Consider the following 57,671-nt stretch of genomic DNA (forward strand, 5'->3'; position numbering starts at 1 on the left):
GGCAAAATATTTAATTTAAGTAATAAAAAGCCTGGAAGGCTCATGTTTAAAAGCTTTCCAGGCAAGCATCCAATAGAACAATATATCTTTTTTAAGGAATCATACACATAATTATTGACAGACTCCAAAAAATAGAAATAATGAGCAGGAAAAAATATCCTGCTCATTTTGCGTTAAAGAGACTAGTCTTCCTCTTGTCTTGATTTTTGCTTTAGTTGACTTGCCATTCTCTAAAGGGTATACTGAGTACATATGAGCATTCGTTCACGCGACATTTAATATCGGAGGGATTATATTGGATAAAAATGTTGAGCTTTGCAGCTCATGCCTGATACACGAAGACATTGTTGCCGAAGTTAAGAACAAGATGCCACAAGAACGCACTTTTTACGAGCTGTCCGAATTCTTCAAGGTGTTTGCCGATATGACAAGGATAAAGATTCTCCACGCGCTCTCTTGTTCTGAAATGTGCGTTTGTGACATAGCAGCCTTGCTTGGCGCAACACACTCTGCAGTATCGCATCAGCTCCGCATACTCAAACAGGCCAGACTCGTCAAGTTCAGGAAGGACGGGAAGGTTGTATATTATTCCCTCGACGATGACCACATAAAGAGCATATTTGAGTGCGGTCTTTCACACATATCTGAAAAATAGCAGCAAAATGCCCGGCGATTGATGCCGGGCATTTTAATTTGCATTATTTTTTTATTATTCGTTTACTATATCAGCAGTATCGAAATATACAAAGCCAAGCGGAGAAACTCTTACATCTTTCACATATGATTTGAACATCATTGGATTTGTGTAGTAGTAAACCGGCAGGACTATCTGGTCAGCCATCATCAGGTCTTCCGCCTGGTGCATGATCTGGAATCTCTTCTCAGGATCACTTTCCTTCTTGGCATCGCCTATCATAGCATCAAACTCCGGATTGTTCCAGTGCGGGTGGTTGTTTCCGCTGTTGGATATGAACATGTCAAGGAATGTCATAGGATCTACATAGTCAGCCAGCCAGCCGTCTCTTGCTATAACATAGTCGCCCTTGTTTCTTGTGTCCTGGAATACCTGCCACTCCTGGTTTGAAAGCTCAACATTTATGCCCAGGTTTTGCTTCCACATCTCTTGGACTGCTTCTGCTATCTTCTTGTGGTTTTCGTCAGTATTGTATATAAGCTCTATCGTCGGGAAGCCTTCTCCGTTAGGATAACCTGCCTCTGCAAGCAGCTGCTTCGCCTTGTCAACCTGTGCTGTTTCAGTTACGCCGTAATCGCCGCCCATCTCTCTGAAGTCATTTCCTTCATGGTCCTTTATGCCGGCAGGCACAAACCCTGTAGCTGGAAGCTCTCCACCTTGTGATATTACTGAGGTTATAGCCTTTCTGTCTATTGCCATCGAAAGCGCCTGCCTAACCTTTAGGTTGTTTGTAGGCTCGACATTGACATTGAATGAATAGAAATAGGTTCCAAGGTTAGGGAATATCTTGAATTCAGGGTTGTTTTCCTTCTGGAATGTTGGTATCTGCTCTCTTGCCACACGGTAGAGTCCGTCAACATCCCCTGATTCGAATGATGCCATAGCCGTAGAGATTTCTTCCATGAAATAGAAGTCTACTCCGTCAAGCTTGACTCTCTGCGCATCGTAGTAGTTTTCGTTTTTCACAAAGGAGAACACGCTTCCCTGGTCAAGAGCCTCCGCCTTGAAAGGTCCGTTTGATATGTATGATTCAGGCTTTAGCGCCCACTGCTCGCCGTACTGTTCAACTATGTCCTGTCTTAGCGGGAAGTATGTTGGGAAAGCCGTAAGCTCTATGAAGTAAGGCACAGCGGCTTCAAGCGTAACTTCAAGAGTCTTCTCGTCAATAGCCTTTACGCCTACCTCATCAACAGTGGCTTCCCCGCTGTTGAACTTTTCGCCATTTTTCAAGTAGAACATCTGATATGCATACTCTGACGCAGTCGCAGCATCAAGAGCCCTTTTCCAAGAATATTCAAAATCCTTGGCAGTTACCGGCTCGCCGTCAGACCATTTTGCATCCCTCAGATGGAATGTGTATGTAAGGCCGTCTTCTGAAACCTCGTATTTTTCAGCCATTCCTGGTATTGCCTTGTCGTTCTCGTCAAGCCTCATAAGTCCTTCAAATGCATTGACTATTATTATAGCCCCGTCAACAGATGCATTAAGCGTAGGGTCGATAGTCTTTGTTGGGCTCGAAAGGTTGTATCTCATTATCTTGCCCTCGCTGCCAGCCTTGTCTTTGCCGCCGCATCCAACTAGCGATGTCATTACAAGCATCACTGCCAGAATAAGTGAAATGATTTTTTTCATTACCAATACCTCCTGTTAGTTTTTTTTGCCTGATACAACCTTGAATTTTGGCAATATTCAGGCTTTTTTTATTCTTCTGTTGCCAAAAGCATTTGTTCCAGAGACTCGATGTCTCTTTATATAGCAGGTTTCCAGAATGCTTTCCGGAAACCTGTTATTTGACAGCCTTAACATATTTATAACACATTTATATTATGTTTATAGTTCTTTCTTATAGATTCACTCTATAATTTCGTCTATTCTATTGATTATTTCTATCTGTCCATGAGGTGACACGCTACGCAGTGTCCTGCTCCCACATCCTTTAGCAGCGGCTCTACCTCCTTGCATATGTCCATTGCATACCTGCACCTTGTCCTGAATCGGCAGCCTGACGGAGGATTAAGCGGGGATGGCACGTCACCTTCAAGTATTATTCTGCTGCTTTTCTTCGCAGTTTCAGGGTCGGCTATTGGTACGGCCGAAAGGAGTGCCTGAGTGTAAGGGTGCTGCGGTTTATAGTAAAGCTCATCGCTTCCTGCAATCTCTACGAGCTTTCCAAGATACATTACGCCTATCCTGTCGGATATGTGCTTTACCATTGAAAGGTCGTGCGCTATGAACAGGTATGTAAGCCCCATCCTTTCCTGAAGGTCCTCGAGCATGTTTACAACCTGTGCCTGTATCGAAACGTCAAGTGCGGATATAGGCTCGTCTGCTATTATGAAGTCCGGCTCTACAGCGAGCGCCCTGGCTATTCCAACACGCTGCCTTTGTCCTCCGGAGAACTCATGCGGATATCTGTTGGCATGGTCTCCGCTTAGGCCTACCGTTTCAAGCAGATTGTGAATTCTCTCAATTCTTTCTCTGCCCTTTGCTATTCCATGAATGTCGAGCGGCTCGCCTATGATGTCGCCTACCGTCATCCTCGAGTTTAGAGAAGCATACGGGTCCTGGAATATCATCTGTATTCTTTTTCTGTATGGCAGGAGCTGCTTTTGGCTGAACTTGCTTATATCCTGGCCGTCAAAAATTATCTGGCCTGCAGTGGGCTCGTATAGCCTTATTATCGTCCTGCCTGTAGTTGACTTCCCGCAACCTGACTCTCCAACTAGTCCGAGTGTCTCGCCCTTTTTTATGCTGAAGGTCACATCGTCGACTGCCTGAACATAGCTTGTCTTTGAACCAAGGAAGCCCTGCTTCACAGGAAAATATTTTTTTAGTCCTCTAACCTCTAAAAGGTTTTTTGATTCATTTGACATATTATCTATCCTCCCTGTCTGCCGAACATGCAAAGCCGCTCTTGGGGGCATTAGGATCCAGCAGCCAGCACGCCGCTCTGTGTCCCTGCTCCACAAAAGTATATTCCGGCATCTTCTCCATGCATATTTTCATAGCGCTGTCACATCTTGATGCAAACGGACAGCCCTTTGGAGGATTCAAAAGATCTGGCGGCGAACCAGGTATAGGGCAGAGCTTTTCCTTATCGCCCTTTTGAGTTATCTTTGGTATGGATTTAATAAGTCCATGCGTGTATGGATGTTTGGCCCTGTAGAATATGTCATCTGCCGAGCCTTCCTCCATAATTAGTCCGCCATACATTACTATTATCCTGCTGCAAAGGTCAGCCACGACTCCCAGATCGTGAGTTATGAGTATTATTGACGTATTTAGCCTGTCCTTTAGGTCTTTCATGAGCTCGAGTATCTGTGCCTGAATCGTTACATCGAGAGCAGTTGTCGGCTCGTCTGCTATAAGCAGTTTGGGCTCGCACGAGAGCGCCATTGCAATCATGGCCCTTTGCCTCATACCGCCTGAAAATTCGTGCGGATAGTTGTCTATCCTTTTCTCAGGTGAGGGTATGCCTACTAGCTTGAGCATCTCAATGGCTTTTTTTCTTGCATCGCTCTTTGAAAGCTTCTGGTGCTTTACTATGGCCTCTACAATCTGGTCTCCGACCGTATACACGGGATTTAGCGAAGTCATTGGATCCTGGAATATCATGCTTATCTCATTGCCCCTTATGCTTTGCATATCTTTTTCAGACTTTTGCATGAGATCCTTGCCGCCGAAAATTATCTCGCCTCCGATTACCTTGCCCGGCTTTTGAAGCAGCCTCATAACCGACATTGATGTTACCGATTTGCCGCTTCCCGACTCGCCCACTATGCCCAGAGCCTCGCCTTTGTCTATGTAAAAATCTACGCCTCTTATGGCCTTCACCTCTCCCACATGCGTGAAAAATGAGGTCTTGAGGCCTTTAACATCTAACAATCTATCTGACATGCTAATCCTCCTATATTCTATTTACTTACGCATACGCGGATCGAGTGCATCCCTTAGCCCGTCACCCAGGAAGTTAAACGCAAGCATTGTAACAGATATAGCAAGCGCCGGGAAAAACAGAAGGTGAGGAAAAATGCTCAGGCTTGCCAACGCATCATTTGCAAGCACGCCCCATGAAGCCATAGGAGCCGAAACCCCAAGCCCTATGAACGAGAGGAATGCCTCAGTAAATATTGCTGTAGGTATCGACATTGTCAGTGTTACTATTATAGGTCCCATGGTATTTGGTATAAGGTGCCTTATTAGTATTCTTAAATCGCTTGCCCCAAGGGTCTTGGCAGCCATAACGTATTCCTGCTCCTTGAGCGAGAGTATCTGCCCTCTTACTATACGCGCCATGCCTATCCAATATACAAGGCCGAGGGCTATTAGTATGCTTCCAAGTCCGCCCTTTCCAAATACTACCATAAGGAGTATGACATACAGCGTCAGCGGTATGGTATAGAGTATATCTATGGCTCTCATCATTATATTGTCTATTTTGCCTCCGAAGTAGCCCGATATTCCTCCATAGAGTACACCAATCACAAGATTTATTACCGAAGCCACCAGACCTACCGTTAGAGAAATCCTTGCTCCGTAGAGCACTCTTACAAAAAGGTCTCTGCCGTGGGCATCCGTTCCGAACCAATGCTGCGCGCTTGGCAACTGATTCGCCATCATCAGATTCTGGTCAGAATATGAATATTGTGATAGATAAGGCCCGAATACTGCCGTCAGAACCAGCAGCAAAAGAAAATACGCGGAGCCCATTGCAACCTTGTTTGCCTTGAATCTTCTCCAAACATCCTGCCAGTAGGTCATTGAAGGCCTGGCTATTCTCTCAGAGTCCTTCTCCTGCTGACTGACAAGAGTCCACATAGAATCGTTTTTCAAATCCATGTTTTCAACCGACATTATAACACCTCTTCGCACTATTGTTGTTTATATTATTCTTCGTCAAGTTTTATTCTAGGGTCAATCAAGGCATATATTATGTCAACCGCCAGTATCATTACAACCAGGAAAGCCGCATAGAATATTGTAACGCCCATTATTACTGTATAGTCCCTGTTGCTTATGCTCTCAACAAAGAACCTTCCAAGACCCGGCACCGCAAAAATCTTCTCTATTACGAATGAACCTGTCATTATCCCTGCCGCAAGCGGTCCTACGTATGACACTACAGGTATTAAAGCATTCTTGAGCGCATGCTTGAAAACGACCACCTTTTCGCTAAGTCCCTTTGCTCTTGCTGTCCTTATATAATCCTGCGATATTACCTCCAGCATGCTTGAACGCGTAAGCCTCGCTACAAATGCCATGGAATATGCAGCCAGTGCAATACTCGGCATTATCATCTGATCCAGCTCACCCCATCTTGCAGGCGGCAGCCAGCCGAGCTGTACGCTGAATACGTATATCATAACGGCAGCAATGACAAAGCTTGGTATCGTGACCCCCACAATAGCCAGGAACATTACTGCGCTGTCCACCCACGTGCCTTGCTTTAGGGCGGCGGCTATCCCAAGCGGTATCCCGGCAATCAGTATAAGTCCCAGCGCTATAGCTCCAAGCTGTGCTGAAACCGGAAATCTGTCAGCTATTATATCACTTACATCCTGACCCTTGAGCTTGAAAGAAGGCCCGAAATCTCCCTTTACAACGCCGAGCAGATAGTCTATGTACTGCTTGTGGAGTGGATCATTCAGATGGTATTTTTCTTCAAGAGCCCTTTCGATAGACTCAGGAAGCTTCTTTTCACTTGCAAAAGGACCTCCCGGTATGGCGTGCATAAGGAAAAATGTTATGGTTATGATCAGGAAAATGGTCACGACCATAGATACAATTCTGCTTAATATAAACCTTGCCACTAACAACACTCCCTCTTCTTCTTTTTCTGAGCAAAAAATAATAAAGGCGCAGCACCTTTAATTTCGTATCTCTTGACACGTAAGAAATTAAGTTTATTTTATTTTTTTGAAACGTATAAAAATATTATTGCATGATATTTATATTTTATCTAAAAGTATTATCTAATTCAATACCTTAATTTTACCAGAATACATTCCAATCTCAAGTGTCCAAACGTTTCAACGCATGCAGGGAGTGTTCTTTAAAATAAACATTAGTATTTAAAAAATTGCATTTTTTTATGTGCGATAATTCATGTTTTATCTCTATACCTTGCGGTAGGCCAACAGAATGCGGTTTATCCGGATAAAGCGGAATCCTCGCAAAAAAAGACAGGCTATGCAGCTCACCTGTCTTTCACTGTTATTTGCTTTGAATAATCTCCATTATCAGCTTGTTAGCAAGCTGCGGATTGGCCTTGCCCTTGCTCTCCTTCATAACCTGTCCTACAAGGAATCCAAGTGCCTTGTCCTTGCCGTTCTTGAAGTCCTCTATAGACTGAGGATTCCTGTCCAGGACCGACTCGACTATACTCTTTATAGCATCCTCGTCCTGTATTTGAACTAGTCCTTGTTCCTTTATTATGTCCTCCGGCTTTTTACCCAGCTCAAACATCTCTCTGAATACCTTCTTGCCTGCATTGTTGTTGATTGTTCCAGATGCTATAAGCTCAAGCAGCTTTGCAAAATCCTGCTTTTCAAACTTGAGCTCAGAAAGCGCAACCTCTTCCTCATTTACCCTTCTTAGAAGCTCAGTCATTATCCAGTTGCTCACAAGCTTTGGATTGTCAATGAGCCCCAGCATGTCCTCGAAATAGTTCGACACTTCCTTTGAAGCAGTAAGTACCTTGGCGTCGTATTCAGGAATTTCGTATTCCGCCATAAGCCTCGCCCTCTTCGCGTCAGGAAGCTCAGGCAGCTGGCTTCTTACCTTGTTGATGAATTCATCGTCAAGCACTATGTCGACTACGTCTGGTTCCGGGAAATACCTGTAGTCATCCGCAGTCTCCTTGCTTCTCATTGATATTGTGATGTTTTGGACATCGTCCCATCTTCTTGTTTCCTTCTTTGTGTCCTCGCCCTTTTCAAGCAGCTCTATATGCCTTTGCTGCTCATATTCTGCGGCCTTGAAAGCGGCCTTGAACGAGTTGAGGTTTTTTATCTCGACTATCTTTGTTCTGACTCCATCATTTCTGACCACATTGACGTTTATGTCGCACCTTAATGAGCCCTGCTCCATCTTGACATCTGAAATCTCAGTGAAAAGAAGCGTCTCCTTGAGCTTTTCCAAGAAACTCATAGCCTGGGCTGGAGAATTCATATCTGGATAAGTAACTATCTCAATAAGAGGCACTCCAGACCTGTTGTAGTCGAGCAGCGTATCTCCCTGAGCATCGTGCATAGACTTTCCTGTATCCTCTTCTATGTGTATCCTTTGTATCCTTATCTTCTTCTTGTCGCCTTCCTCGTCAGTTATCTCTATATATCCATCCGTACAAAGGGGTATATCATACTGGGATATCTGGTATGCCTTCACCAGGTCCGGGTAAAAATAGTTTTTCCTGTCCATTTTCGAACGCCTTGATATATCGCAGTTGAGAGCCATTCCAGCCATAGCGGCGTACTCAAGCACCTTTTCGTTGAGTACTGGGAGAGCTCCCGGCAGTCCAAGACATACAGGACAGCAGCATGTATTAACATCTGCGCCGAATTCGTTCTTGCAGCCGCAGAATATCTTGCTCTTTGTTGAAAGCTCGCAGTGTATCTCAAGCCCTATCAGAGTAGTGTAGTTCAAAGCATTCACCTCCTATATGTCAGCCTTTATATTTTTGTATCCGCTTACGTCTTCATACGCCTTCGCAAGCCTCAGTATGCCGGCTTCGTCAAAATGCTTGCCTATTATCTGCATTCCTATTGGCATACCGTTCGAGTCAAGACCACACGGGATTGAAAGGCCAGGAAGTCCAGCCATGTTCACAGGTATTGTGCACAGGTCCTCCATGTACATGGACAGCGGATCTCCTATCTTTTCTCCCAGCTTGTATGCTGTGTTCGGAGCCGTAGGAGTTATTATCGCATCGTACTTATCGTATGCGTTCATGAAGTCGTTCTTTATGAGCGTTCTCACCTTGAGCGCTTTCTTGTAGTAAGCATCGTAGTATCCAGCGCTGAGCGCGTAGGTTCCTATCATTATCCTTCTTTTTACCTCTTCACCGAAGCCCTCGCTTCTTGTCCTCTTGTAGAGCTCCTCAAGAGTTTCAAAGTCGCCCGTCCTGAAGCCATATCTTATGCCGTCATACCTTGCAAGGTTTGAGCTGGCCTCGCAGGGAGCTATTATATAGTAGGTCTCTATGCTGTACTTGAGGTTAGGCATTGATATTTCTTCCCACTCAACTCCTTGCTCCTTGAGCTTTTCAAGCGCAGCCACAATGGCATTTTTAACGTCGGGATTTATCCCCTCGCCAAGAAGCTCCTTTGGTACTCCCACCTTCATGCCCTTTACGTCGCCTGCAAGCTCGCCTGCATAATCAGGCACTGGAACATCAACGCTTGTTCCGTCCATTCTGTCTTTGCCTGCCATGTGCGCAAGCACCATAGCGCAGTCCTCTACATCTCTTGTGAAAATTCCTATCTGGTCAAGCGACGAACCAAAAGCCACAAGGCCATACCTTGATATTCTGCCGTATGTAGGCTTTAGTCCTACTATTCCCGTAAATGATGCAGGTTCCCTTACCGAGCCGCCTGTGTCAGAACCAAGCGCATAGAATACCTGGCGTCCTGCTACAGAAGCCGCAGAACCTCCCGAAGAACCGCCTGGAACTCTTGATGTATCCCATGGATTTCTTGTCGGCTTGAATGCGGAGTTCTCTGTCGAGCCCCCCATTGCAAACTCATCGAGATTAGTCTTTCCGACAAGCACTGCGCCCTTATCAAACAACCTGTCAACTACAGTCGCATTGTAAGGCGGCACGAAATTTTCCAGCATTTTTGACGCGCATGTCGTCTTTATGCCCTTTGTACATATGTTGTCCTTTATAGCCATTGGTATTCCGGCTATGTCGGAAAGAGCTTCTCCAGAGGCTCTCTTTTCGTCCACAGCTTTCGCCTGCGACATGGCAAGCTCCTCAGTTATGCTAAGGAAAGAATCAAGTTTTGGTTCTATACTTTTTAGCCTTTCCATCGATGCTTTCGTAAGCTCGCTGGAGCTGATTTCTCCATTTTTTAGCATGCTCGAAACCTGAGCAATGCTCAAATCGTATATATTCAAAGTTTTCACCTACCTTCTTATTCTAGTACTTTTGGCACTTTGAAGCATCCCATTTCACTGTCGGGAGCATTCTTAAGCACATCTTCCCTTGGCATTGACGAGGTTATAGTATCATCTCTGAATGCATTGAAGCTGTTGTTTGTATTGTAAGTTATGTCTACGTCTTCTGTGTCTACGCTCTGAAGATTTTCTACGTATGAAAGTATGCTGTTTATCTTTTCCATGTACCCCTGGACTTCCTCATCTTTTATCTCCAATCTGGAAAGATGGGCTATGTGGGCAATGACATCCTTGTCTATCATTTCTTCACTCCTCCTTCTTGTTAAATCATCTAACATTCAAAATTATACCTTTTTTAAGCCCAATAATCCAGCTAATCAAGGCATCTTTCTCAACGCTATTTGCATATGAGTTTACTTTCTATGAAATTTATTTCAGCTTCAGACAGGCCATATGTGATGAATATCTCTTTGTCTACTGCATTTTGAATCTGCTCTGCAGACTCGCTGTTTTTCGCAGGAAAACCCGGCTTCATAAGTTGCTCCACGTACGAGCATATTCTAGCCATAGCCTGCTTGCACGGCCACTTTATCGGTATACGTGATAGAGGCTTTTGATAAAGCTCAAGGTAGCAGCCCTTTCTCTTTCCCCTGTAGTACAGCCAAAAATGCATAAGCTTGCTGTTGAGCACTCCCAGAATATATCTTGGATCAGTTTTCAAATCAGATATATAGTATATGTCGGCGCTGGCATACCAAGGACAATTGTTGTAGCCGAATGTAGGTTTTTTTGCCCTCTGGGGAGACACTATCTTCTCGCCTTCGAACACACCTTGGTTTCTAGGCCAGTGCAGGCTATACCAAGGTATAACGCCTGTTTTGGCCTCCCTCCTCGCTTCTAGCACCGCCCTGAATTTTGACAGATGCCTCTGTACCTGCGGATAGTCATCTATAACCGTATTCTTGTCAGTATATATTATGTACAGCTTATCGGATTCCGGGACTCTATTCTCGTCCGTGGCATATCTTCTTATATCCGGAGATTTGTAAAACGGCTTTATTATGGCGCTGGCTGGATTCAAGCCCAGCCTCTCAACTTCATGCTGCCGCAGCACAAATATGCCCTCACCCTCAGTCACACCGGCAATTTCGTCCTCTGCTCCATTTTTAAGCAGCCTCATGTTCCTCGGACTTACCTTGTCTGCCCCCGAGACGAGACCCTGATTGATGCTTGAAATTTCACCGAGCAGGAATTCCGCACCCGACCTTATTTTGTCGGTTATCTCTCTGACCTTGGGGTCCATGAAAAGGTACATGCCGTTTTCATCCCTTACAAAATCCGATTTGCATGTATTTATCTCAAAAACATCTCCATCCCCTGCATCTATGGCGCTCAGAAGTCCCTGTATCTTACCTTTCGAGGTGCTTACGCTGACATGCTTGAAATCTTTGGATGCAAGCTCCTTTTCAATTATGAATATCATGTTGTGCTGCCCCATGGCCTTGCTGAACAGCTTGAAGTCATTGAAATCAATGACCAGCCTGAATCTGCAGTTCCTCGAAATCTTGTCTCTTAGCTTAACTGCATAGTCAGCCATTGTCCAATAGCTTGTCGTGACGAAGCACATTATGCCGCCCTGGCGCACCAAGTCTATCGATTTTTCTATGAAGTAATAGAAATAATCCATTCCCTTCTCGTAATACGCTCTGCCAAATTCGCTCTTCCTTACGCCGTCAAAAAGCTGTTTGTTGCCCTTTTCACCAATATACGGAGGATTGCCTGCTATTATGTCAAAATCCATCTCGCTGTACTCCGACAGGAAATCGGCACAGCAGACATTCGGTTCGATGTCATGCAGGCCTGTGTATATTTTCGCCCTGAGCTTTGATATTTGTACAGCCCGCATGTCAATGTCCACCGCAAACAGATTGTTGCAGAAAATCCATCTGCAGGCTTTTTCATATTCGAATTCCGGAGCAAATTTCCTGTGAAGCTTTAGAAGCTCTCTGAAAAATGCAAGCATGAATGCGCCGCAGCCGCATGACGGATCGAGAATTCGAATTTTCATTATCCTCTCAAGCATGTCTTCCCCGGACGTTTCTCCTATATACTCGCCCACAGCCTTGCTTGCCATGAACCCGGCAAGTATCTCGTCCGTATAGACTACGCCTTTTGATTCATCAGCACCGCCTGACAAGGAGTTCTCGAAAATCCGGGACAGAATTACTGTTTTGTCTTCGGCTTCGATTTCAGCTGGATTTTGCTGGCCTATCTGTTCGGACAGGGCCTCTGCAAGTGCATCTAAATTTTCACCTTCTGCGGTGCTTGCCATATTTTTAAAATTTTCAAAAAAATCAACCCGCATTTTATCCATATATACTCTCTCATTACATTATTTTGGGAAAATCATGTCGGAATCCGTGGGGGCGGTCCATTTCCATCCCCCGGATTCGCCGATATTTAAATTGTGTTATACACGGTTTACATGTTATTGAGCCTTTCAAGCACGGCTTCCTTGGAGCCAAGCTGCAGCAGTTCCTTGAAGGCTTCTTCTGATACCACCTTTACTCCTAGAGCAACCGCCTTGTCCAGCTTCGAGCCTGCATCCTCGCCGGCCAGGACAAAATCCGTGTTCTTGCTTACGCTCGAAACCGACTTGCCGCCCTGAGATTCTATAAGCTCCTTGGCCTCGTCCCTTGTCATTTCAGGAAGCTTGCCTGTAAGTACTATTTTAAGGCCTTCGAGCAGGCCTCCCGCGGCAGGCTTTGTAGCCCTTTGGCTTTTCATGTTTACCCCGGCAGCTCTTAGCTTTTCAACAAGCATGAGATTCCTTTCATTCTGGAAGTACTCAACTACGCTCTCGGCCGTTCTCGGCCCGAACTCCTCAAGCTGCATTATATCTTCATATTTGGCCTGCATGAGTTCATCCAGGCTTTCGTAGCTTTGCGAGAGTATCTTGGCCGCCTTGGCTCCAATAAATTTTATTCCAAGGCCGAATATTAGTCTGTTGAGGTCGTTTGACTTGGATTTTTCTATTGCGCTTATCAGATTATGCGCGGACTTTTCTCCCATCCGCTCAAGCGGAACAAGCTGCTCCTTAGTCAGAGAATATAGATCTGCAATGTCTGATATGAGCCCGGAATTCAAAAGCAGGGTAACTATTGATTCTCCTAGCCCGTCTATATTCATGGCATCCCTTGAGACAAAGTGTATAATACCTCTTCTAATCTGCGCCGGACATGATACGTTAGTACATCTAAGTGCCGATTCACCTTCCAGCCTCATAGTCTTGTAGCCGCATTCGGGGCATACTTCAGGCATGTGAAACTCTATCTCTTCGCCCGTTCTCTCCTCGGTCAGCACTGTCACGACCTCTGGTATTACGTCTCCTGCTTTTTGAATTATTACGCTATCGCCTATTTTTATCCCTTTTTCCCTTATGAAATCCTCGTTGTGAAGCGTGGCCCTCGAGACAGTGGAACCTGCAACCCTTACCGGTTCAAGCACTGCAGTCGGCGTTATTGCTCCGGTCCTGCCTACCTGCACAATTATGTCCACAAGCCTTGTCTTTTTCTGCTCCGCAGGGAACTTGTAGGCAACCGCCCACCTCGGGCTCTTTTCTGTTGCTCCCAAAAGCTCCCTCTGCTCAAGATTATTGACCTTGACTACTATGCCGTCTATTTCATAGTCGAGCTCATCCCTGTGCTCACTCCAGTATTCTATGTGTTCAGCAACCTCCTGAATGCCTTTGCAGACCTTGTTCTTGGGATTGACCTTGCAGCCAATTCCCGAAAGGAACTCTAGTGAGTCGCTGTGATTATGTATTCCTTCGCCAACTTCGTTCTCCATATTGAAAACAAAAATGTCGAGCGGCCTTTTAGCTGTAACCTTTGGATCAAGCTGCCTCAACGACCCGGCTGCTGCGTTTCTCGGGTTTGCAAATTGCGGTAGGCCATTTTCCTCCTGCTCCAAATTGAGCTCCTCAAACCTTTCCTTTGGGATGAAAACCTCTCCCCTTACCGTTACGCTTATGTCCTTTTTGAGCCTCAGCGGTACGCTCCTGATTGTCTTCAGATTCTCAGTTACGTTCTCCCCCACCGTGCCATCGCCTCTTGTGGCTCCGGTTTTCAGAATGCCATCTTCATATGTAAGGCTTACAGAAAGTCCGTCAATCTTGAACTCAACCACATACTCCACATCGTCTCCGGCAGAGGCTTTTACCCTTCTGTCAAAGTCATAAAGCTCCTCTATTGAAAATGCATTTGAAAGACTCAGCATGGGATTTACATGGACTACCTTCTCGAATTTTTCAAGGGGTCTGCCTCCCACTCTCTGAGTTGGGGAATCCGGCTGCACAAGCTCAGAATTTCCATTTTCAAGCTCAATAAGCTCTTTCATCAGCTTGTCGTATTCAAAATCAGATATTTCAGGGCTGTCATACACGTAGTACATCTCGTTGTGGTGGTTAATCTGCTTTATAAGTTCATCTATCCTATTTTTGATGTCTTTTATTTCCATAAGCGTCCTGCCTTTCATTTGAGCAAATCAAATTTTTGCATTTATATATATTATATTATACAGGAACGGCTTGCAAAACTTTTTTAATTTAAAAAAGTACAAGCATTCAGAAAAGCATAATGTGAAAATCCAACTAGCAATGTACTTATTTTCACAATATTAAATGTGTTTTCTGTAAAAGTTTCATAATACCTCGATATGGGTGTTGAATATTCATTTACAATGGGTATGTTTATGAAAACGTGCAACCGCATTGGCGCACGAAACGAAATGAATTGTATATATTGCTTTCTTTCATTTTTCGCACGGGGATTTTCAACGCAATTACCAGTCCATCTGTAGGCATCCACTTGCCCAAGCGCTTTGGAGTGTTAATAAATAAACACTTCTATAGAAATTTTCAAATGCTCACATGGAAATGCGAATGGCAATATCATTGAATGTTTTTCTGAAAAATGATATCATTCAACAAGTATATGTCATTATTCCGTATTTTGTAATCTTTTCCAAACAACAAAGGAGGTCATCAAATTGAATGAAAAAAATTTTTTAGCACCCGCAGAGATATGTGACTACACTTCGCACGTAGGTTTGGGCAAGGTTAGTCTCACATCTTTGAAGCAGATACTCCTCGGTTTTCTCGCTGGAGCCTTCATAGCATTTGCTTCAGAAGGGTCCAACATGGCAGCATTCAACCTTTTCGCAAATCCCGAGACATATGGACTTGGAAAAGTTCTCGCCGGCTCAATATTCGGCACAGGACTTATGCTTGTTGTACTTTGCGGGGGAGAGCTTTTCACCGGAAATACTCTCATTATGATAGGCTTGTTGCAAAGACGCGTGAAGCTTCGCGACATGCTTAGAAACTGGACCTTTGTATACATAGGAAACTTCATAGGATCTGTATTCATAGCTTACATGATGGTCGAATCGGGACTTTTCAACAGCGGCGCCAACGTGCTCGGAGGCGTCACCTTAAAGATAGCATCGTACAAGGTATCGCTTCCATTCATGTCAGCCTTCTACCTTGGCATAATGTGTAACTGGCTTGTGTGCCTTGCGGTATGGATGTCATATGGCGCCAAGGACATGATTGGCAAGATATTCGCGATATTCTTCCCTATATGGCTGTTCATAACTTCAGGCTTCGAGCACTGCGTTGCAAACATGTACTATATACCTGCCGGAATACTTGCAAAGTCTAATCCTGACTGGGTAGCAGCTTCTCAGCTTACTCCTGAAAAGCTTGAAGCTTTAAACTGGCAGAGCTTCTTTGTAAACAACCTGCTTCCAGTTACGCTCGGCAACATAGTTGGCGGCGCGCTGCTTGTGGGCGGGGTTTATTGGTTTGCATATCTGAAGGATCAGAAGGTTTGCGAAGCTAAATAAAAAACAATACTCAAAAAATATTTAGGAAGCCCTTTTAAAGGCTTCCTTTTTTATGTGGATTGTAATTATTGGTATTTTGATATATTATGTTTATATATGAAGTTATTTTTATAATAGGTTTTTTCAATGGTTTCGCTCATATGAATAGAGGTGACTTTTATGAAGAACAGCATGTTGGCAGACATGTCTCTTTTTTTGATTACTATTCTTTGGGGTTCCACGTTCGTGCTGTGCAAGATTGTGCTCGAATCAACGGGAACCTACAGTTTCCTTGCAATAAGGTTTTTCATGGCTTTCGTTATACTTGCCGCAATTTTCTGGAAGAGGCTCATGTCTGCAGACAGGACAACGTTAAAGCACGGCTTGATTATAGGCATTGTGCTCTTTTTTGCTTATGCTACTCAGACTCTTGGCATTTTCTATACCACAGCTTCGAAGGCCGGCTTTATAAACGGCTTTTCAATAGTGCTCGTTCCGGTTATTAGCGCACTGATTTTGAAGGATTCACCCAAAGCCGAAAACATTATAGGCATTGTCATGGCAATAGCAGGCTTGGCGTTCCTGACTTCCGGAGCAGCAGGAGACTTCTCTGTAAATGTCGGTGATATAATAGTATTCATTTCAACCTTCGGATATGCGCTTCAGATTCTTTCAGTTAGCCACTACTCCAAGCTTTCCGACCCTATCCTACTTTCGATTATACAAGTGGGCGTGGTGTCTGTGCTTTCGGCAGTTTTCAGCCTTATGTTTGAGGTTCCTGCCATGCCGCAGGGCACGACTGTATGGGCGTGCATTATAATAATGGCTGTCTTTGCAACGGCGCTGTGCTTCCTTGTGCAAAACACCATGCAAAAGCATACGACTCCGACAAGAGCAGCCCTCATATATCTTGGCGAGCCTGTATTCTCAGCGTTTTTTGCATTCATAATACTTGGCGAGGTACTCTCAGACCAGGGAATAATTGGCTGCATTCTGATATTTGCGGGCATGCTGGTGTCTGAACTTGAATTCGTAGCATACATCAAACAGAAGATAAATCCAACAGAATATAAAAAGGCCTCGTAGCAAGCGAGACCTTTTTATATTCTAATATCCCTTTTTCAGATCAACTATATTGACAAGCGGCTGATTATCCCTGTATCTTTTGAGGTTTTCTAGGATCATCTCAAAACGCCTTTCATCCCTCATCTGTGACACCCATGAATTGTGCGGAGTCACTAGCACGTTTTCCATTTCCCAGAGCCTGGACGACTTGTCGAGGGGCTCCTGCTCGAATACGTCGAGTGCCGCTCCGAGGAACTTGCCTTCCTCCAGCTTTTCGATGAGAGCATTCTCGTCTATTATGCTGCCTCTTGATATGTTTATTATCACGGACCCGTCCTTCATCATGCCCAGCCTTTGCTTGTCCATGATATGATGTGTGGAATCGGTGTACGGGATTGAAAGCACAAGAGTATCGCATTCCAAAAGAAACTTGTCAAGTTCTTCAAGCGGGTAACATTTTTCAAACCCCTCTGCGTCTCTACCTTTTGTATTCAGGCCAATCAACCTGGTTCCAAATCCGGAAAGTCTCTTTGCAGCCTCCTGCGCTATTGTGCCTGTTCCAAGAAATCCTATTGTGGTGCCATAGATTTCATATACGTTCTTGCTGAGCTTCCATATCCTGTTTTTCTGGTTTTCATGAAAAAGCCTGCTGTTTTTGTATATTTCGAGAATCTTAAGGACTATCCACTCGCCCATCGGGATGCTGTAGCCGCCTCTGTTGTTAGTAAGTATGATGCCGTTCTCGCTTATGAAGTCGTGGGAAACCTGGTCCACCCCTATGCTTGAAAGCTGGACCCATTTTAGCTTTTTCATCCTGGTTATATCGAATGTGCGGAATGGGTCATAGCATATCAGGATTTCAGCATCATCAGTCTCTTCATCGTTGACCATGTTGTCCTCATGCCTGTATACGAGCTCGTACCCGAGCTTTCTCACGGCATCCATCTTTTCATCGCCGTAGTTGTAGGTTATCAGGGCTTTCATATTTCCAATCCCCCGATTTTTTTATTTTATTCCGTTCTGAAGCTCTTCCGGTAGGTATTTAATCAATTTTGCCGGCTCGGTAGCGCCCAGAACTTTTGCCAGTGAAAAGAATCTCACAAAAACGTCTGAAACGTCTTCTTCCTTCCCAAGTCTTTGCGCCCTTGCAACATACATGGCAAGCTCTATAGCTACGTCAAACTCGTTCCTTTGTATAGGGGTTGGTGTTAGCGTTATATTGTCACTCATTTTTTATTCCTCCTAATGTTTTATATTCTCTTTCTTTATTTTACATGAAAAATGTAATTTTGAAAGCAACAAGTTGTTTTGCCATCGGTGTGGGTAATTAATTAATAGTGCTATAATATTCATATGAAAATACACTAAATCAAGCACTATATAATTCTCCAGAGAGGTAATTCACTATGAAAAAATCACTCGTATCACTCTGCATCGCATCAGTCCTTTTTATTTTCAGCGCCTGTCAAAGCTCCGATCTGGACTACTATACGGGCTCTGTCGAAAGCGACTCTTACAGCGTTTCCACCGAGGTCGGCGGAATAGTCGAAGAGATATTCGTCAGGGAGGGCGACACCGTCAAAAAAGGCGACAAGCTGGCGCGTATAAATGTCGATTCGCTCAAGTTCGAGCTTGGCCGCCTCAAGGCCCAGTCTGGCGCCTCAAAGGCTGCGCTTGAGAAGACTGTAAAAGGCTCAAGAAGCGAGGAGTTAGACAAAGCCAGAATACAGGTCAGCCAGCAGGAAGCCGTTGTAAGCGGCAATCAGCAGGATTACAGCTACAGGCTCGAGAGCTACAATACTATAGCTCAGCTCTACGATTCGGACGCTACATCCGAGCAGTCACTCAAGGATGCAAAGGCTGCGCTTGACGCCTCCGCTGCAAAGCTTGAAAGTTCGCGGCAGCAGCTGTCATACCTGCAGGAGCAGCTCCGGCTAGTGCAAAACGGATCAACCAAGGAGGATATTGATGTATCAAGGAGCAATCTAGATGCCTCTCAATGGAGCATCAAATCGCTCGAAGACAGTATAGCCAAGGAATTTGTATATGCGAATTCAGACGGGGTTATAGAATCCCTCAACTACCTCAGCGGAGAATACGCGCCTCTATTCACAAGGATTGCCGATATAAACAACCTGTCGAATCTGTGGGTCAAAATATATGTCGAAGAGAAGAACCTTAGCCTTGTTAAGCTTGGTAATATAGTGACCATGGATGCAGGCCTTGAAAGCGCAGACACGATAAAGGGCAAGGTGGTCTACATAGCCTCCGAAGGCGAATTCACGCCCAAGAACATTGAATCCAAGGAGAACAAACAGGAGATAGTCTACGAGGTCAAAATCAAGGTGCTTGACCACATTGATGCTGTCAAGCCTGGCGTGCTTGTGGATGTGTATCTGGGGGATTCCAAATGACGAAGGAAAATATGGCAGTCTGGACAAAAAGCCTCACCAAGCGCTTCGGCGACCTGGTGGCGGTCAACGGCGTCAGCCTTGAAATACCAAAAGGCAGCATATATGGCATACTCGGGCCTAACGGAGCAGGCAAGTCAACTTTAATACGCATGCTCTGCGGCGTGCTGACGCCGACTTCCGGGGAAGGTGAGATATTCGGATACGACATTTTAAAGGAGTCCGAGAGGATAAAGCAAAGCATAGGCTATATGTCTCAAAAATTCAGCCTCTATGAGGACCTTACGGTTCTTGAGAATATAAGGTTTTATGCACAGGTCTATTCAGTTCCGGATGACATAAGAAACGAAAGAATAAGCCAAATTGTTAAAATGGCCGGTCTCGAAGGCAGAGAAAAGCAGCTGGCCGGCCATCTTTCCGGTGGCTGGAAACAGCGTCTGGCCCTTGGGTGCACACTGCTTCACAAGCCCAAGATGCTAATACTAGATGAGCCAACATCAGGAGTCGATCCCGTTTCACGAAGGGTGTTCTGGCAGATAATACACAGGCTTGCAAAGGAAGGCATAACAATAATTGTAACCACGCACTACATGGACGAAGCCGAAGGGTGTGACGAGCTCATATTCATATTCAGCGGTCACATAATAGGCAAGGGCAGCCCAAAGGAACTCATAGCTGAGAAGAACGCCAGGAATCTTGAGGATGTGTTCATTAAATATGTCGAAGAAGACACCGGTAAAAAGGTGGAAGCTTCATTTGAAGATATGAAATTCATACTCAGAGATAAAGAAGGTGACAGGCATTGAATATAAAAAGGCTGATGGCCGTAATAAAAAAAGAGTTTCTTCATATACGGCGCGACAGGGCAAGCCTCATCATGGCTGTCATGATGCCGCTTATATTCATATTTCTGTTTGGATATGCAGTTAACACAGATGTTGAAAATATAGACATGGCCGTCTTGGATATGGACAAGAGCATGGAAAGCCGTGAACTCGTAAAAAAATTTGAGGCATCCAACTACTTTGTTCCTTCTGTATATGTAAAGAATACAGGAGAGCTTGAAAGGCTCATTGACACCGGCAACGTCAAATGCGCCATAATCATACCTTCCGGATTTTCAAAGACCGTTAACGGTTTTGGAGATTCCAATGTGCAGCTAATAATAGACGGTGTCGACCCAACGATAGCAAGAACAGCTCTACAAAGTGGTTTTTTGCTGTCTAAAAATTATTCGTTAGAGCAGCTGCCCCAATTACAATCCAGCCAGCTCAGCAGTGGCGAGCCGGGCCTTGATGTGCGCACTAAGGTCTGGTACAATCCCAACCTAGAAAGCACGAAATTCACAATCCCCGGCCTGATAGGGCTTATTATGCAAAATATCACCGTTATACTTACGGCCTTTTCACTTGTACGGGAAAAGGAGCGCGGCACTATAGAACTCCTAATGGTCACGCCGGTAAAGCCTGCTGAGCTAATTGTCGGAAAGATGGTGCCCTATATTTTAATTGGTACGCTTGATTTTCTCATAGCGCTGTTTTTCGGCACATTTTGGTTTGACGTGCCCATAGCCGGCAACACTCTGCTGCTTATACTCCTTGGGGTGATTTTCGTTATATGCTCGCTTTCCATAGGCATACTAATATCCACAATAGCCCAGACACAGGCCCAGGCCATGCAGATGGCTTTCCTATTTTTGCTGCCGAGCATACTTCTCTCGGGCTTCATATTTCCAAGAGAATCTATGCCTTTTCCCATAATGGTTGCAGGATATTTCATACCCCTGACCTACTTTTTGAAAATATTGAGGGGGATTATTTTAAAAGGCTCAGACTTTACAATACTTGCAAGCGAGGTCTATATACTCCTTGCATTCGGCATAGCTTTACTAGCGGTTGCATCGATAAGCTTCAAAAAAAGACTCGATTAAAAGCCGCTCCATCCAATTCAAAAACAGGCAGCCCCACATCATTTTGTGAGTTCTGCCTGTTTTTCGCTTTGCCGCTTATATATTCGTATCTTCCTGTATCTGCGGTTGGGGATGTGGCTTTGGCTTTGTCTTGTTGAATATCTTGTATGACACTATCATTAATATAAGATATATAATGCCGGAAGCACCAAACGTCATAAGACCTACAAATATGGCTGCCAGCAGCAGCACAGGATGTATGCCAAGCGAAGTTGACACAAGCTTTGGCTCTATTACATTCCTTACAACCACAACAAATACGTAAAGCATCATAAGTCCTATGGCTGTCTTGTAGTTGCCCAATATTGCGTATATTATTATAAGCGGCCAGTATATCGCACCTGCTCCAAGCACAGGTATTATGTCAACCACAAATGCCACAACACTTAATATTACAGCATATTTTATCTTAAGTACGAAAAAGAATCCTATAAACGTTTCGAGGAATGTTATGAAATAAATCAGCGCATATGACTTGACCGTCCTGGCAAACATTTTTATTCCTTCATCCCATACATTCAGGAATCTTTGCTGTCCTTTATCCGAAAGTATTCCAAACATTTTTTCCCTTATTGTGCCCATATCCCTTGTAAAAAAGTATGTCGATATCATAACAATGACCATTATAGCTATCCACAGCGGCAATGATGCTGCAAACGACAATAATCCGTTGAGGACTTTACCGACCATCTCCATGATATTTTTGACAATGTCAGTAATCTGACCGCTGTTTTTATTTAAAAAATCAGGGTCAATATATTTGAAGTATACGTCGAATCTGCTCATCCAATCCTTAACAAGCTGTGTCACATCGTTAATATTAAGAGTTGTAAGCAAAGAGAGCAGCTGTTTGGCTTCCGAAACCACCTTGAATGAAATGAAGGTTAGAATGGTGAAGAATATTGCATATACCAGCAACGAAGCTATAAGTGCTGTGATTCCATTTGAAAGTTTCAGCTTCTCATTTAGCAGTTTGGTCAACGGCTGAAGCGATAGTGCTATTATGAATGCTATTATGAACGGGAACGTATATTTTGCAGTCCCAAAAAACGCTATGAATGCAATCGTGTAGAATATGGCAAATATTCCAAATCTCCTCGCATTTTTCATAAAACTCTCGCTAAAAATTTCTTTGAGACTGTTTTTTATTTTATCCATCATACGCTTTGCTTAAACCTCCATACATGTATTGACTTTCCAGCCGCTAGAAATTTTTGCTATTTCTTTTAGCCCTAATATATTACATTAAAGCTTGAATGTCAACAGACACAAGCACTTCTCATTATATTCTAATCTTTGATGGGCATGAAAAAGCGGCATCATATGCAGCTTGAGATTTTACTGCCATAACACCGCTGAATATTTTAGTCTCCGTCCAGAAGTCTTCCAAGACCTCCCAGCAAACTTCCTTCATCCTTGGATGCTCCGCCGCCTCCCATATGGCGGGACGCCGATATCATCCTGTCTGCCAGCCTGCTGAAAGGAAGCGACTGCAGCCAAACCTTGCCAGGCCCTTTGAGCGTTGCAAGAACTATGCCTTCGCCCCCAAATATGGCGCTTTTTATATCACCCATGAACTGAATATCATAGTCGACTTCGCTTGTAAATGCTACCAGGCAGCCCGTGTCTACCTTAAGCACTTCTCCTTGGCTGAGCTCTTTTTCTATTATAGTTCCGCCGGCGTGCAGGAATGCAAGTCCGTCACCTTCAAGCCTTTCCATTATAAACCCTTCGCCGCCAAAAAGTCCTACTCCTATTTTTTTCTGGAATTCCATCTGCACCGATATTCCCCTTGCCGCGCACAGGAATGCATCCTTCTGGCAAATTATCCTTCCGCCGTATACATTCAGATCAAAAGGCACTATCTTTCCAGGATATGGAGCGGCAAACGAGACCTTCTGCTTCTGGCTTTCCTTGTTTGTAAATAGAGTCATGAAAAGACTCTCTCCCATTATTACCCTCTTGCCGGCTCCAAGCAGCTTGCCCATAAGGCCCGCCCCTTCGCCTTTGCCTGAAGCATCTCCGAAAACCGCCTCCATCTGTATTCCGTTTTCCATATAGAGCATGGCTCCCGCTTCAGCTATTACACTTTCTCCCGGATCTAGCTCAATCTCCACAAGCTGAAGATCATCTCCATAAAGCTTGTAGTCGATTTCATGCGCTCTTTGCATTAATCCATCCTCCTTAGATTTATTTCCTATACACTTATTATTTACCCATCTGATGTGACTTACACATTAATTTCAGATTAACACTCTACAAATCTCATGTTATGCCTTGTACAGTTTTTGGGTAAAAAATAGATAACGCATAAATAAATCGATAAATTATTTGTACAATGCAGTATATACTTTATGATTGTCATATATCTAAGGAGGAATTCTATATGAAAGCAGAGCTTGAAAATAAAAAATGCGTTCCTTGCGAAATTGGAACAAATCCGCTCAACCACTCGGACATAATGGTTTTCTCAGATATTCTAAGCGATGGCTGGGAGGTCATTAACGACGTTAAAATCGAAAAGAAATTCAAGTTCAAGGACTTCAAGGAAGCCCTTGAATTCACAAACAAGGTTGGCGCACTAGCCGAAGAAGAAGGTCATCATCCCGACATTCAGCTTTCCTGGGGCAAAGTTGTAATATCGCTTACAACCCACAAAATACACGGGCTTTCCGAAAACGACTTCATTATGGCTGTGAAAATCGATAAGCTATAAATAACCATACGCTATTGTCCACCATTTTAGCGCCGGATTCATATAAATGATCCGGCGCTTTTACTTTTTTGAAAAAAAATAAATGAAAATAATTATCATTTTCATTGACAGGGTGGCTAAACCTATATATATTTATCGATATTGATAATCATTATCAATAAATATAATATTTAAATATATGGAGGTTTTTATGAATAGGAAAACAGCTTCACTGATTTCAAGTTTTATTATTGGAGCCGCAGTACTAAGCGGCTGTACAGCCAACCCTTCTTCTTTGAAGACAAGCGTTAGCAATAAAGAAGAGGTAGTCAACATATATTCAGACAGGCACTATGATACCGACAGGGAACTGTATAGCATTTTTGAGGAAACAACAGGAATTAAGGTTAATGTTGTGGAAGGCAAATCGGATGAGCTTATTGAGAGGCTAAGCCGTGAAGGTAAAGATACAAGCGCAGACATACTGATAACGGCAGATGCGGGAAGACTCCACAGAGCCAAAGAAAAAGGCCTTCTTCAGTCTATCGAAAGCAAAAATCTTGAAACTTCAATACCAGAAAACTTGAGGGATTCAGACAACCAATGGTTTGGACTAACAGTAAGAGGCAGAGTTTTTGTTTACTCCAAAGACAGGGTGAATCCGAGCGAGCTTTCTACATACGAGGACCTAGCCAATCCAAAATGGAAGGGCAAAATTCTTGTAAGACCTGCTGACAGCATATATAACCAATCTCTTCTGGCTTCATTTATTGAGCTTAGGGGCGAAGAAGCCGCAAAAGAATGGGCATCAGGAATAGTCGCAAATATGGCCCAAACGCCTAAGGGCAACGACCGTGATCAAGCCAAAGCTGTTGTGGCCGGCATTGGAGACATCGCCATAATGAATACGTACTATTTAGGTAAAATGCTTAACTCTTCAGATCCCGCTGAAGTAGAAGTTGCAAAAAAAGTCGGTATATTTTTCCCCGATCAAACAGGCGACGGAACGCACATTAACATAAGCGGTGCAGGCGTAACAGCATATTCAAAAAACAAGGACAACGCCGTAAAGTTCATTGAATTTCTTGCAAGCGAAAAATCCCAGAGAATTTTTGCGGATTTGAATTATGAATATCCGGCGAATCCAGCTGTTGAGCCTTCAGATCTTCTAAAGTCATGGGGCGAATTCAAATCTCAAGAAATACCACTTTCAAGGCTTGGAGAACTTAACCAGAGAGCTGTTGAAATACTCGGCGAGGTAGGCTGGAAATAGATAGCTGCAGGGGCAGCCTGAAAGCTGCCCCCATATGTTCATAATCAAAGGATGTGCATTAATGAGATACATATTAAACGGCTTCTCAAAACTCAAATACAAATTGAATATATGGTCGCTTTCAAGCATTGTTGTAATTCTTATTCTGACGATACCCAGCCTGAGTGTTTTTTCCGGACTTTTCTATCCCGGAAATAGCAATTGGATTCACTTTAAAGCGTATTTGCTGAGTGATTATATCTCCAATACAGTCATACTAATATCTTCTGTTGGAATTGCCGCGGCAATTTCAGGCACCCTGCTTGCATGGCTTGTCTGCATGTACGATTTTCCAGGACGCCGCTTTTTCAAATGGGCACTAATCCTTCCGCTTTCCATACCACCTTATATGGGCGCTTACACATATGCAGGCATTTTTGACTACACAGGTCCTGTTCAGACTCTCATAAGACAGCAGACAAGCTGGAGCATAGATCCCAGACATTTCGATATAATGTCGATTCAGGGAGCTTCGTTCATATTCACAATTTTTTTATTTCCATATGTGTATATGCTTGTACGCTCTTTTCTCGTAAATCAGTCTTCATCCATGCTCGAAAGCTCGCGACTACTAGGATCTAGTGGCATCTCATCATTCTTTGCCGTCATTGTTCCTCTCTCGCGTGTTTCGATAGCCGGCGGAGTCAGCCTTGTAATGCTTGAAGTCCTCAATGATTATGGAGTCGTCAAATATCTTGGCATTCCAGCACTTAGCACTGCGATATTCAAGGCTTGGTTTTCTCTTGGCGATATCCAGACGGCAATAAAGCTATCCTCATACCTCATGCTCGCCGTCTGCATTGTTTTAATCTTAGAAAAGCTTCTGCGTGGCAGACGCAGCTTTTCGTATTCGAGCACTAAAATACGTCCGCTTAACGCCACAAAGCTCCACGGCTTACATGCTTTTGGTGCAACAACTGTATGCGCCCTGTTTTTCTCGGCGGGATTCTTAGTGCCGCTGCTTCAATTAGCATCCTGGAGTTTCAAAACCTACGCCAGCGTATTCGATGTAGATTTACTAAAAGCCGGGTTTCAGTCTGCACTGACAGCTGGAATTGCAGCACTTTTAATAACATTACTGTCTATAATTATTGCAAATTCAAGCAGGATATCAAAAGGCCTCGCTTCGATTGCTTATTCACGCATAATTTCATTCGGATATTCAATCCCAGGTGCCGTCATTGCAATAGGTGTGCTTTCACTTTTTGTTTATTTGGACAGAATAATACATCCACTCTATTCGAGCATCAACAGTTCAGCCCCATCACTGCTTTTAAGCGGCAGCATTTTAATGCTCATATTTGCTTACGTTGTTAGATTCATGTCTATTGGGTACAACAGCATTGACGCAGGCTTTGAAAAAAACGGCAGAAGCTATTATGAGGCTTCAAGGACACTCGGCATGAATATAACCCAGACTTTCTTCAAGGTTGATATGAAAATGCTAAAGCCCGCCATCGCCTCCGCTTTCATACTGGTGTTTGTAGACATACTCAAGGAGCTGCCTCTTACTCTAATTCTCAGACCGTTCAACTTCAACACATTATCTACCAAGGCATTCCAATATGCAAATGATGAGATGGTTCAAGAAGCTTCTATAGCTTCATTAATAATAGTACTTATTAGTGCAGTTTTAATATTGCTGCTTAACAAAAAAAATTCAAAGGGGGAGCACAATGCATTTTAAAATTGACAACATAAGCTTCAAGTACAAAAATTCCGGCAGCAATATAATTGACAGCTTCAGCCTGGAACTAGAGAAAGGGGCTACTGCCGCAATTCTCGGCGGAAGCGGCAGCGGAAAAAGCACGCTTCTGCGACTTATTGCCGGGCTTGAAACTCCACTCAAGGGAAATATTATATTAGACGGTCAAACGCTATCTGGTGATTCAATATTTGTCCAACCTGAAAAAAGAGGTGTCGGAATGGTTTTTCAGGATTATGCACTATTTCCACACCTTACGGTCGCTCAAAACATTACATTCGGCCTCAGGAAGCTTGGTGCGGAACATAAAGCTCAGAGACTTGAAGAAATGCTAAAGCTCATTGAACTCGAAGACAAACAAAATAAGTATCCTCATGAACTCAGCGGCGGCCAGCAGCAAAGAGTTGCATTTGCTAGGGCTGTGGCTCCAGAACCGTCACTCCTGCTGCTTGACGAACCATTCAGCAACTTGGATGCTGAATTGAAATCGCGAATCCGACTTGAATTTAAAAAACTCCTTGAGAAATTGAAAATCACTTCGGTATTTGTAACTCACGACATTGAAGATGCAATAAGTATTTCAACAAAGACAATATATCTGGATTCAAACTAAACTTCTCCGAGGCAGCAATGCAGGCATCAAAAGAGGGCATGAAAATTCACGCCCTCTTTTTTGTGCCAATTCCATTCGAAAAAAATATCCATAAAAACGTTACTAATAAAAGTACCATTATAACCACGTAAAGTCTTGGCTGCCACATCAGATAGTTAGCCTGTGCTGAGCTGAATTCCCTAAGGCCGTGGTTGAGCGTCCTGAAAATTGTGAATGCAAGCGAGCAGGCCATGAACACAAAACCGTCCTTTAGCCCTTTTTTATTAAGATATATGGCCAATAGCATTATTGCAGCCGCAGCAAGCAGCTCGTATATCTGCGTAGGATGAACGGCGTGCGATTCTAAAGGAATATTGAGTATTGTGAAGTCCGCAGCCTTGTCTTTGAAGTGGTATGAATAAGCTGGACTTCCCATGGGGAATCTAATTCCCCACGGAAGCTCTGTCTCCTTACCGTAACAGCAACCATTAAAAAGACATCCTATTTTCATAGTCCCAATACCGACGCATATTGCAGGCACAAGTATATCTGCAATTCTCATAAGCCTCTGCCTCATTAAAATGACCACCAGACCCCCAAGCAATGCGCTTCCGAAAATCCCGCCATAAAGCGCAAAATTGCTAGCTGATATGTCTGCTATGTTGTATCCTTTTTCAATGTAGAGTGCCCGATTTAGCATGTAGTGAAGCAGCCTGGCTCCTGTTAGAAAGCCCGCTACTATTGTCACCGTCAAAATAGTTGCTTGCTTCTTCGTAAGCAATTCCTTTCTCAGTGATAAGTAACATACTGACATTGCAGCTGTTACAGCCAAAGCCATGAAAAGCTTGTAAGAGTTAAATGTCAGTATTTTTAATCCCATTATGCTGATTTGAGGGTTCATAACTTACGCCTGCTTTTAAATTTCACTAAGACTGTACTGTTGCCGGAGCTTGCTTGGCCTTTGATACATTCCAAGTTCCACTTATGCTTAGACCGGCTTTTTCCAGAGATTCTGGGAATTTGAACTTGAAGTTGCCGTTAAGTCCATATGAGGTTTGATCCTCTGACGCATAGCCTGTAAACACAACCGCGCTGTCGCTTTCATCCGAAATGGTGAAGCTCACCTGCCCGCTCTTGTAGCTTATTGGCATGGGACCGTTGCTGTCTCCGTCCAAAGTTATTGTCACGTTTCCGCTGCCCGACTTGTCCATTGTAACGTTCAAGACCATCGGTCTTGCAACGCCTTTCATGGCTTCAAGCTCCTTCTTTATGGCGTTCCAGTCCAGGTTGAAATCGCAGCCCGCGTCACCCTCCGCCTGCTGCTCCTGCTCCTGCGTTTCAAATTCAGGGAACGTAATGTTAGTAATAGTCATGTTGCCGCTCCATGAGCCTGCCATGGCTTCAGCCGGCGGATATATCTCTATGTTGAAGTTGTCCTTGATGTATTTTGCATAGCCCGCATAACCTTCTGTGTACCATATCATAGTAAGACTCATTATGTGGTCCATGCCTATCTTGCCGTTGTTATAGCCGCTTGCCATAAGCTCCTTGCTCTTTGTATCCTTTAGTATCTTGTCCTTGAGGTGCATCAGCACGTCAAGCCTTTGCTCGATGTCGTAGCCCTTGTCGAAGCCAAACGAGCCCTTCTCGAGAAGCCCCTTTTCCTTGTACTCCTCGACGAGCTGCTTTATCTCCTGCTCCTTCTTTGCCAGTTCTTCCTCCTGCTTTAGCCTTCTATCAAACTGGCTCTGCAGATCCTTACTTACCTTGTCCTTTATTTTATCCTCTTCTTCAGATGTAAGAGGCGGATATCCGGCCTCAGCCCGTATCTGATTTTGCTTTTTGACTGCCTCTATCTCAAGCTGCCTTGCAGCTCCTCTCATCTGCTCGTATACTGCGTCAAAGTCGCCTTTTTCAACGTTGTAACCGCCCCACCACCATTTCTGGGAAGCACCGTTTTTGAAGGCCTGGTATGCCGCTTCGACCTCCTTGTTTTTCCATGACTGTATTTCGTTTTCCACAGCAGCTATGGCAACCTTGCCTACGGTGGTTATTACAAACTTGTCTGCAATATTCTCGCCTATTATCTTGGCTGCATCGTATTTTCTGCCCTCGGCAAGGTATCCAAGCGCAGTTGACGCCGCCTTTACCGTTTCTATTCCATCATCCTCTGTGACGCCCTTGAGCAGCTTAGAAAGAGTTCCTTCAGACACGTTGTCCACTATCTTCTTGCCAACAAGCACGTTGAAATTCTGATTGAAGGTTATGTAATCTCCGTCCTTAACAGACTTGGCCATGTTGGCCCATTCGTCGTCATTGAGCAGGCTGGCAAGCACCTTCTTCTTGGTGCTCTCGTCGCTCATGCCTAGCTTTTCCTTGAGTATGTGATCCACTGCCTGCTCTACAGCCTTGTTGACCTTGTCGTCCATTCCCTTCTGGGTCCAGTCGGCAAGCGCCTTGTTCTTTGTGTACTCCTCTATCTTTTGGTCCACGGTGATTTTGCCGTAGCCGAAAAGGCTGAAGTGGCAGGTTGTGAATGTCATTGTTCCGGCATCCAGATCCACACTGTCAGGCCTTATGTACTCCCACTTGTTGCCATCGTAATAAGAAACCCAGTAATCCGAGGGCATCGTATCCTCGCTTATTGTGCTCTTATCGAGCGCGAATGTCACCTGAACAGGGTTGTTTGTCCTTGTGAATTCGGCGTCGCACTGTACTTCAACGGGTGCACCTATCGGCTCGAATTTCTTGGAAACAACGTTCGGCACCTTGTCCGGTGTGTAGAGCTTAAGCTTTGTCGGGCTGTCAAACGATTTTCCAGGAATCTTTACCTGAACCTTGTCCTTTTCAATGCTGCCAAGGTTCAGCTCCTCGTTGCCAGCACTCGCCTCTATCGGTTTTTTTATGGCCTTTTCGTAGGACCACTTGAGATCCCCCTTTTCCTTGCCGCTGTCACACCCTGTCTGCAGGAGCGCTGCACCTATTGCAAGCGCAAACAGGCACGACTTGAGTAATATTCTCTTTTTTTTCGCCATATGTATTGTTCCACCTCCATTGTTTGGTTGGTATTTATTATACCAGACCGTTTCAATTATAATCAAAATTTATTCGCATTTGCCAAAAACAAAAAGACACTGCCTATTATAATATCTGGCAATATCTTTTTCGTATTTTAAGCGGTGCAGTATGCTATTTTTTGTCAACCCTGTCCAGCGCCTTTAATATTCCATACATTATGGCATGCGGCCTCGGCGGACATCCTGGAACGTAGACATCTACAGGCACTATGCAGTCAATGCCGTTTCTTGTGGCATAGTTGTCCCTGAATATGCCTCCGCTGCATGCGCATGCGCCTACAGCCACCACCAGCTTTGGATCTGGCGCTGCGTTGTATGTCTTTATGAGCGCAAGCTCCATGTTCCTTGTGGCAGTTCCCGTAACAAGCAGCATGTCGGCGTGCCTTGGCGAAGCGACAAAATGAATGCCGAGCCTTTCTATGTCATTGAATGGGTTGTTGAGGCCGTTTATCTCATAGTCGCAGCCGTTGCACGAGCCGGCGTCGACCTCCCTTATCTGAAGGCTCCTTCCGTATATTTTCTTTATCTTCTCTTTTACATCTCTTTGTATGAGCTCGTATCTCTCGTCCGGGATCTCCCGCTCCTCAATCACAAGCGGCGATTTCCTAAGCAGCAGTCTGTCCCTTTCTGCCAGCTCGAACTCGCTTGTCATTCTGGCCGCCCCGCTTGAGCACACATCCTCGCATCTTGCGCAGAAAATGCACTCATCCAGGTTTATACCCATCTCGCCCTTTTCATCCCTGACTATGCAGCCTGACGGACATGCCTTTATGCACTCGTTGCACCCTGTGCATTTGGAATTGTCTATTTCGGGCTTTCCTATGAAAGGAGGCAAATCAAGAGGCTTCTTGGGATATTTTTGAGTTAGCCTTGGATATTGAACAATTTTTTTTATCATTCCAAACAAATATATCACCTCTACAAGTCATTTCCAGCATACGATAGATTGAAACTTTTGTTTATTAGTGGAAAATCAGGAACTATGTTTCCTCTTACAGCCTCGCAAAGCGCCGGCCAGTTGCAGAACGACGGGGTCCTGACCTTGTATCTGTATATGTCATTGTTTTTGCCCGACATTATCCAGTGTATATTTTCGCCTCTAGGCGACTCTGTATATCCCAAAGCAGATGCATGCGCAGGAAGGGTCTCAAGCCTGCTGTGCACACTTCCGCTCTCGAGCATGTTTACTCCCTGCATTATAAGTTTTATTGACTGCAAGCATTCTTCAAGCTTCACATTAAGCCTACAGTTGACATCGCCATTGTTGTGCATTGAGATTTCAAATTCCATGTCGCCGTAAGTCTCGTAAGGAAATGACTTCCTCACATCGAAGTGCACACCTGATGCCCTGCCTGCGGGTCCTGTTGCATTGAGGTCTATTGCCGCCTTTTTTTTGAGCGTGCCTGTATTTTCAACCCTGTCAATAAAGAGGCTTTTCGCCTTGATTATATCTATAGTTTCAAGCAGTTCCTTTTCTATCTTCACCATCATATCGATTATCCTTTTTTCATTGCCTTCAATAAAATCCTTTCTTACTCCGCCAGGAGAATTGACGCTCCTTAAAAATCTTGAGCCGCAGACAGCCTCAATCATCTGATACAGCCAACCTCTCATCATCCTGAATTGGAATGTGGCAAAACCGTAGGCTACGTCAAGGCATACGCCTCCAAGGTCTCCCAGATGGCTTGTCAGGCGCTCAAGCTCTGCAAATATTACCCTTGTGATTTTAGCCCTTCTTGGTATCTGAACGCAAGCTATCTTTTCTATGGCCTGGCAGTAAGCCAATGAGTTTGAGAATGTCTCATCGCCCGATATCCGCTCTGAAACATAAAAGCACTTGTTGAAATCCATACCCTCGCACATTTTTTCTATGCCCTTATGGACAAAATACAGCTGGGCTTCAAGGTTTATTATGGGTTCCCCTGCAACGCTGAACCGGAAATGTCCTGGCTCTATAATGCCGGCATGCACTGGTCCTACCGGAATCTCATACACACCTTCGCCCTTGACCTTCATGAACTCCTGCCTTCTTGAAGCAAATGCAGGCTTTCTCCTTCTGTCGAAGCTTTTCCTGAGCGGAAATTCTCCCTCGGGCCAGTTGCCGTGAAGCACCATAGGCCTTAGGCTGTCGTTGCCTTCAGCCCTGATTCCAAAAAGATCATGAATTTCGCGTTCATAAAAAGATGCCGAGTGTATTAGGTCCGAAACGGAAGGATAGCTCAGCTTGTCGCTGCCGAGTGCCAGCCTTGCTGTTATAAAGGCTCCTCTTTCTGCATCCGCAAATACATAGTAAATGGCAAACCCTCCTGATGGCAAAAGTGTTTCATCGCTGGCAAACATGCAGGCAAGCTTTTTGCCTTTGTCCCTGCATAGTAGCTCTGCCAGCCTCCTGACATCCGCCGCCTTGATGTCCAGCCTTATTTCATTTCCGTGCTCTATATTGCAATTCAAGCCGTTTTCACAAAAGCCTGCTCTTAGCTCTTCAATAATGTCTTCCATTTTCATGTTCTATCCCCCGGTAACAATTCTTTGGGCGTCCGTAAGAAGCTTAAGTACGCCATCAGGCATAAACACACCAGTCACAGTTATTACTCCAAGCATCGCAACTAGCACTATGTCAGCATACGGGCTAGGTTTCAAACTCTTTTGCTGTTCCCCTTTCGCATTCCCGTAAAAAATCTTAAATAGCGTCACAGCAAAGCCGACAAACACGAGTGCAAGCAGGAAAAGAAAAGCTGCTCCCGCAAAATAGCTGCCATTCTTGAACAACGCTACAACCATGCCGAGTTCGCTTGAAAATATGCTGAAGGGCGGCATGCCTGTAATTGCAAATATCCCCAGCATGAACACCACTCCGGTTATCGGCATTGACTTGTAAAGGCCCTTCACCTTGTAAATATCCTTGCTTCCGTACCTTTGATATATGTTTCCGGCTGAAAGGAAAAGCATCGACTTGGTGAAAGAATGGTTTATCATGTGCATTAGCGACGCAAGCACTGATGCCGGAGTGAACACTCCAAGTCCCAGGGCTATTATCCCCATATGCTCAATGCTGGAATATGCAAGCAGCCTCTTGTAGTCTCGCTGTGTAAGTATAAATACCGCGGCCGTTAATATTGAAAGCAGTCCTAGTGCCATAAGGGCTGCTCCTGCAAAGCTGCCGCTTCCCATTGCTTTGTTTAGTATGGCAAGGCCTCTCATTATCCCGTACATGGCGTTGTTGAGCAGTACTCCTGAAAGCATTGCGCTGACAGGCGACGGAGCCTGGCTGTGGGCATCCGGAAGCCAGGTATGCATTGGGGCAAGACCGGCCTTTGTTCCAAATCCGACAAGCATGAATATGAAAGCCAGCCTTAGCAGATTGACATCAAGCTCTTTCGCATGCTCATACAGATAAGTCCATGATAGATCCGTTCCGGCATCCTTTATAATTCCTATGGATGAAATGTGAAGCAGTATTATCCCCAGAAGCGCTATTGCTATCCCCACAGAGCATATGATTATGTACTTCCATGAAGCCTCCAGCGAACGCTTGTTGTTTTCAAAGCCGACTAGAAACACAGATGCCAGCGTTGTAGCTTCAATTGCTATCCACATTATCCCCATGTTAGGCGTAGTAAGAAGAAGTATCATAGAAAACATAAATGCAAACAGCAGCGAGTAAAATAGCCTGAGCCTCTTTATGTCTGTCTTGCCGCGCTCGAGCTCCTTCTTAAAGTAGCCTGCACAATAAATAATTACAAAAAGCGATACAGCCAGCACAAGATCAAGCACTATTATGCTCAGGCTGTCCACATAAAAGTTCATTAAATATCTCTTATTTACATGTCCAAGAGCGGCCACATCAATCGAGAGTTTCACCCCTGCAGACAGCATTATAAGTGCTGCCGCAATACCAAGCGCAAAAATCTGACTTGCGCGCTTTGCCAGCCAGAAGGCTACTATAGATACTAAAGGTAACAGCAACAGATATGATATCATTCCCTTATCCCCTTAACCTCTTGAGTTTATTTATGTCAGTAGTTTCCAGTTCCTCGTTTATCTTGAACACCATTATCCCCATTATTATAACTGCGGTTATAAGGTCTATGAATATTCCCACATCCACAAGCACAGGCATGCCCCCAGAAGCGAAAAGTGCGGCCACAAATATGCCATTTTCCATTACGAGAAGTCCGACTATCTGGCCTATCGCCTTTTTCCTGCTTATCATGAAGAAAAAACCTATGAATATTACAGATACGGAGTTGGCCAGGTACATGCCAAGCTCAGTCGGTTTCCCGCCAATTGCCGATGATATCGAAAAATAGTTGAATACTGCTATGGCGCAGCTAACGAGCACCAGCAGCGGTATGTTGTAGAAAAAGTTCTTTTCAACCTTGTAGTCCACATTTGCGAAGGTGTGGCTCAGAAGCTTCGGAATGTAGTAGACCTTGAGTGTCACTATGAGCAGGCACACAAACATTATTTCTATTGCGCCATGACCGCTTAAGTTCTCCATGCCCAGAATGAATGCCGCAATAGCCAAAAGTGCAGACTGAGCCTGGAATGTCCTTATGTAGGACTTGGTCCTCTTGTTGGCTACAAGCACAAAGCATGACAAGAGTATCAGTACTGACAATAATTGCATTATCTCCATATCAATTGCCTCCCCCTGTGAAATACTGCAGGAATCCTACGAAAGAAGCGATAAAGGAAAGTGCCGCAAGATTCGGTATGCTGAAAAACCTAAGCTTGACAGTGCTAGCCTCTATGCATGCCACCGCTACTGAAATAGCTGCCACCTTCGCTACATAAGCAAGCAGCGAAACCATCAACACCGCAAAACCTGATCCCGCATAAACTAAAATACCTGCAGGTATGAACACATTGGCTATTATTGTTATGAATATCAGTTGCTTTATAAGCGAAGCCAGCTCCATGAGCGCCAGGTACCTTCCTGAATATTCAAGAATCATGGCTTCATGCACCATTGTGAGCTCAAGGTGCGTAGAAGGGTCATCCAATGGTATTCTTGAAGATTCCGCTATAAGTATCAGCACTAGCGAAACCAGCAGCAGCATATAGGACGGCTGGACTATGGCAGGCCCCAGCCGGGCCGAGTGGAGCATGATGTCCCCAAGCGAAGTGCTCTTGGCTGAGAATCCCAGGGTAATCACTGCAACTATAAGTGACGGCTCGAAAATCGCGCTTATCATCATCTCCCTGCTGCTGCCCATGCCTCCGAACGTGCTCCCCGTATCGAGCCCTGATATTGCCATGAAGAATTTCCCAAGCAGGAGTATGTATATTACCATGAAAATATCCCCGGGCAACGGCTTCATGGCAATTCCCGGCAAAACCGGAACAAAGGCGCATGCCGCTGCAGCAGATGCAAACACAATGTATGGCGTGGCAGTAAAAACCCACGATGCCTGATTGGATACAACTGTATCCTTTGTAAAAAGCTTTATGATGTCAAGATATACCTGATATACAGGAGCCCCCTTCCGCTTCTGCGTAAAGGCCTTTATTTTTTTTATAATCCCGCCTACCAGCGGCGCTATGAGTATGAAAAGTGCCATCTGAATAACATAGTATGCCAAATCCGCCAATTGAATCCCTCCGTTAAACCAAGGTGTTGTATATCATGAAGGCAAACACAGTCACAAAAATATACATCAGGTATCCGTGTATGCTTCCTGTCTGTACTGAAATCTTAGCTATCACAGATATCCGGCTGAAGAATTCTGAGACAGGTTCGTACATGTATTTTTCAAATATTCTCTCAGTCTTGAGCGTATATTTGATGCTCTTGGGATTGTACCTTATGCTTCCTTCGTCTATCTGCAGCTCCCTTACCGGTCTGAAGAGAAGCTTCAGAACTATTCCTATTGGATTAGAAAAACCTGTCGATGAATACTGCATCCTCGGATTTAGCCTTTCAAAACCGCAATCCCACGTATTGTAAACCCTGCTTTGCCTCTTACCGCCCACGGCTGTCATTATAGCGGCTATTGCAAGTGCCGCCGCAGCACCTGCTATAACTGCTGCTAACGGGGTTATATTAGATGCGTCCAGACTCAGGCTAAATACAGGCGCAACCCCAAATCCCCCAAGGCTCTGTGATATTGAAACCCCGCTGAGTGAGTAAAACGCGCTGTCTGCTATACCTATCAGTGGTCTTGGAAACATACCCATTGCGAGGCAAAGCAGAGCCAGAAAGCCGCTTGAGATGTACATTGCAGCAGGCACTTCCTTAGCCTTTTGTGCATGCGAGCTTCTCGGGCTTCCCATAAAGCAAATTCCTATGAGCTTGACAAAGCAGCCTGCCGCAAGCGCCCCTGCAAGGCCAAGGGAAGCTGCTCCCATTACAGCCGCCAAGCTGCTTGTTCCTATGGCAGAGCCTATGCTCACTATGAACGCCTGGTATGTCAGCCACTCTCCTATGAATCCGTTGAAGGGAACTGCCGCCGAAATAGAAAGCGATCCTACAAGCATGAACAGTCCTGTAAGCGGCATTGTCTTCATAAGCCCCCCAAGCTCATCCATCTGCTTGGTGTGGGTTGCATACTGCACAGAACCCGCGGACATGAAAAGCAGACCCTTGAAAATTGTGTGATTGAAGCAGTGTACCATTGCAGCAGTCAGAGCCAGCGCCTCAAGCACTGCATTTCCAGCGTAAGCAGCCATTCCTGCAATGCCTATGCTCATTAATATGATGCCTACGTTTTCTATGCTGCTGTACGCCAGCATGCGCTTTATGTTTCCTTCCATATATGCATATGCCACACCGATTACCGCAGAAAGTATGCCTACAACAAGAATCGTAACTCCCCACCATAAAACGTCTGCTCCGAGGATTTCAAACACAAAACGCAAAATACCGTATATGGCAGTCTTTATCATTATCCCCGACATTAGCGCCGACACATGGCTTGGAGCCGCAGGGTGAGCATACGGCAGCCATATGTGAAGCGGCACTATGCCCGCTTTCGCTCCGAATCCAATCAGGAACATCACGAATAGAGCGTTCTTTATGCCCTCTGGAAGCGATGCAGCCGCAGCCGTAAACTCAAAGCTGCCTGTATAGGCGTATATCACTGCAAACGCAGCCAGCAAAAAAGCCGTTCCGATATGCGTCATAATTATATAGAGCGTACCTGCGTGCAGAGTTTCTTTCTTTTCGGATTCGTACATCACTAAAAAATATGAAACGAGCGACATGAGCTCCCAGGCAACAAAAAACGTAACCATGTTTCTGGCAGCAAATACGAATATCATTGAAGTTATAAAAATAGCGTATAAGGAATTTAGAAGATATGTATTGTTCTTTTCGTAATAATGAGAAACGTAACCCATAGAGTAAATGGATACAGTTATAGCAAGAAGCGAAAGGGACAGGATGAAAAATGCTGATATGTTGTCTAGTCCTATTGAAAAAGTCAGATATGGTATATTGGTGCTTGCCGTATCAAGCAGCATATCGTTTGCATTTCCACTCAGCTTTGTCAAAGATAAGCTTAAGCCGAGAATACCACCTATGCTGCAAAGCACCCCTGTGATATGGTTGGCCAATGCCTGCTGCCTTTTCATCAGCAGCGGCGCTACTGCTCCTATTAGATATACCAAAATCATTATTGAGAATAATTTTTCCAAACTTGCCATTTCCATTGTTGCTCCTCCTGTCATTATTTCATCCAGTTGCTGAGGCGGCCATATATACATCCATCTGAAAACGTACTGAAAACCACACAATAATGTCCGCTAATATTTGAATGTATGCCTGACTATCTCATTGGCATATCTATTGAAATATGGTTTTTTTTGATTTATAATTGATTGAGTGATGTCCACTAATTTAAAATATCATGTCCACTAATATTAGTCAATACTCGGAGGTAGCCTTTTGAATAAAATGCGAGAAGTCTCAAATGAAGGCAGGGAGCTTATAAACAGCTTCATTTCATCACTTTCAGAAAAAAATCTTAACTCAAAGACGATTCAGGAATACTCTGCCGACCTTAAACACTTCATAGGATGGCATGAATATCAGGGCATGGATACATGCCAGAATGTGCTCATATTTTCTTTCGATCAGATATGCGTCAGAGAACTTGAAACATACAAGGAGGCAATGCAGAATCTTAGCCTTAAACCTTCGACTATCAACAGAAGGCTATCAACGATTAAGCTTTTCTTCGACTGGGCGTATCACACAGGCATTTCAGGACGTAATCCGGCTAAGCACATTAGGCTCAGCCCTGTGCAAAAGGGCAAGCCGCGCGAAATCACGCAGGATGAAGAAAAACGCCTCCTCGATACGGTAAAGTCCCATGGCACTCTGCGCGACCAGGCTATGTTAAAACTCATGATACATACGGGAATTCGCGTAGGAGAAGTGTGTAGCCTTACGATTTCCGACATAAGCGTATCCAAAAAGAGCGGCTCGGCAAGCATTTCTTCGGGAAGCCAGACAAGGAAAATCCCGCTTAATTATGCCTGCGCTTCTGCCCTTGAAAGGTATGTCTCTTCTCAAGACGCAAAGGGGGACGCTCCTCTTTTCCGCTCCGAGAAAACCGGGGAAAAACTGACCGAGAGGGCCGTGCGGTATATAGTCAGGAAATACATGGTGCTTGCGGGCCTTGAAGGTCTGAGCGCCTACTCGTTCCGCCACAGCTTCGGCTACAAGAACGCTCAGAGTACTAACCTGCACAAGTTGGCAGGCATAATGGGCCATAGCAACTTAAGCACCACAATATCGTATGTCAAGGCACCTGAAGAGGAGAATAAATAGAAAGAATAGCTAGCTGTCTCTGATCAGGAAATCAACTCCTGAATGGACAGCTTCTTTTTTACCCAAATCGAAAAAGGCAGACTCCGAAGAATCCGCCCTAATATATAATGCGACACCAAACTGTGCTCTTTATAATTTTGACTCCATGTACTTTTCGTAGCCTTTGCTTCTAAGATTGCATGCCGGACATTCCCCGCACCCGTCTCCGATGATACCGTTATAGCATGTGAGCGTCTCGTTTTTTATTACATCCAAAACCCCAAGCCTATCTGCAAGTCCCCATGTCTGCGCCTTGTCTAGCCACATAAGCGGAGTGTGCATAACAAAGTCATATTCCATAGCGAGGTTTGTTGTGACGTTGAGCGATTTAACGAATATGTCCCTGCAGTCTGGATAGCCGCTGTAGTCACTTTGCGACACGCCTGTGACTATGTGCCTGATGCCCTTTTGTTTTGCGAATATGGCCGCAAAAGTGAAGAACAGCATGTTTCTTCCGTCCACAAATGAGTTTGGAAGGCTGCCCTCCTCGACTTCCTTGTCGACCTCCATGTCAGCTCTTGTTAGCGAGTTGGAAGTAATCTCCCCAAGAAGTCCCAGATTCATCGAGTGGTGCTCAACCCCGTACTTTTGGCATATGGCTTTTGCGCAGTCCAGCTCGAGTACATGCTTTTGGTTGTAGTCGAACGAAAGGGCAACTACATCGGCAAATCTATTCTTAGCCCAAAAGAGACATGTGGTGCTGTCCTGCCCGCCGCTGAAAACAACTAGCGCTTTTTCACTTTTCATGCTATACCCCCCTTTTGTCTTTGTCCCATATGAACTTATGCAGCTGCAGCTGCAGGCTAATACCGTTGATATAGTGGCTTTTCATGTACTCTGCAATCTGGGCAGGCTCTATTTCACCAAATACAGGGCTTAAGTAGACTCGAGTTTTCTTGTCAAGGTCATACTCCTCGATTACTTCTTTTGCCCTCTCTAGGTCGTCAATGCTGCCTACAACAAACTTGACAGTGTCCTGCCTGGATACGCAGCTGAGGTTCTCCGTATCCATGTATGCTTCCATTCCGCTGCTTCCAAGCTTATAGTCCAGCGTGAATGACGGCCTCCTGGGCGATATGTTCAAGAACGGCTCTATGTCGATACTGCCGTTTGTCTCTATCTCCACATCAATATAGCTGTCATCTGCCAATCTGTCCAGAAGCTCCCTGATGCCGTATTGATTGAGCGGTTCTCCTCCCGTGAGCGTTACATTAGATATCCCTGTTGATTTGATGTATTCATGGATATCCTGCGCACTCATCTTTTCAGCTTTTACATCCGCCTCGTTTGCCCACTTTGTGTCGCAGTACCTGCAGCTTAGGTTGCAGCCCGCAAACCTTATGAACACAGCCAGCTGCCCCGCCTTTGGACCTTCGCCGTTTATGCTTGCAAACTTTTCAACTACATTATACTCCATGATGTCATCTCCCTATTCCTCGTATGTCGCGCAGTTTTTTGGCGTTTCGTACACAGTGACTCTTTTCACCGCAAAACCAGTCTCCTTTATCTTGTCAAAAAAGAACTTGGAAAAATTTTCTGCCGTAGGGCGGAAATCCAGCTCTATTACCCTGAAGCCGTCCTCGACAAGACATTCAAGCGTCTTGCTCCTAATTGAGCCTTTTTGTATCAGCAGGGCGTGGTCAAGCGAATCTACAAGTCCCTTCAGGACAGTCTTGATGTCCGAAAAGTCTACGACCATGCCGTCGTTTTGCCCTCCCTGGAGAAGCTCCTGCGATGCAACCTCAGCATGGACGTTCCATCTGTGTCCGTGTATGTTAGCGCATTTGCCTTCATATCCTGCAAGAAAATGCGCACTGTCGAAGCTTTGCTGCGTTTTAATTATATACATATTATTTCCCATGCCTTTCCAATGCTTTTTTTGACGCCAGCCTGGCCGCATAGTGGCAGCAGCCTATGGCTCCGTTAAACTGAGGATTGTCAAGCTTTATAACGCTGTCATAGTCATTCGCAAGATATCCCGTGAGTGCTGCGTTATTTGCCACCCCGCCCGACACTACAAGGACTCTCCCCTTGAAATTGGCAAGCATGGGCTGCAGCCTCTTGTACATCGAGTGGTTCACGCCGGCGCACAGACTCTCAAGATCCACTCCCTCTGCTATCTTGCCTATAAGCTCTGATTCTGCGAACACGGCACACGTCGAGCTGAGCTCTATCGGATCATTCGAATGGCTCGCCATTTCATCAAGCGAAATTTCAAGAACATTTGCCATGTTTTCAAGATACCTGCCGCACGATGCCGCGCACTTCTCGTTCAGCTCGATGTCGGTTATCATTCCCTTTTCAACTCTTGTGACCTTCACATCCTGACCTCCTACATCAAGCAGCACGAAATCATCAAGACCAATCTGTGCAATCGCGCCGTGCACATGCGCCTTTATTTCATTTATCTGGACAAAGTCAGTCATATTGGTATTGTTTTTACCGTAGCCTGTGGAAACCGCCATGTCATAGCCGCTTACTCCTAGCGCATTTGTATTAAGCCTTATGCCGTTACTATAGCTGCAGTAGTTTCTGTAAAATGACATTGTGCTGTATGACCGCATGTCTTCTATTTTACCGTCATTCATCATTACAAGCTTGACCTGCCTGCTGCCAAGGTCAATTCCAAGTGTCCTCATTACAGAGCTTCCTTTCTGTCGCACAGCATGTCGAGGAATGCCTCAAGTCTGAGCCTTGTCCTGGCGTCGAGCCTGTCCGACTTGTCTCCCTCGATGTTTATGATTGGGATGTCTATACGGCTTTTTATTATTATGTCGTCGAGCGCCCTGTGGCAGAAAGCCTGGGTGTAGTGGATAAGGCCGTCAAGCCTTCTTTCCTCTATCTGCTTTTTTATCTCCTGCAGCCTGAAATCTATGTCGTACGGATATGTGTAGTCGGCATACTGCTCGTATATACTCCTTGCAGCGCCTGATCTAGGAAAAGCAAACTCCCTCTGCACCTCGTTGTATACTATCCTTGCTCCCTGCTGCTCTGTGAATTCATACAGGTCAGCCATCATAGGCGGAACGCCGATATAGCCCAGCCTCAGCCTAGGCTCGTCAATTTCTCTGGCCTCAATTTCACAAAGCTTGCTGTCAAGCTCCGCTTCGAAGCCCTCCAGATCCGAGTTGAAATCGCTCATGCCAACCTGGTAGAGGTGGTTTTCAAAGCCGCTGGCCTTGGAAGTTTTCCAAGTGAGCTCATCGAGCCTTGCAGCCTTGTTTCTTAAGCCTTGAAGCCTTTCCCTTACTTTCTCAGTGTCTGCCGCATCAACGCCCAGCAACTTCATGAAGCTTTCTATCTCAGCCTTTATGTTTTCAACACTTCTGGCATGGGGATAAGAAAACGGTATGACATCTATTCCCCTTAGCCTTAGTACCTCGGTGAGCGACGCGGTATTGGAGCAGTCTCCTTGGACTACTCCAACTATTTTTCTGATTCCGTTTATCATGCAGGCGCCGTATAGTCCCTTTATCCAGGCACACATGCTCTTTGGGAATCCATCCCTTTCGGCTACATCGATATAGCCCTGGCAGTCATTGCTTGTAACAAAAATATTATTCAGGTCTACCGGAGCAAAGCCAGCTGCAATAATAGCTTCCACCGGAACCGTTGTTGTTATTCCTATTTTTTCTTTCAATTTATGTTTTTCCTTTCAGTTATACTATACGGTTTTTTGAAAATAAAAAAGGGCGCAAAAGCCCCTGCAAACAAAAAATCCATAAGCTACGCCATATGGATGAGCCCTAGTTTTGTTTATAGACAGGATGGTACGAATGAACTGTCTTATATGATTTTTTAAGTGGTTTTTGAAGCAATCTGAGTATATCACAAAGGCGGATTGTGTGCAAGTTTGACGTATCGCCTCTGGCATGATATTTGCGCGCCCTCTTTCGTTTTGGGATTTCCAATCATCTTATTCAACCATCACGCCGGAAGCTTTGAAACTCGCTACCGCTCAGACAGTCAAAGCTTTATCCCGGCAACAGGGCTGAATTTCGATGGGAAATTCTGCAAAACTCCATAAAGGCGCTCTGCTTATCACGTTCAGAGGCTACAAAAATCCAGTAGCAAAACATTAAATGCATTAAATGGATCCACAAGAAATTCCAATTATTCGACTCTTATTCCCAGTTCCCTGCTGTAGGTAGGTTGGTTTTGAGTAGGCTTCTTGGCAAGTACTATACGACATTCTCCAGCCTTCAATGGGATGAATGAAATTTCCAGCATTTCTCCGACGGTTTCTGCCCCTACTGGTTCTAGTACATCCCCCTGGACGCTGTACTCCCAGTCGCTGCCGCTGAGTGTTATTTTAAGCATGTCATCCATTTTGATTGTTGTCGTGCCTGTATTATCCATTTCTCCATCTACATATACCACATTGGGCGCTGCGAAGGATTTTGCTGCAAATTTTTCATGTGCTAAGTCAGACCCATCTACCTCGTTAGACTCCACCATGCCGGGATGTGAATCAGCATTCAAGCTCGACATGGCAATTGTCTGCTCGTCAGCAACTTCGCTATTTTCTGTGGCCGCTGATGATTCTTCCTCCTTTTGCTGAGTACCTTCTGCATTTTTTTCGCTCGCTGAAACTTCTTTTATAATATCTTTGCCGGATATATCTGCCAATCGGTGCTCTTTGTCACCTTCTCGAATACTGTTTTTTTCCACATTCTCACCTGTAGCTTTTTCCACTCCGTCTGCAGCCGATGAATCGCTCTCTACTCTTGTTTTCATCGACAGCTCCTGGCCTGCTTTATCCGGCAAGCCTGCATTTTCGAATATTGCATAGCTCCCTGCAAGTACAAGAAGGCTTGCCGCAATGTAGGCCATCCATCTGTAAGGCTTTAATCCTCTAATTTTGCTTGTCTGAGACACAGGTAAGCTTATTTGTTCAAGCTTCTCTCTGAGACTTTCATCAAAACCTTCTGGAAGAGGCTCTTCCTCTAGGCTTTGCAAACCTGCTATTATGTCTGACAGTGCTTCGTATTCCGCTTTGCATGATTCGCATTCTCCAATGTGGTTTTCCAGCGCTTTTTTCTCTGCTTCTGAAAGCGCTCCGTCTATATATAAGTCCAAACTTTCTAGACATTCCCTACATTTCATTCATATCACCTCTTCTCTCCAGCTCTTGATATATCTCCCGCAGCCTCCTGCGGCCTCTGCTGATGCGTGATTTTACTGTTCCTATGTTTGCATTCGTAATTCTCGATATCTCGTCATAGCTAAAACCCTGTATATCCCTTAGTATAACAGCAGCCCTAAAGTCGCTCTCAAGCAGGTCGAGAGCCTTTTTTATTTCATCCCTCTTTATACTCTTCTCCATTACGCTCTCCGGCGTCTCTTCAGCCCGCAGGTTTTCTATCACTCCCGCCCCCGGGCTATCTTCCCCTGCATCAGTTATGTATTTGTACCTGCCCTCTTTTTTGAGATGGTCAAGGCAGCAGTTCACTGTAATTCTGTATATCCATGTGGAAAATGACGATTTACCCCCGAACTTCCCTATTGATTTATATACTCTTATGAATACCTCCTGCGATACATCGAATGCATCATCCCTGTTTTTGACCATGCGCAAGGCTATGTTGTACACCCTCTGTTTGTGTGCTTCAATAAGCCTCTCGAAAGAATCTACATCGCCTTCCTGCGATAGACTTACGAGCCGCATCTCATCCAAATTGATATTGTCCATCTATATGCCACCCCGTATGTGGTTATTTTTCTGTTCATATGAATTATGTTATCATTGTATGACTCGATTATGACAAATAAAGTTTCCAATCTGCAAAAAAACACATGAGCTTTCGCCGTTTATTGCGCATAAAACAAGCTTAATGCCCAGCTAACAAAGCCGGGCATCACTGTTGTAATATTATATTTCTAATTATACTTCTCGAACGCTTGCTTTAATATATAGTATGAAGGTTTTAACCTTTCATGATATGTGGGCTGCTCCCAGGCATCCCAGCTGTAGAAATCCATTCCGATCTCTGCGATAGCCTTGCCACCTTTTACTACGCCGCATCCGATGTTGAACCCTTCTGTCTTTTGCGGCTTAAAGCCCTCATTTTCATACAAGTCTCCCATTATTGCCTTTGTTGACGGATCCATTACATTGAGAAGCTGCCAAGGTATTCTTATTTCCACATTGCCATTCTTCTCACAGAAATCAGCTAGAGAATTGAATGACTCGTGTTTGGGGTTTGCATCTCCATAAGCAAGCAATCCCGTTTCATATTTCGAGAAAGGCACGGTCTTCTTGTCCTGAGGAAGATATATTTCCCTGCCAAGGCACAGATACATCGGATTAAATATTCCGCTGCCCGACTTTTTGTATTCCGGATTGGAATCTATCATTTTCAGCCTCTCTGCATACATATAGTTGAAAGAGTCGTAATATGCGTCTACTAGTATCCTTGAATCTTTTTTACCGCTTATTTTTACGAGAAAATCTGCAGGCTTTTGAAATTTAGCATCGCTTGCGCTATGATTCAAGTTTCCCTGCCCCTGCAGTATATCAATCGGTATTAATAGCTCGTCTTTTTCAAAATCATAATTCTTTGCAGCCGCCATCAAATATATGTATTTTTCATCTGATTTTACATGAAGCCTGACATTCTCATCCGAGTATACAAGCTGTGAATCTTCCCACTCATCAACATCCCCGTCGACATAGCACACGCTCTTTTTCTGGCCCGGGTCAAACGCAAGAAGCCCAAACTGTTGCTCATTTGTCTGAGGATTTGACCAATATGGCCTTGTGTCAGGCAAGTCAAAGTCCGCAGTATTCCATGTCCTCTTGAACCATTCGTCCTGCCATGCAAATACAATGCCTCCGCAGTAGCCTTCTTCGTATATGTCCTTAAGGAGGTCTGCCTGTATGCCACCCTGCTTAGTTTCATCAAGATTGCCCTGGTTATAACCTGAATAAAGGCTTTCATGAGCCATGCCTCTTGACGCCGGCACGCCAAACTCAGCCACTAGCACTGGCACTGTATGCTGCTTGAAAAGGTCTCTCAAGTATGCCCTATACGTATTCACTTTGCCGCTTTCATCCTTGAACGAGGCATACTCCCTTTGGTAGCTCATGAAATCCGGATAGTATGGATAGACATGGTAGGATGCAAAAACTCCGGGAGTGAAAAGTTCAGTCTTTTTAATATGCTCAGTATCAACCTGAGCCATGTCCTCCTGCTCAAACGGCTCGTTGGGATGCTCGAGCGTATCTGTAGTGAGCCAGTTGGTAAAGCTCAAAGGTCTTGCCATCCCATATTCTGAAGCCTCATACCCGATTACGCTGTCACCCACCTCGCACAGAAATGCTTCAAAAGGAGAGGCATTCTGTGTATATAAGTATTTGCCGCTGTACGAAGCTTTATCCGGATTTGCATTATTAGTAGCAGTCACAAAATTTGGATCCCACTCAATCCCAAGTATCCATCCAATTACGTACCTTGAAACATCGCTTTTATATGTGCCGCTTGCAAATCCAGGTTTCGAAGGAAGGCTTGCTTTACCGTGAATTATGTCCACAAGGTCCTTAGTGTCCTTTATGAAGTTGTTTTTTATCTTTCCATTGGCTGCATATGCATCCTTTAAGGTTTCGATGTCATCCTCGTTTATCCATACGCCCTGCATCAGATAAAGGGGCTGTGACGAAGTCCTGTTGAAGTCATAGAGCGCATCGTAGAATTCGGGCTTCATCGTGGTGTAGACCCTTATTACTTCGGCGTTCATCTCGCTTATGTAGGCAAACCATCTCATATACTCTTCTTTTGTTATGGCCAGCTCCCCCGGAAAATGACCCGGTTTTCCTGCTCCAATGTTGACACCTTTGAGAAACTTCTTTTCCCAATCCCCTCCGGAATAGACATAAAACGATCTGCCTTCGATTTTAGCGGCATGCTTGATTCCATTGGCATCTTCAGGTATTTTTTCATTATCCAAACCGGATGTCTTTGCCCCGCATCCTGTCATTACCGCCAGCATGCTTACAATTAACACGGCAGAGGCAATCTGCTTTATATTCATTTTCATTCAACCTCCCGGCAATATCTAATGTATCATCAACATATTAACAACATATCCAGTATATCAGAATTTTGCATATATTTACATCTGTTCAAACTTTCATATTTTAACATGTCGGTTTGAACTATGATGTAACCCATAAAATTTTCATATATTCAAAAATAATACAATTGAAATGATTAATCGAACATCTCTCAAATCATGATAATACTGTTAAAAAAAATATATAACTTGCCCTGTAAAAATCAGCATTTGAATTGGCCTGTTGATTTTTATGATATGCCAGGATTCAATTTAATGTGAGCTTTGACCTGATTCTCTCAGCTTGTGTGGCCGAATCGAAAGTCATGCCTGTAATAATATTACATAACTACTTCTTTGGTGTCGTTAGATTTTTCACTAAAGTGCGCGATAATTTCTCGCAAATCCGCTTGTTATGCAAGTTTGACTTCCATTCAAAAAATGGTATCATGTTATCTAAGATAATCAACAATCCAAAATCAGAGTACTTCTCTTATAATCAGTATTTCTATAAGAGAGTTTCTCTAACACTAAAAGACAGGGGGATTGATTTTAATGAATCCAATGCTTAAAAAACTTGTAGATCAGAATTTCATGACAGAAGCTCAGGCGGCTTATCTTGAAGAGGCCGTGGGCAGACAGGATACAGTTATAGTATCTGGACACAAAGGCTGGGGAATACTTCCTCTAATGGCAACACTAAGCGCCGTTGCCAAGAGCAAGTTCAGCATCAAGCAGGTTAAAGGCTTCGATGACCTGGCCGATGAAGCTCAGTACTACATAATAGCCGACCTTTCAGACATTGATTTTGCAAAGCTTATTGCCGATACAATATCTATCAAAGACACATCTATGATAACAATAAAAGACCCTGACCACCCATTCTCTCTCTACAAAATACTTGGTGATGTGTACAAGGCTACAGGTGACACTTCAAAAACATTCCAGGTTGCCGAATGCTGCAAGGAAAATGGCGAAAAGAAGCTCGCCAAGATCACTCAGGTTACTTACAATGAAAGCGGCAAGCTTGTAAAGGTTGATTTTAAATAATACCCTGACCTAAAGCAAAAAGTGTGTATCCTCCTTGAAATTGATATAATCAAACTCTAATTCAGGGAGATACGCACTTTTTCTATCAGCTGTTTTGAATTTTCAATCTTTCAAAAGACTTGAGAGTCTCCTGTATCCTGCCTTTAAGCCATTTTTCGTCAAATTCGCTTTTATATAGAAATCTTGTTTCGTTTTCTATAGTCCAATCGTCTGCGCTTATTCCTGATACTCTTTCATAAAGCTTTGAGCCTGGCAGCGGGTAAGGCACGTTGAATGATATCTCATCAAGTCCCAGGGAAAGTGAAAACTCGAGAGTATCCTCGATAGTAGCCTCTGTTTCACCCGGATAGCCCACTATGAAAAAACCTGCGCATGCTATTCCATTTCTTACGAATACCTCAACGCCATTTCTTACACTTGACGTATCAATGCTTTTGTTCATCAGCTTAAGAACCTCATCGTTGCCCGACTCTATACCAAGATACACCTTGCTGCAGCCTGCCTTTTTCATTTCACACGCAATCTCGTCATTTATAGTATCCACACGCGAAAGACAGCTCCATGATATTCCCAGCTTTTCTTCAACGAGTCTTTCGCAGAAGCTCTTTAGGAATTTGGTGTCGAATGTAAAAAGGTCATCTGCAATCCAGAGCGAGTCATAGCCATAAGATAATATGTCTCTTATTTCGTCAAAAATCCTATCAAGACTCCTGAACCTCACCTCTTTTCCGAATATAGGCTTGGAACAAAAGTCGCACGAAAACGGACATCCGTAGGTCATCATTATTGAAGTTTTCTTTTTCCCGGAATGCCTGTGACACAACTCCTGATATCTGCCATGATCAAAGCCTGACCTGTCAGGCAGCGGGCAAGTGTCGATCTCATCCTTGCTAAGATGTGTCGCAGTCGAATATAGTCCCCCGTTTTTCAAACTGTATATGCCAGGATAGCTTTCCGAGTTTATTCTCTCTATGAACCCGATTCTGTTTGGAGCATTAAGATAGTCGTGGCAAAAGTCTGGAAAGCTTTTAGCAGCCTCTCCCTTGAAAACATAATCGAACTTCTCGGCGAACCTGGCAGGATAGAGCGTTGGCAATGGTCCACCCGCTATATAGATGCTGCTTGGATTTATTTTTTTGAGCTTGTCCAGCAGCTTCAATGCATTGTCGGCAAATGTCGTCATTACATATATTCCTGTTATATCTGCTTTGTATGCCTCCGCCCTTGAGATTACCTCTTCCAATGTCAAGAAGGTGCAGTCCAGCTTCATAACCTCAACCCCTTTTTCTTTAAGAAGCGCCGAAAGCAGTCCTATCCCAAGAGGTGGAAATAGCTGGTCTTTAGTAACGCCAGTGTAAAAGTAAGGATATATAAGCAGGACTTTTTTAGAGCTCATATTATCACCTCTTTGAATATTATCGAATATTTATAGTTTTCAAACCTTCCCGAATCGCAGAAAATCTCGCTTTCAAAACCTGCCCAGCAATAGCCTTCTGCCATCTCCCTCCCCCAGTATAGCTGGCTTGTAACTCCATCTGGTATATGAGTCTCTAAAATAGCAAATTTCAACGAGTATGCACTGCTCAGCAGTTCACAAACCCCCTGCATTTTCTGCCATCCCGACGGAGGCTCTGTCACATTTCCGTTTATGACGCCCTTGTCAAATATTCCTGCCCCCATCTCATTCATGACAAAAATCCTGCATGCCTTTTTTTTGATGTCGCAGCTTAAATCAACAGATACCTCATTTCCATTTACGCTGTACAATGCCCTTACTTCTCCATTGGAAACCACTTCCACAAAGCATGCTTCAACATTGAAAATCTTTCTAAGCACGCCGCCTAATCGGAGAAACATGCCTTGTTTTTTTTCATTCTTCATGTATATGTTTGTACAAATGTATTCAAAAACCCTCGTCAGCGGCCTAATCCTTAAACCCCAAGTCTTCCATTCCAGCCTTTTGTCCACATCTGAAATCACAAGGATTCTGCCGTTTTCCTTTTGAACACTTCGCACAGACGAAAAATAAGTGTAGCCGTCAGCTTGGACAGCAAACGCGCCAATGCCCATGCCTTCTTCTACTATGATTTTGCCGTCCTTGAATGCAACAAGCCCTCTGTCAAGTCCTCGTGAAACTCCAATTCCCTTGTATTCGTCTATTATATCGAAATCAAGCATATCAACCTCCGTATACAGGCAATTGCAGAACATCGCACTTATTCAATCTTACCCAAAATCCACATTGGTAATGCAATATTTGGTATATTGCAAAAAAAGTGTGTATCCTCAATAAATGAAGATACACACTTTTTTTTGCTATGACTTGAATTGTTCCTGCATATTTCTAAACAAATCGATATTGCCTGCAAATACATCGACTATATGCGGGTCAAAATGTTTTCCTTTTCCATCCATAATTATTTCAACGCTTTTTTCAAATGTAAACGGCTCCTTGTACGGTCGCTTTGATAATAAGGCGTCCAACACGTCTGCCACAGCGACTATCCTGGCTGAGAGCGGTATTTCATCTCCCTTTAGCCCGCTTGGATATCCGCTTCCATCCCATTTTTCATGATGTGCAAGTGCTATGGAAATCCCTTCTGAAAAGAGGCTTCTTCCGCTTCTCATGATATTTGCTTCGGCTTCTTTCAATACATCCGCACCATACACAGTATGCATTTTCATGATTTCAAATTCTTCTCCAGTCAGTCTGCCGGGCTTTAGCAGTATGTTGTCCGGTATTCCAACTTTGCCGATATCATGCATGGGGCTGAATTTTTCAATATCTATCAAAAATTTCGAATCAATCATGTCCGCATACTTGCTGTTGGTTTTCAGCAGATTTGATATCAAAACAACATAATTCTTCATTCTGTTGAGATGCTCCGCAGTATCGTCATCCTTGGCCTCCGCAAGCTTCGCCAGTGCAAGGACGCTTGAATACACAAGATCATCGACAAAAATGTTCTTCTCAAATGATATTGCTATGGCGTTGCTGACAGATTTGAGAAAATCCACATGCAAAGGGCTGTACACATTTTTCTTGTTGCTCGAAAAGAATATGAAACCTATCTGCTTATTGTTTATAAGCAAAGGAAGTGTAATTGATGCCTGTATTCCATGCTTCATTATTATTCGGCTGTAATCGCTTATTGTCCTGTTTTCAAAGTATGAATCCAGATCGTTAATCACCCTGGGTCTGTTCTTCTCGATAATCCTTTTCAGGCTGGTTTTATTTATGTCTACAGCCGTTCCAAGAAGCTCTGTTTCAAGTCCTTTGTGTTCGCTTCCGCATACGCCGTAGGAAGCGACTATATTGTCATCTCCAGATCCCCTGAACAGGGCAATGCCAATATATGTGTATGGTATGTATCTTTTGAATGTTTTGAATATGTAATCGAGAGTCTCATCAAACGATGTATGCATGTTTATGTTTTCAATCAGATGCATCATTTCACTTATCCCGCTAAATAAATTCTTAACCTCTATTACGACTCTGTTGATGTTGTTTTTTGTCTTGAATGAACTGCCCTCATTGTTGCTCATGAACCCTATATTGTTAAAACCTATATAAAGCTCTTCCAATGGCTTGAAAAGGTAGTTATAAAGCCTGTATACAGTCATTCCCGACAGCAGGCTCACAATCAGTATAAGCGCGAGATAAATGTTTCTATACATAAAATATGCGCCATTCATCCTGTCTGTTATCATATTCATCATTTTTTCGTTCAAATCCAGTAACTTCAAATTATTGCCATTTATGAAAATCAGCGCATTTTTGAATTCCTTGCTGGTGTGCTCTTCCGATACAATTATGTAGGCGCTTCGTTTATATTCACTCCAGAGGGCGTCGATTTCGCCTATGTTGCTGTTTATGCTTGAATCTCCTAAATAGTCAATTTTTACAGTTTCATTCTGTACCCTGATATATCCTTTTTTGATTCCTTCTAGCGTAGCTTCGAATGACTTTGTTGAGCTGATGATTTTCTCTCGTGCGCCGGTTGCTTTTTCTCTCAAAATTTCATCTGATTCTATGCCTTCTCCCGAGCTTATCGCATTCAAAAGGACCGATATTCTGCTGGCATCTTTTGCAATCATTTGGGTCAGCATCCTCTGCCTGCCGAGCTCATTTACAATATTCGTCGCATTTTTTTGAGCAGCCGCATTCAAAAGCGACATTCCAATGATAAGAAACAGCAGGGTTATTATCATTACAAGCAGAATAATCACATGGCGTCTTAACTCAATAAACATGTATGTATTTGTTTTTTGTTTCATCTTCTCCTCCAAAAGTATCAGGCATAGTATTGTGTTTTTTTGGAATATACCATGTTTAGCAGTATTTCTCATATCTATTATATTCTATTAAACCTGCTATTCAAAGCTTCATTATACACAATACACGATGATATGGATACGCTGATATTGACATCAATTTTATAATTTGGTATATAAAATGTAAGGATTAGCACTCATCATGCAAGAGTGCTAATGATGTGCCAGTTAAATACTTAATTTTGAAAGGAGCGATTTGTTTATAATGAAACAGACAAAACAGTTTCAGGCTGAATCCAAAAGGCTTCTCGATTTGATGGTCAACTCCATATACACTCACAAGGAAATTTTCTTAAGGGAGCTCATTTCCAACGCCAGCGACGCTATCGACAAGATATACTATGCGGCGCTCTCGGACGATACCGTTAGCTTCAACCAGGATGACTACTATATCACCATAACTCCCGACAGGGAAAACAGGACGCTTAGAATATCCGACACTGGTATTGGAATGACTAGGCAAGAGCTTGAAGACAACCTTGGAATCATTGCAAAGAGCGGCTCTTTTGCATTCAAGAACGAAAACGAGCTCAAGGACGGATATGACATAATAGGCCAGTTTGGAGTCGGCTTCTACTCGGCTTTCATGGTTTCAGACACGGTCACTGTAATAAGCAAGGCCCTAGGCAGCAGCGAAGCATACAGGTGGGAATCCTCGGGCGCTGAAAGCTATACCATAGAGCCCTGCGACAAGGCTTCTGTCGGAACAGACATAATACTCAAAATCAGGGAAAATTCAGCCGATGAAAACTACGATGAGTATCTCGACGAATACAGGCTCAAATCAATAATAAAGAAGTACTCAGACTTCATAAGATATCCTATCAAAATGAATTTCACAAAGAGCAGGCTCAAGGGCGGCAGCGAAAGCGAATATGAGGATTACACGGAAGAAGAGACTGTAAACAGCATGGTTCCAATATGGAAAAAAAACAAGAGCGAGCTGACTAACGAGGACTACGACAACTTCTATTCCGAGAAGCACTTCGGCTTTGACAAACCAATAAAACACATACACATAAATGCCGAAGGCACCGTAAGCTACAAATCCATACTCTTCATTCCAGAGAAAATACCGTATGATTTCTATACGAGGGAGTATGAAAAGGGGCTCGAGCTGTATTCAAATGGCGTCATGATAATGCACAGGTGTCCAGAGCTTTTGCCGGACTATTTCAGCTTCGTAAAAGGAATTGTGGATTCAGAGGACCTCTCGCTCAACATATCGCGTGAAATGCTCCAGCATGACAGGCAGCTCAAGCTGATAGCCAAAAATATAAAAAACAAAATCAAGAACGAGCTTGAGGATTTACTGAAAAATGACAGGGAAAAGTATGAGTCCTTCTACAAATCCTTCGGACTTCAGCTTAAGTATGGAATCTACAGCGACTTTGGAGCCAACAAGGAATTCCTGCAAAACCTGCTCTTGTTCTATTCATCAAAGGAGAAGAAGCTTGCAACTCTTGACGAGTATGTTTCCAGAATGCCTGAAGAACAAAAATATATTTACTACGCCGCTGGAGAATCCGTGGAAAGGATCGAGAAAATGCCGCAGACAGAGCTGCTGCTTGACAAGGGCTACGAGATTCTATTCTTTACAGATGACGTTGACGAATTCGCGATTAAGATGATTATGTCATACAAGGACAAGGAGTTCCGCTCTGCATCCAGCGGAGATCTTGGTATAGAAAAGGAAGAAGTCGAAAAAGCTTCCGATGCTGAAGATGCTGAAAATATGGAGCTTTTCGACTCCATGAAGGATATCCTCTCCGGCAGGGTGACTTCAGTTAAGGCATCGAAAATACTCAAGAACCACCCTGTTTGTCTTTCAACAGAGGGCGAGCTGACCATAGAAATGGAGAAAGTATTAAGCGCCATGCCTGGCAGCGAGAACGTAAAAGCAGACAAGGTGCTTGAAATAAACACAAGCCACGAGGTGTTCAAAACTCTCAGAGATGCTTTCGAGCATGACAAGGATAAGCTCAGACTCTATACAGAGCTGCTTTACAACCAGGCGCTTCTTATTGAAGGTCTTCCTATTGAGGATCCTGTGGAATTCACAAACAGCATATGCAGTATTATGAAGTAATCGAGTAAGGGGCTATCGATTATTTCGTCAAACAATAAAAACTTTCTAGGCTTAGACTGTAATAGTTGTCCGTTAACGTCAGCATCTGATATACTACTATTCATAGGAAACCTCTGAACACTTGATATTGTTGAGTTTTAGACAATTCAATTATAACATTATAACATAGTCGGAATTAGTGTATTAAAAATATGAGGTGATATATTGAATACAGTAAAAACAGAAGATGCAGTCGGTATGATATTAGGGCACGACATAACAGAAATCGTACCGGGAGAATTTAAGGGCGCCGCCTTTAAGAAGGGCCATCTAATTGCAGAAAATGATATAGAGCATCTATTAAGGATTGGAAAAGAAAATTTGTTTGTTTTTGAACTGGGAGAAAATGAGCTTCATGAAAATGATGCAGCTCTGAGGTTAGGCACACTATTTGCCGGTACGGGAATATACTTTTCGGAACCTTCTGAAGGAAAGGTCAGTTTCAAATCAGAGTATAAAGGCCTTTTGAAAATAAACAGGGAGCTTGTAGACCTGGTTAATGATACTGAAGATATTTGTCTTGCCACAATCCATGGAGATATATGCGTCGACAAAGATGAATTACTTGGAGGATGCAGAATCATACCACTAACAACAAAAAAAGAAAAAATCGACTCAATGGAAAACATTGTAAGTGGCAAGGCGCCAATATTTGAAATCAAGCCTTTTATTAAATTGAAAACAGCAGTAATTGTAACAGGATCCGAGGTGTTTAAAGGAAGAATAGAGGACAAATTCGGGCCTGTTATTGAAAAGAAAGTGAAAAACTTTGGCTCAGATGTTTTTCATAAAACAATAGTCCCCGATGTACTAGAAGATATAAGAAACGCAATATTTGACGCCAAAAAAATGGGCGCAGAGCTCATTATGGTAACGGGCGGAATGTCAGTAGATCCTGATGATAAAACCCCCGGTGCAATCAAATCTACAGGTGCTGATATAGTAACCTATGGCACACCTGTTTTGCCCGGTGCAATGCTGTTATTCTCATATCTGGATAATGTACCTGTATTCGGTCTTCCCGGGTGCGTTATGTTTGCACATACTACGGCCTTTGACCTGCTGCTTCCAAGAGTATTCGCCGGAGAGAAAATAATCAGGAAAGACATTACAAAAATGGGCTATGGAGGACAATGCTTGTCATGCAAAGTCTGCACATTTCCACACTGTAATTTTGGAAAGCATTAAAGAGGACGCCAGTAACATGGCGTCCTCTTTTTTTACTGTTCTGGAGCTGGAGGTCTGGTGAAATTTATTGCGTAGGATTTTGTTAGCGAACCGTCAGATGAGCGTATTCTGAAGCTTATCGACGTCGTTGCAACACTCATGTTCAGTGTAGTGTCTTCTCCGTTTTCAATTTGATAGCCATCAATCAATATGGTAGCATCTGGGTCTTCCGGAACTATATTAACTACAACAGACATGGTGTCGTATGACTCCAGCATGTAGCTGGTTCCGGGATTATATGAATCTCCGTTGATTGTCATGGAATCCAAATCAGCGCTCCCTGCCTCTATCAATGTAACAGTATATATTACGGAACTTTTTCCTGTTTCCTGAATATTTACAATAATTGTCACCTTTCCATTGACAAGAGGTACTCTGACTGTTGCCGTGCTGGCTTTACCGTTGATTGAAATGGTGCCTACAAACAAATCCGAATTAGCAGCTGCAGTGACGTCTACCGCATCAGTTCCAAAAGGCACGTAAATATTGTTGTATGCTGTTTTTTCCGGTTCAAAGCCGACAAGTACATTCTTGCCACCATCTATTACAGGAACTATTGTCAAGCTCTTAAGCAGCAGCGGCATTGTAGTCTCTGTCACATTAGCCACGTTGGATACATTGCCGCTTCCGTCATACAGCACTGCGTATATTTTGTATTGTGTGTCCGTTTCAAGTCCGGAAAGGCTGAGCGTTTTAGCATTTGCAGCTGTCACACCAGAACTTGCAAATGCTGCTGCAGCATTTCCCGAGCCATCCTTTCCATTTTTGATTGCCGCCGCATCCGGCGCAACCGCGCTTGTATCTACAGCAACAGCATACACAGTGCCATTCACGCTGGGCGTGGCCTTAAAATCTATTGAATTCTGATGAGGCGTAGCGCTGATACTGGTTAGGGCAGGGGCTCCAGCTGTGGTCCATGTGGACCCGGCTGACGTCACAGCCGTTCCGCCTTCTGTTTTGAGGGTGTTCGATTTTATACCCACATAGTATCTTGTGTTGAGCGACAGGTCGAAATCAGGAGTTACCGTAATCACCCTGCGGGTACTGTTTATCGAAACCGCATAGCTGCTCGTACTAACAGCTTTGCCTCCCTCCTGGAATACGACAACGCTGTCCTTTAGATATCTGTCTGTGCTTGATGTTATGGAGCTTCCGTCATATTTTACAACTCTGTCTGAGAATGTGATTGTGAATGAATCTGTATCAATCGGAACACCTGTTGCCCCGTTTGCTGGCGAGAAGGTTACAGTGAGCTTTTCAGTGGCATCTCCCGTTGTAAAGTAGCTCGATTCTGCGTCGTTGTAGTTGCCGTATTCATCCCTCATTGTGTCTTCCTCTACCTGGATGTAATATTTTGTGTTGCTGCTCAGGTTTGAAGACGGCGTTATTGTGATAAGGTCCTTTGCTGTGTTTATCGTAGCGCTGAAATCAACTGTCGCTCCCGTAGACGAGCCCTTCCTGAGTGTCACAATATCATTTATATCTGATGCAACTATTGCATTGCCGTTGTACTTTCTCATAGCCGTGTTGAACTTGATTGT

General features: G+C 44.0%; 48 protein-coding genes (1 of these 48 running past the window's edge). 14 read left to right on the forward strand and 34 right to left on the reverse strand.

The window, feature by feature from the left end:
- Positions 1-295: 295 nt before the first annotated feature.
- The gene (locus tag GT589_RS04190) at positions 296-655 is read left to right on the forward strand and encodes a metalloregulator ArsR/SmtB family transcription factor (protein ID WP_330582855.1); all 360 of its coding nucleotides are present in this window, start codon (positions 296-298) and stop codon (positions 653-655) included.
- A gap of 54 nt (positions 656-709) precedes the next feature.
- Here the strand turns inward: GT589_RS04190 and GT589_RS04195 are convergent, their stop codons facing one another.
- From GT589_RS04195 to ligA, 10 genes are all read right to left on the reverse strand, one after another.
- Entirely contained in the window at positions 710-2,326 is a 1,617-nt protein-coding gene (locus GT589_RS04195) for a peptide ABC transporter substrate-binding protein (RefSeq protein ID WP_293396485.1), read from the reverse strand.
- 254 nt (positions 2,327-2,580) lie between these two features.
- On the reverse strand, positions 2,581-3,567 hold the full coding sequence (locus tag GT589_RS04200; protein ID WP_293396488.1) for an ABC transporter ATP-binding protein: 987 nt from the start codon (positions 3,565-3,567) through the stop codon (positions 2,581-2,583).
- A 1-nt stretch (position 3,568) separates the two neighbouring features.
- Positions 3,569-4,591 (reverse strand): ABC transporter ATP-binding protein, encoded by a 1,023-nt coding sequence (locus GT589_RS04205; RefSeq protein ID WP_293396491.1) that lies wholly within the window; start codon positions 4,589-4,591, stop codon positions 3,569-3,571.
- 21 nt (positions 4,592-4,612) lie between these two features.
- Positions 4,613-5,548: an ABC transporter permease gene (locus GT589_RS04210; protein ID WP_293396494.1), complete on the reverse strand. Its 936-nt coding sequence runs from the start codon at positions 5,546-5,548 to the stop codon at positions 4,613-4,615.
- 32 nt (positions 5,549-5,580) lie between these two features.
- Positions 5,581-6,504 carry an ABC transporter permease gene (locus GT589_RS04215; protein WP_293396497.1) on the reverse strand — a complete coding sequence of 308 codons (924 nt, stop codon included), beginning with the start codon at positions 6,502-6,504 and terminating at the stop codon, positions 5,581-5,583.
- A 403-nt stretch (positions 6,505-6,907) separates the two neighbouring features.
- Entirely contained in the window at positions 6,908-8,338 is a 1,431-nt protein-coding gene (gene gatB / locus GT589_RS04220; RefSeq protein WP_293396500.1) for an Asp-tRNA(Asn)/Glu-tRNA(Gln) amidotransferase subunit GatB, read from the reverse strand.
- A 12-nt stretch (positions 8,339-8,350) separates the two neighbouring features.
- On the reverse strand, positions 8,351-9,772 hold the full coding sequence (gene gatA, locus GT589_RS04225) for an Asp-tRNA(Asn)/Glu-tRNA(Gln) amidotransferase subunit GatA (protein ID WP_330582856.1): 1,422 nt from the start codon (positions 9,770-9,772) through the stop codon (positions 8,351-8,353).
- A 56-nt stretch (positions 9,773-9,828) separates the two neighbouring features.
- Positions 9,829-10,113: an Asp-tRNA(Asn)/Glu-tRNA(Gln) amidotransferase subunit GatC gene (gene gatC / locus GT589_RS04230; RefSeq protein ID WP_293396506.1), complete on the reverse strand. Its 285-nt coding sequence runs from the start codon at positions 10,111-10,113 to the stop codon at positions 9,829-9,831.
- Between the two features lie 95 nt (positions 10,114-10,208).
- The gene (locus GT589_RS04235) at positions 10,209-12,143 is read right to left on the reverse strand and encodes an Eco57I restriction-modification methylase domain-containing protein (RefSeq protein WP_293396509.1); all 1,935 of its coding nucleotides are present in this window, start codon (positions 12,141-12,143) and stop codon (positions 10,209-10,211) included.
- A 149-nt stretch (positions 12,144-12,292) separates the two neighbouring features.
- On the reverse strand, positions 12,293-14,329 hold the full coding sequence (gene ligA / locus GT589_RS04240) for an NAD-dependent DNA ligase LigA (RefSeq protein ID WP_293396511.1): 2,037 nt from the start codon (positions 14,327-14,329) through the stop codon (positions 12,293-12,295).
- A 531-nt stretch (positions 14,330-14,860) separates the two neighbouring features.
- On the opposite strand from ligA, the gene GT589_RS04245 reads away from it, so the two are divergent.
- A complete protein-coding gene (locus GT589_RS04245) occupies positions 14,861-15,718 on the forward strand; it encodes a formate/nitrite transporter family protein (RefSeq protein WP_293396513.1) in 858 nt (285 codons plus the stop codon).
- 159 nt (positions 15,719-15,877) lie between these two features.
- A complete protein-coding gene (locus tag GT589_RS04250; protein WP_293396515.1) occupies positions 15,878-16,783 on the forward strand; it encodes a DMT family transporter in 906 nt (301 codons plus the stop codon).
- Positions 16,784-16,804: 21 nt separating this feature from the next.
- On the opposite strand, the gene GT589_RS04255 is transcribed toward GT589_RS04250, so the two are convergent.
- Positions 16,805-17,746, reverse strand: a complete 942-nt coding sequence (locus tag GT589_RS04255; RefSeq protein WP_293396517.1) for a phosphoglycerate dehydrogenase — start codon at positions 17,744-17,746, stop codon at positions 16,805-16,807.
- 21 nt (positions 17,747-17,767) lie between these two features.
- Positions 17,768-17,992: a hypothetical protein gene (locus tag GT589_RS04260; protein WP_025435041.1), complete on the reverse strand. Its 225-nt coding sequence runs from the start codon at positions 17,990-17,992 to the stop codon at positions 17,768-17,770.
- 176 nt (positions 17,993-18,168) lie between these two features.
- Between GT589_RS04260 and GT589_RS04265 the strand changes: the two genes are divergently transcribed.
- The 3 genes from GT589_RS04265 to GT589_RS04275 are packed head-to-tail and all read left to right on the forward strand — an operon-like array spanning position 18,169 to position 21,103.
- Positions 18,169-19,176: an HlyD family secretion protein gene (locus tag GT589_RS04265; protein ID WP_293396520.1), complete on the forward strand. Its 1,008-nt coding sequence runs from the start codon at positions 18,169-18,171 to the stop codon at positions 19,174-19,176.
- The gene (locus GT589_RS04270; RefSeq protein WP_293396522.1) at positions 19,173-19,979 is read left to right on the forward strand and encodes an ABC transporter ATP-binding protein; all 807 of its coding nucleotides are present in this window, start codon (positions 19,173-19,175) and stop codon (positions 19,977-19,979) included. Before GT589_RS04265 ends, GT589_RS04270 begins: the two co-directional genes overlap by 4 nt.
- The gene (locus tag GT589_RS04275; protein WP_293396524.1) at positions 19,976-21,103 is read left to right on the forward strand and encodes an ABC transporter permease; all 1,128 of its coding nucleotides are present in this window, start codon (positions 19,976-19,978) and stop codon (positions 21,101-21,103) included. The genes GT589_RS04270 and GT589_RS04275 overlap by 4 nt, the downstream gene beginning before the upstream one ends.
- A gap of 75 nt (positions 21,104-21,178) precedes the next feature.
- Here GT589_RS04275 and ytvI read toward each other — a convergent pair whose 3' ends face one another.
- Entirely contained in the window at positions 21,179-22,303 is a 1,125-nt protein-coding gene (gene ytvI, locus GT589_RS04280) for a sporulation integral membrane protein YtvI (protein WP_293396526.1), read from the reverse strand.
- A gap of 203 nt (positions 22,304-22,506) precedes the next feature.
- Positions 22,507-23,313 (reverse strand): TIGR00266 family protein, encoded by an 807-nt coding sequence (locus GT589_RS04285; protein WP_293396528.1) that lies wholly within the window; start codon positions 23,311-23,313, stop codon positions 22,507-22,509.
- Between the two features lie 215 nt (positions 23,314-23,528).
- On the opposite strand from GT589_RS04285, the gene GT589_RS04290 reads away from it, so the two are divergent.
- The 4 genes from GT589_RS04290 to GT589_RS04305 all read left to right on the forward strand — a co-directional run bounded on the left by GT589_RS04290 (position 23,529) and on the right by GT589_RS04305 (position 27,467).
- Entirely contained in the window at positions 23,529-23,858 is a 330-nt protein-coding gene (locus tag GT589_RS04290; RefSeq protein WP_293396530.1) for a 4a-hydroxytetrahydrobiopterin dehydratase, read from the forward strand.
- Between the two features lie 190 nt (positions 23,859-24,048).
- Entirely contained in the window at positions 24,049-25,110 is a 1,062-nt protein-coding gene (locus tag GT589_RS04295; RefSeq protein ID WP_293396532.1) for a Fe(3+) ABC transporter substrate-binding protein, read from the forward strand.
- Between the two features lie 61 nt (positions 25,111-25,171).
- On the forward strand, positions 25,172-26,836 hold the full coding sequence (locus tag GT589_RS04300; RefSeq protein ID WP_293396534.1) for an ABC transporter permease: 1,665 nt from the start codon (positions 25,172-25,174) through the stop codon (positions 26,834-26,836).
- Positions 26,826-27,467, forward strand: a complete 642-nt coding sequence (locus GT589_RS04305; RefSeq protein WP_293396536.1) for an ABC transporter ATP-binding protein — start codon at positions 26,826-26,828, stop codon at positions 27,465-27,467. The genes GT589_RS04300 and GT589_RS04305 overlap by 11 nt, the downstream gene beginning before the upstream one ends.
- Before the next feature lie 46 nt (positions 27,468-27,513).
- On the opposite strand, the gene GT589_RS04310 is transcribed toward GT589_RS04305, so the two are convergent.
- The 8 genes from GT589_RS04310 to GT589_RS04345 form a co-directional block, all read right to left on the reverse strand.
- Positions 27,514-28,347, reverse strand: a complete 834-nt coding sequence (locus GT589_RS04310; protein ID WP_293396537.1) for a prolipoprotein diacylglyceryl transferase — start codon at positions 28,345-28,347, stop codon at positions 27,514-27,516.
- A 25-nt stretch (positions 28,348-28,372) separates the two neighbouring features.
- Positions 28,373-30,481, reverse strand: a complete 2,109-nt coding sequence (locus tag GT589_RS04315; protein ID WP_293396539.1) for a hypothetical protein — start codon at positions 30,479-30,481, stop codon at positions 28,373-28,375.
- A 154-nt stretch (positions 30,482-30,635) separates the two neighbouring features.
- Positions 30,636-31,421, reverse strand: a complete 786-nt coding sequence (nuoB, locus tag GT589_RS04320) for an NADH-quinone oxidoreductase subunit NuoB (protein WP_293396541.1) — start codon at positions 31,419-31,421, stop codon at positions 30,636-30,638.
- 20 nt (positions 31,422-31,441) lie between these two features.
- Positions 31,442-33,028 (reverse strand): hydrogenase large subunit, encoded by a 1,587-nt coding sequence (locus GT589_RS04325; protein WP_293396543.1) that lies wholly within the window; start codon positions 33,026-33,028, stop codon positions 31,442-31,444.
- Between the two features lie 3 nt (positions 33,029-33,031).
- Positions 33,032-34,504 carry a hydrogenase 4 subunit F gene (locus GT589_RS04330; protein WP_293396546.1) on the reverse strand — a complete coding sequence of 491 codons (1,473 nt, stop codon included), beginning with the start codon at positions 34,502-34,504 and terminating at the stop codon, positions 33,032-33,034.
- A 4-nt stretch (positions 34,505-34,508) separates the two neighbouring features.
- Positions 34,509-35,162: a hydrogenase gene (locus GT589_RS04335; protein WP_293396548.1), complete on the reverse strand. Its 654-nt coding sequence runs from the start codon at positions 35,160-35,162 to the stop codon at positions 34,509-34,511.
- Position 35,163: 1 nt separating this feature from the next.
- Complete coding sequence (locus GT589_RS04340; RefSeq protein ID WP_293396550.1) at positions 35,164-36,117, reverse strand: respiratory chain complex I subunit 1 family protein; 954 nt, start codon at positions 36,115-36,117, stop codon at positions 35,164-35,166.
- Between the two features lie 13 nt (positions 36,118-36,130).
- A complete protein-coding gene (locus tag GT589_RS04345; RefSeq protein WP_293396552.1) occupies positions 36,131-38,176 on the reverse strand; it encodes a proton-conducting transporter transmembrane domain-containing protein in 2,046 nt (681 codons plus the stop codon).
- Positions 38,177-38,420: 244 nt separating this feature from the next.
- Here GT589_RS04345 and GT589_RS04350 point away from each other — a divergent pair, with 244 nt between their 5' ends.
- Positions 38,421-39,299: a tyrosine-type recombinase/integrase gene (locus GT589_RS04350; protein WP_293396611.1), complete on the forward strand. Its 879-nt coding sequence runs from the start codon at positions 38,421-38,423 to the stop codon at positions 39,297-39,299.
- 129 nt (positions 39,300-39,428) lie between these two features.
- On the opposite strand, the gene queC is transcribed toward GT589_RS04350, so the two are convergent.
- The 8 genes from queC to GT589_RS04390 form a co-directional block, all read right to left on the reverse strand.
- Positions 39,429-40,085, reverse strand: a complete 657-nt coding sequence (gene queC, locus GT589_RS04355; RefSeq protein WP_293396554.1) for a 7-cyano-7-deazaguanine synthase QueC — start codon at positions 40,083-40,085, stop codon at positions 39,429-39,431.
- A gap of 1 nt (position 40,086) precedes the next feature.
- A complete protein-coding gene (gene queE / locus GT589_RS04360; RefSeq protein WP_293396556.1) occupies positions 40,087-40,755 on the reverse strand; it encodes a putative 7-carboxy-7-deazaguanine synthase QueE in 669 nt (222 codons plus the stop codon).
- Between the two features lie 12 nt (positions 40,756-40,767).
- Positions 40,768-41,187 (reverse strand): 6-carboxytetrahydropterin synthase QueD, encoded by a 420-nt coding sequence (queD, locus tag GT589_RS04365; RefSeq protein ID WP_293396558.1) that lies wholly within the window; start codon positions 41,185-41,187, stop codon positions 40,768-40,770.
- 1 nt (position 41,188) lies between these two features.
- Positions 41,189-41,977, reverse strand: a complete 789-nt coding sequence (locus GT589_RS04370; RefSeq protein WP_293396560.1) for an acyl-CoA dehydratase activase — start codon at positions 41,975-41,977, stop codon at positions 41,189-41,191.
- Entirely contained in the window at positions 41,977-42,978 is a 1,002-nt protein-coding gene (locus GT589_RS04375) for a 2-hydroxyacyl-CoA dehydratase family protein (protein ID WP_293396562.1), read from the reverse strand. The genes GT589_RS04370 and GT589_RS04375 overlap by 1 nt, the downstream gene beginning before the upstream one ends.
- Before the next feature lie 473 nt (positions 42,979-43,451).
- Positions 43,452-44,444, reverse strand: a complete 993-nt coding sequence (locus tag GT589_RS04380; RefSeq protein WP_293396564.1) for an anti-sigma factor family protein — start codon at positions 44,442-44,444, stop codon at positions 43,452-43,454.
- On the reverse strand, positions 44,434-45,030 hold the full coding sequence (locus tag GT589_RS04385) for an RNA polymerase sigma factor (protein ID WP_293396566.1): 597 nt from the start codon (positions 45,028-45,030) through the stop codon (positions 44,434-44,436). The genes GT589_RS04380 and GT589_RS04385 overlap by 11 nt, the downstream gene beginning before the upstream one ends.
- A gap of 188 nt (positions 45,031-45,218) precedes the next feature.
- Positions 45,219-47,375 (reverse strand): family 2 glycosyl transferase, encoded by a 2,157-nt coding sequence (locus tag GT589_RS04390; RefSeq protein ID WP_293396568.1) that lies wholly within the window; start codon positions 47,373-47,375, stop codon positions 45,219-45,221.
- Positions 47,376-47,945: 570 nt separating this feature from the next.
- On the opposite strand from GT589_RS04390, the gene GT589_RS04395 reads away from it, so the two are divergent.
- On the forward strand, positions 47,946-48,440 hold the full coding sequence (locus GT589_RS04395) for a hypothetical protein (RefSeq protein WP_293396570.1): 495 nt from the start codon (positions 47,946-47,948) through the stop codon (positions 48,438-48,440).
- Between the two features lie 85 nt (positions 48,441-48,525).
- Here GT589_RS04395 and GT589_RS04400 read toward each other — a convergent pair whose 3' ends face one another.
- The 3 genes from GT589_RS04400 to GT589_RS04410 form a co-directional block, all read right to left on the reverse strand.
- Positions 48,526-49,836, reverse strand: a complete 1,311-nt coding sequence (locus GT589_RS04400) for a B12-binding domain-containing radical SAM protein (protein WP_293396572.1) — start codon at positions 49,834-49,836, stop codon at positions 48,526-48,528.
- Complete coding sequence (locus GT589_RS04405; protein ID WP_293396574.1) at positions 49,833-50,618, reverse strand: hypothetical protein; 786 nt, start codon at positions 50,616-50,618, stop codon at positions 49,833-49,835. Before GT589_RS04405 ends, GT589_RS04400 begins: the two co-directional genes overlap by 4 nt.
- A 138-nt stretch (positions 50,619-50,756) precedes the next feature.
- Positions 50,757-52,718: an HD domain-containing phosphohydrolase gene (locus tag GT589_RS04410; protein WP_293396576.1), complete on the reverse strand. Its 1,962-nt coding sequence runs from the start codon at positions 52,716-52,718 to the stop codon at positions 50,757-50,759.
- 262 nt (positions 52,719-52,980) lie between these two features.
- Here GT589_RS04410 and htpG point away from each other — a divergent pair, with 262 nt between their 5' ends.
- Positions 52,981-54,864 carry a molecular chaperone HtpG gene (gene htpG / locus GT589_RS04415; RefSeq protein ID WP_293396578.1) on the forward strand — a complete coding sequence of 628 codons (1,884 nt, stop codon included), beginning with the start codon at positions 52,981-52,983 and terminating at the stop codon, positions 54,862-54,864.
- Positions 54,865-55,068: 204 nt separating this feature from the next.
- The gene (locus GT589_RS04420; protein WP_293396580.1) at positions 55,069-56,091 is read left to right on the forward strand and encodes a molybdopterin-binding protein; all 1,023 of its coding nucleotides are present in this window, start codon (positions 55,069-55,071) and stop codon (positions 56,089-56,091) included.
- Positions 56,092-56,123: 32 nt separating this feature from the next.
- Here the strand turns inward: GT589_RS04420 and GT589_RS04425 are convergent, their stop codons facing one another.
- Positions 56,124-57,671 carry the 3' portion of an S-layer homology domain-containing protein gene (locus GT589_RS04425; protein WP_293396582.1) on the reverse strand. Its footprint extends 1,344 nt past the window's final position, so the window shows 1,548 of its 2,892 coding nt (coding positions 1,345-2,892); its start codon lies beyond the right edge, outside the window; it ends in the stop codon at positions 56,124-56,126.

The sequence above is a fragment of the Peptoclostridium sp. genome, from assembly GCF_009881055.1.
Lineage (GTDB): Bacteria > Bacillota > Clostridia > Peptostreptococcales > Peptostreptococcaceae > Peptoclostridium_A.

Coding starts and splice junctions, on each gene's coding strand:
- GT589_RS04310 (WP_293396537.1), bottom strand. CDS start 28,347: ATGAACCCTCAAATCAGCATAATGGGATTAAAAATACTGACATTTAAC.
- GT589_RS04390 (WP_293396568.1), bottom strand. CDS start 47,375: ATGAAAATGAATATAAAGCAGATTGCCTCTGCCGTGTTAATTGTAAGC.
- GT589_RS04410 (WP_293396576.1), bottom strand. CDS start 52,718: ATGAAACAAAAAACAAATACATACATGTTTATTGAGTTAAGACGCCAT.
- GT589_RS04370 (WP_293396560.1), bottom strand. CDS start 41,977: ATGAGGACACTTGGAATTGACCTTGGCAGCAGGCAGGTCAAGCTTGTA.
- GT589_RS04260 (WP_025435041.1), bottom strand. CDS start 17,992: ATGAGTGACAATATAACGCTAACACCAACCCCTATACAAAGGAACGAG.
- GT589_RS04325 (WP_293396543.1), bottom strand. CDS start 33,028: ATGAAAATGGAAGACATTATTGAAGAGCTAAGAGCAGGCTTTTGTGAA.
- ytvI (WP_293396526.1), bottom strand. CDS start 22,303: ATGATGGATAAAATAAAAAACAGTCTCAAAGAAATTTTTAGCGAGAGT.
- htpG (WP_293396578.1), top strand. CDS start 52,981: ATGAAACAGACAAAACAGTTTCAGGCTGAATCCAAAAGGCTTCTCGAT.
- GT589_RS04385 (WP_293396566.1), bottom strand. CDS start 45,030: ATGGACAATATCAATTTGGATGAGATGCGGCTCGTAAGTCTATCGCAG.
- GT589_RS04330 (WP_293396546.1), bottom strand. CDS start 34,504: ATGATATCATATCTGTTGCTGTTACCTTTAGTATCTATAGTAGCCTTC.
- queC (WP_293396554.1), bottom strand. CDS start 40,085: ATGAAAAGTGAAAAAGCGCTAGTTGTTTTCAGCGGCGGGCAGGACAGC.
- GT589_RS04290 (WP_293396530.1), top strand. CDS start 23,529: ATGAAAGCAGAGCTTGAAAATAAAAAATGCGTTCCTTGCGAAATTGGA.
- gatA (WP_330582856.1), bottom strand. CDS start 9,772: ATGCTAAAAAATGGAGAAATCAGCTCCAGCGAGCTTACGAAAGCATCG.
- gatC (WP_293396506.1), bottom strand. CDS start 10,113: ATGATAGACAAGGATGTCATTGCCCACATAGCCCATCTTTCCAGATTG.
- GT589_RS04255 (WP_293396517.1), bottom strand. CDS start 17,746: ATGAAAGCCCTGATAACCTACAACTACGGCGATGAAAAGATGGATGCC.
- GT589_RS04380 (WP_293396564.1), bottom strand. CDS start 44,444: ATGAAATGTAGGGAATGTCTAGAAAGTTTGGACTTATATATAGACGGA.
- GT589_RS04195 (WP_293396485.1), bottom strand. CDS start 2,326: ATGAAAAAAATCATTTCACTTATTCTGGCAGTGATGCTTGTAATGACA.
- GT589_RS04405 (WP_293396574.1), bottom strand. CDS start 50,618: ATGCTTGATTTCGATATAATAGACGAATACAAGGGAATTGGAGTTTCA.
- GT589_RS04335 (WP_293396548.1), bottom strand. CDS start 35,162: ATGGAGATAATGCAATTATTGTCAGTACTGATACTCTTGTCATGCTTT.
- GT589_RS04270 (WP_293396522.1), top strand. CDS start 19,173: ATGACGAAGGAAAATATGGCAGTCTGGACAAAAAGCCTCACCAAGCGC.
- GT589_RS04205 (WP_293396491.1), bottom strand. CDS start 4,591: ATGTCAGATAGATTGTTAGATGTTAAAGGCCTCAAGACCTCATTTTTC.
- GT589_RS04295 (WP_293396532.1), top strand. CDS start 24,049: ATGAATAGGAAAACAGCTTCACTGATTTCAAGTTTTATTATTGGAGCC.
- GT589_RS04305 (WP_293396536.1), top strand. CDS start 26,826: ATGCATTTTAAAATTGACAACATAAGCTTCAAGTACAAAAATTCCGGC.
- GT589_RS04315 (WP_293396539.1), bottom strand. CDS start 30,481: ATGGCGAAAAAAAAGAGAATATTACTCAAGTCGTGCCTGTTTGCGCTT.
- GT589_RS04285 (WP_293396528.1), bottom strand. CDS start 23,313: ATGCAAAGAGCGCATGAAATCGACTACAAGCTTTATGGAGATGATCTT.
- ligA (WP_293396511.1), bottom strand. CDS start 14,329: ATGGAAATAAAAGACATCAAAAATAGGATAGATGAACTTATAAAGCAG.
- GT589_RS04250 (WP_293396515.1), top strand. CDS start 15,878: ATGAAGAACAGCATGTTGGCAGACATGTCTCTTTTTTTGATTACTATT.
- GT589_RS04300 (WP_293396534.1), top strand. CDS start 25,172: ATGAGATACATATTAAACGGCTTCTCAAAACTCAAATACAAATTGAAT.
- GT589_RS04350 (WP_293396611.1), top strand. CDS start 38,421: ATGCGAGAAGTCTCAAATGAAGGCAGGGAGCTTATAAACAGCTTCATT.
- nuoB (WP_293396541.1), bottom strand. CDS start 31,421: ATGATAAAAAAAATTGTTCAATATCCAAGGCTAACTCAAAAATATCCC.
- GT589_RS04265 (WP_293396520.1), top strand. CDS start 18,169: ATGAAAAAATCACTCGTATCACTCTGCATCGCATCAGTCCTTTTTATT.
- GT589_RS04210 (WP_293396494.1), bottom strand. CDS start 5,548: ATGTCGGTTGAAAACATGGATTTGAAAAACGATTCTATGTGGACTCTT.
- GT589_RS04400 (WP_293396572.1), bottom strand. CDS start 49,836: ATGAGCTCTAAAAAAGTCCTGCTTATATATCCTTACTTTTACACTGGC.
- queE (WP_293396556.1), bottom strand. CDS start 40,755: ATGGAGTATAATGTAGTTGAAAAGTTTGCAAGCATAAACGGCGAAGGT.
- GT589_RS04345 (WP_293396552.1), bottom strand. CDS start 38,176: ATGGAAATGGCAAGTTTGGAAAAATTATTCTCAATAATGATTTTGGTA.
- GT589_RS04395 (WP_293396570.1), top strand. CDS start 47,946: ATGAATCCAATGCTTAAAAAACTTGTAGATCAGAATTTCATGACAGAA.
- GT589_RS04235 (WP_293396509.1), bottom strand. CDS start 12,143: ATGGCAAGCACCGCAGAAGGTGAAAATTTAGATGCACTTGCAGAGGCC.
- queD (WP_293396558.1), bottom strand. CDS start 41,187: ATGTATATAATTAAAACGCAGCAAAGCTTCGACAGTGCGCATTTTCTT.
- GT589_RS04200 (WP_293396488.1), bottom strand. CDS start 3,567: ATGTCAAATGAATCAAAAAACCTTTTAGAGGTTAGAGGACTAAAAAAA.